At 62.6% G+C, this 57,092-nt stretch carries 48 protein-coding genes and 4 tRNA genes (1 of these 52 running past the window's edge); 23 read left to right on the top strand and 29 right to left on the bottom strand.

All coding sequences use genetic code 11. From position 1 onward, the window contains the following. The 4 genes from CBW50_RS16625 to ahpF form a co-directional block, all read left to right on the top strand. Positions 1–1,959, top strand: the 3' portion of a protein-coding gene (locus tag CBW50_RS16625; RefSeq protein ID WP_253251952.1) for an EAL domain-containing protein. Its footprint begins 876 nt before the window's first position; only the last 1,959 of its 2,835 coding nucleotides appear in the window; its start codon lies beyond the left edge, outside the window; the stop codon is at positions 1,957–1,959. A 178-nt stretch (positions 1,960–2,137) separates the two neighbouring features. Further along, complete coding sequence (locus tag CBW50_RS16620; protein ID WP_086146588.1) at positions 2,138–2,533, top strand: DUF3597 domain-containing protein; 396 nt, start codon at positions 2,138–2,140, stop codon at positions 2,531–2,533. 187 nt (positions 2,534–2,720) lie between these two features. Next, positions 2,721–3,284 carry an alkyl hydroperoxide reductase subunit C gene (ahpC, locus tag CBW50_RS16615; RefSeq protein WP_071326099.1) on the top strand — a complete coding sequence of 188 codons (564 nt, stop codon included), beginning with the start codon at positions 2,721–2,723 and terminating at the stop codon, positions 3,282–3,284. A gap of 98 nt (positions 3,285–3,382) precedes the next feature. Next, complete coding sequence (ahpF, locus tag CBW50_RS16610; protein ID WP_086146587.1) at positions 3,383–4,978, top strand: alkyl hydroperoxide reductase subunit F; 1,596 nt, start codon at positions 3,383–3,385, stop codon at positions 4,976–4,978. Positions 4,979–5,059: 81 nt separating this feature from the next. Here the strand turns inward: ahpF and CBW50_RS16605 are convergent, their stop codons facing one another. From CBW50_RS16605 to CBW50_RS16570, 8 genes are all read right to left on the bottom strand, one after another. Further along, entirely contained in the window at positions 5,060–5,407 is a 348-nt protein-coding gene (locus tag CBW50_RS16605) for a CzcE family metal-binding protein (protein WP_086146586.1), read from the bottom strand. A gap of 135 nt (positions 5,408–5,542) precedes the next feature. Further along, on the bottom strand, positions 5,543–6,169 hold the full coding sequence (locus CBW50_RS16600; protein ID WP_086146585.1) for an ATP-binding cassette domain-containing protein: 627 nt from the start codon (positions 6,167–6,169) through the stop codon (positions 5,543–5,545). Further along, entirely contained in the window at positions 6,160–7,263 is a 1,104-nt protein-coding gene (locus tag CBW50_RS16595; protein WP_226936360.1) for a hypothetical protein, read from the bottom strand. Before CBW50_RS16595 ends, CBW50_RS16600 begins: the two co-directional genes overlap by 10 nt. A gap of 155 nt (positions 7,264–7,418) precedes the next feature. Then, positions 7,419–7,495 (bottom strand) — tRNA-Asp (locus tag CBW50_RS16590). Between the two features lie 53 nt (positions 7,496–7,548). Then, positions 7,549–7,624 (bottom strand) — tRNA-Val (locus CBW50_RS16585). Positions 7,625–7,842: 218 nt separating this feature from the next. Further along, positions 7,843–7,919: transfer RNA gene (locus tag CBW50_RS16580), tRNA-Asp, on the bottom strand. A gap of 54 nt (positions 7,920–7,973) precedes the next feature. Further along, a tRNA-Val gene (locus tag CBW50_RS16575) sits at positions 7,974–8,049 on the bottom strand. Between the two features lie 110 nt (positions 8,050–8,159). Next, positions 8,160–10,325: a S9 family peptidase gene (locus tag CBW50_RS16570; RefSeq protein ID WP_086146584.1), complete on the bottom strand. Its 2,166-nt coding sequence runs from the start codon at positions 10,323–10,325 to the stop codon at positions 8,160–8,162. A 168-nt stretch (positions 10,326–10,493) separates the two neighbouring features. Here CBW50_RS16570 and dinB point away from each other — a divergent pair, with 168 nt between their 5' ends. From dinB to CBW50_RS16555, 3 genes are all read left to right on the top strand, one after another. Continuing rightward, positions 10,494–11,675, top strand: a complete 1,182-nt coding sequence (gene dinB / locus CBW50_RS16565; protein ID WP_086146599.1) for a DNA polymerase IV — start codon at positions 10,494–10,496, stop codon at positions 11,673–11,675. Between the two features lie 116 nt (positions 11,676–11,791). Continuing rightward, positions 11,792–12,688: a recombination-associated protein RdgC gene (locus CBW50_RS16560; protein ID WP_086146583.1), complete on the top strand. Its 897-nt coding sequence runs from the start codon at positions 11,792–11,794 to the stop codon at positions 12,686–12,688. A gap of 160 nt (positions 12,689–12,848) precedes the next feature. Continuing rightward, positions 12,849–14,141, top strand: coding sequence for a hypothetical protein (locus CBW50_RS16555; RefSeq protein WP_086146582.1), 1,293 nt, complete (start codon positions 12,849–12,851; stop codon positions 14,139–14,141). A 76-nt stretch (positions 14,142–14,217) separates the two neighbouring features. Here the strand turns inward: CBW50_RS16555 and CBW50_RS16550 are convergent, their stop codons facing one another. From CBW50_RS16550 to CBW50_RS16540, 3 genes are all read right to left on the bottom strand, one after another. Beyond that, positions 14,218–16,989 (bottom strand): TonB-dependent receptor, encoded by a 2,772-nt coding sequence (locus tag CBW50_RS16550; protein WP_086146581.1) that lies wholly within the window; start codon positions 16,987–16,989, stop codon positions 14,218–14,220. A 466-nt stretch (positions 16,990–17,455) separates the two neighbouring features. Next, positions 17,456–18,133 (bottom strand): PEP-CTERM sorting domain-containing protein, encoded by a 678-nt coding sequence (locus tag CBW50_RS29775; RefSeq protein WP_086146580.1) that lies wholly within the window; start codon positions 18,131–18,133, stop codon positions 17,456–17,458. Positions 18,134–18,333: 200 nt separating this feature from the next. Beyond that, complete coding sequence (locus tag CBW50_RS16540) at positions 18,334–18,819, bottom strand: asparaginase domain-containing protein (RefSeq protein ID WP_086146579.1); 486 nt, start codon at positions 18,817–18,819, stop codon at positions 18,334–18,336. Between the two features lie 155 nt (positions 18,820–18,974). Here CBW50_RS16540 and CBW50_RS16535 point away from each other — a divergent pair, with 155 nt between their 5' ends. Next, a complete protein-coding gene (locus CBW50_RS16535; protein ID WP_086146578.1) occupies positions 18,975–19,748 on the top strand; it encodes an L-asparaginase in 774 nt (257 codons plus the stop codon). Here CBW50_RS16535 and CBW50_RS16530 read toward each other — a convergent pair. Further along, entirely contained in the window at positions 19,736–20,749 is a 1,014-nt protein-coding gene (locus CBW50_RS16530; protein WP_086146577.1) for a D-2-hydroxyacid dehydrogenase family protein, read from the bottom strand. The genes CBW50_RS16535 and CBW50_RS16530 overlap by 13 nt on opposite strands. 328 nt (positions 20,750–21,077) lie before the next feature. Here CBW50_RS16530 and CBW50_RS16525 point away from each other — a divergent pair, with 328 nt between their 5' ends. Then, on the top strand, positions 21,078–22,949 hold the full coding sequence (locus CBW50_RS16525; protein ID WP_086146576.1) for a phosphoenolpyruvate carboxykinase (GTP): 1,872 nt from the start codon (positions 21,078–21,080) through the stop codon (positions 22,947–22,949). A gap of 203 nt (positions 22,950–23,152) precedes the next feature. Here CBW50_RS16525 and CBW50_RS16520 read toward each other — a convergent pair whose 3' ends face one another. Then, positions 23,153–24,367, bottom strand: coding sequence for a hypothetical protein (locus CBW50_RS16520; RefSeq protein WP_139842549.1), 1,215 nt, complete (start codon positions 24,365–24,367; stop codon positions 23,153–23,155). A 67-nt stretch (positions 24,368–24,434) separates the two neighbouring features. Further along, on the bottom strand, positions 24,435–27,284 hold the full coding sequence (gene uvrA / locus CBW50_RS16515) for an excinuclease ABC subunit UvrA (RefSeq protein ID WP_086146574.1): 2,850 nt from the start codon (positions 27,282–27,284) through the stop codon (positions 24,435–24,437). Between the two features lie 381 nt (positions 27,285–27,665). Between uvrA and ssb the strand changes: the two genes are divergently transcribed. Both ssb and CBW50_RS16505 read left to right on the top strand, forming a co-directional pair. Beyond that, positions 27,666–28,175, top strand: a complete 510-nt coding sequence (gene ssb / locus CBW50_RS16510) for a single-stranded DNA-binding protein (protein ID WP_076569341.1) — start codon at positions 27,666–27,668, stop codon at positions 28,173–28,175. A 193-nt stretch (positions 28,176–28,368) separates the two neighbouring features. Next, positions 28,369–28,851 (top strand): DUF1203 domain-containing protein, encoded by a 483-nt coding sequence (locus CBW50_RS16505; protein ID WP_086146598.1) that lies wholly within the window; start codon positions 28,369–28,371, stop codon positions 28,849–28,851. Here the strand turns inward: CBW50_RS16505 and CBW50_RS16500 are convergent. Then, positions 28,848–29,264, bottom strand: coding sequence for a hypothetical protein (locus CBW50_RS16500; protein ID WP_086146573.1), 417 nt, complete (start codon positions 29,262–29,264; stop codon positions 28,848–28,850). The two genes, CBW50_RS16505 and CBW50_RS16500, sit on opposite strands and share 4 nt — an antisense overlap. A gap of 285 nt (positions 29,265–29,549) precedes the next feature. Between CBW50_RS16500 and CBW50_RS16495 the strand changes: the two genes are divergently transcribed. Further along, positions 29,550–30,329, top strand: a complete 780-nt coding sequence (locus tag CBW50_RS16495) for an acetoin reductase (protein ID WP_086146572.1) — start codon at positions 29,550–29,552, stop codon at positions 30,327–30,329. Positions 30,330–30,469: 140 nt separating this feature from the next. Next, positions 30,470–30,979, top strand: a complete 510-nt coding sequence (locus CBW50_RS16490; RefSeq protein WP_086146571.1) for a GNAT family N-acetyltransferase — start codon at positions 30,470–30,472, stop codon at positions 30,977–30,979. A 6-nt stretch (positions 30,980–30,985) separates the two neighbouring features. Here CBW50_RS16490 and CBW50_RS16485 read toward each other — a convergent pair whose 3' ends face one another. Next, positions 30,986–31,834 (bottom strand): hypothetical protein, encoded by an 849-nt coding sequence (locus CBW50_RS16485; protein WP_086146570.1) that lies wholly within the window; start codon positions 31,832–31,834, stop codon positions 30,986–30,988. 186 nt (positions 31,835–32,020) lie between these two features. Here CBW50_RS16485 and CBW50_RS16480 point away from each other — a divergent pair, with 186 nt between their 5' ends. Both CBW50_RS16480 and CBW50_RS16475 read left to right on the top strand, forming a co-directional pair. Further along, positions 32,021–32,593, top strand: a complete 573-nt coding sequence (locus tag CBW50_RS16480; protein ID WP_086146569.1) for a GNAT family N-acetyltransferase — start codon at positions 32,021–32,023, stop codon at positions 32,591–32,593. After that, positions 32,590–33,333, top strand: a complete 744-nt coding sequence (locus tag CBW50_RS16475; RefSeq protein ID WP_086146568.1) for a metallophosphoesterase family protein — start codon at positions 32,590–32,592, stop codon at positions 33,331–33,333. The genes CBW50_RS16480 and CBW50_RS16475 overlap by 4 nt, the downstream gene beginning before the upstream one ends. Before the next feature lie 6 nt (positions 33,334–33,339). On the opposite strand, the gene CBW50_RS16470 is transcribed toward CBW50_RS16475, so the two are convergent. The 6 genes from CBW50_RS16470 to CBW50_RS16445 all read right to left on the bottom strand — a co-directional run bounded on the left by CBW50_RS16470 (position 33,340) and on the right by CBW50_RS16445 (position 42,694). Continuing rightward, complete coding sequence (locus CBW50_RS16470; RefSeq protein WP_139842548.1) at positions 33,340–33,975, bottom strand: hypothetical protein; 636 nt, start codon at positions 33,973–33,975, stop codon at positions 33,340–33,342. Between the two features lie 89 nt (positions 33,976–34,064). Then, the gene (locus tag CBW50_RS16465; RefSeq protein ID WP_086146566.1) at positions 34,065–35,408 is read right to left on the bottom strand and encodes a sigma-54 dependent transcriptional regulator; all 1,344 of its coding nucleotides are present in this window, start codon (positions 35,406–35,408) and stop codon (positions 34,065–34,067) included. Continuing rightward, positions 35,401–37,311, bottom strand: coding sequence for an ATP-binding protein (locus tag CBW50_RS16460; RefSeq protein ID WP_086146565.1), 1,911 nt, complete (start codon positions 37,309–37,311; stop codon positions 35,401–35,403). The genes CBW50_RS16465 and CBW50_RS16460 overlap by 8 nt, the downstream gene beginning before the upstream one ends. A 262-nt stretch (positions 37,312–37,573) precedes the next feature. Next, positions 37,574–38,566: a porin gene (locus tag CBW50_RS16455; protein WP_086146564.1), complete on the bottom strand. Its 993-nt coding sequence runs from the start codon at positions 38,564–38,566 to the stop codon at positions 37,574–37,576. Between the two features lie 108 nt (positions 38,567–38,674). Next, entirely contained in the window at positions 38,675–39,988 is a 1,314-nt protein-coding gene (locus CBW50_RS16450; protein WP_086146563.1) for a dicarboxylate/amino acid:cation symporter, read from the bottom strand. Positions 39,989–40,363: 375 nt separating this feature from the next. Further along, positions 40,364–42,694 carry a catecholate siderophore receptor Fiu gene (locus tag CBW50_RS16445; protein ID WP_086146562.1) on the bottom strand — a complete coding sequence of 777 codons (2,331 nt, stop codon included), beginning with the start codon at positions 42,692–42,694 and terminating at the stop codon, positions 40,364–40,366. Between the two features lie 292 nt (positions 42,695–42,986). On the opposite strand from CBW50_RS16445, the gene nudC reads away from it, so the two are divergent. Both nudC and folE read left to right on the top strand, forming a co-directional pair. Then, positions 42,987–43,820, top strand: a complete 834-nt coding sequence (nudC, locus tag CBW50_RS16440; protein WP_086146561.1) for an NAD(+) diphosphatase — start codon at positions 42,987–42,989, stop codon at positions 43,818–43,820. Positions 43,821–43,899: 79 nt separating this feature from the next. Beyond that, on the top strand, positions 43,900–44,466 hold the full coding sequence (folE, locus tag CBW50_RS16435) for a GTP cyclohydrolase I FolE (protein ID WP_034754386.1): 567 nt from the start codon (positions 43,900–43,902) through the stop codon (positions 44,464–44,466). Between the two features lie 47 nt (positions 44,467–44,513). Here the strand turns inward: folE and CBW50_RS16430 are convergent, their stop codons facing one another. Next, positions 44,514–45,350, bottom strand: a complete 837-nt coding sequence (locus CBW50_RS16430; RefSeq protein WP_226936362.1) for a helix-turn-helix transcriptional regulator — start codon at positions 45,348–45,350, stop codon at positions 44,514–44,516. A 171-nt stretch (positions 45,351–45,521) separates the two neighbouring features. Here CBW50_RS16430 and CBW50_RS16425 point away from each other — a divergent pair, with 171 nt between their 5' ends. Then, positions 45,522–45,929, top strand: a complete 408-nt coding sequence (locus CBW50_RS16425) for a hypothetical protein (RefSeq protein ID WP_086146560.1) — start codon at positions 45,522–45,524, stop codon at positions 45,927–45,929. Between the two features lie 130 nt (positions 45,930–46,059). Here CBW50_RS16425 and CBW50_RS16420 read toward each other — a convergent pair whose 3' ends face one another. Further along, positions 46,060–46,425, bottom strand: a complete 366-nt coding sequence (locus tag CBW50_RS16420; RefSeq protein WP_086146559.1) for a hypothetical protein — start codon at positions 46,423–46,425, stop codon at positions 46,060–46,062. 73 nt (positions 46,426–46,498) lie between these two features. Continuing rightward, positions 46,499–46,927 carry an EamA family transporter gene (locus CBW50_RS16415; protein ID WP_086146558.1) on the bottom strand — a complete coding sequence of 143 codons (429 nt, stop codon included), beginning with the start codon at positions 46,925–46,927 and terminating at the stop codon, positions 46,499–46,501. A 285-nt stretch (positions 46,928–47,212) separates the two neighbouring features. On the opposite strand from CBW50_RS16415, the gene CBW50_RS16410 reads away from it, so the two are divergent. After that, complete coding sequence (locus tag CBW50_RS16410) at positions 47,213–48,862, top strand: methyl-accepting chemotaxis protein (protein ID WP_086146557.1); 1,650 nt, start codon at positions 47,213–47,215, stop codon at positions 48,860–48,862. 4 nt (positions 48,863–48,866) lie between these two features. Here the strand turns inward: CBW50_RS16410 and CBW50_RS16405 are convergent, their stop codons facing one another. Beyond that, the gene (locus CBW50_RS16405) at positions 48,867–49,292 is read right to left on the bottom strand and encodes a hypothetical protein (protein WP_086146556.1); all 426 of its coding nucleotides are present in this window, start codon (positions 49,290–49,292) and stop codon (positions 48,867–48,869) included. A 190-nt stretch (positions 49,293–49,482) separates the two neighbouring features. On the opposite strand from CBW50_RS16405, the gene CBW50_RS16400 reads away from it, so the two are divergent. Then, the gene (locus tag CBW50_RS16400; protein ID WP_086146555.1) at positions 49,483–50,181 is read left to right on the top strand and encodes a glutathione binding-like protein; all 699 of its coding nucleotides are present in this window, start codon (positions 49,483–49,485) and stop codon (positions 50,179–50,181) included. A gap of 12 nt (positions 50,182–50,193) precedes the next feature. Here the strand turns inward: CBW50_RS16400 and uraH are convergent, their stop codons facing one another. Together uraH and CBW50_RS16390 are read right to left on the bottom strand one after the other, a co-directional pair. Beyond that, complete coding sequence (gene uraH, locus CBW50_RS16395) at positions 50,194–50,601, bottom strand: hydroxyisourate hydrolase (protein WP_086146554.1); 408 nt, start codon at positions 50,599–50,601, stop codon at positions 50,194–50,196. An 11-nt stretch (positions 50,602–50,612) separates the two neighbouring features. Beyond that, positions 50,613–51,113, bottom strand: coding sequence for a heme-binding protein (locus CBW50_RS16390; RefSeq protein WP_086146553.1), 501 nt, complete (start codon positions 51,111–51,113; stop codon positions 50,613–50,615). 138 nt (positions 51,114–51,251) lie between these two features. On the opposite strand from CBW50_RS16390, the gene CBW50_RS16385 reads away from it, so the two are divergent. Then, a complete protein-coding gene (locus CBW50_RS16385) occupies positions 51,252–51,962 on the top strand; it encodes a heavy metal response regulator transcription factor (RefSeq protein ID WP_086146552.1) in 711 nt (236 codons plus the stop codon). Continuing rightward, a complete protein-coding gene (locus CBW50_RS16380; protein WP_086146551.1) occupies positions 51,959–53,368 on the top strand; it encodes a heavy metal sensor histidine kinase in 1,410 nt (469 codons plus the stop codon). The genes CBW50_RS16385 and CBW50_RS16380 overlap by 4 nt, the downstream gene beginning before the upstream one ends. A 124-nt stretch (positions 53,369–53,492) precedes the next feature. Here the strand turns inward: CBW50_RS16380 and CBW50_RS16375 are convergent, their stop codons facing one another. Further along, positions 53,493–56,831, bottom strand: coding sequence for an AAA domain-containing protein (locus tag CBW50_RS16375; RefSeq protein ID WP_226936364.1), 3,339 nt, complete (start codon positions 56,829–56,831; stop codon positions 53,493–53,495). On the opposite strand from CBW50_RS16375, the gene CBW50_RS29770 reads away from it, so the two are divergent. After that, positions 56,830–57,092 (top strand): hypothetical protein (locus CBW50_RS29770; RefSeq protein WP_216356366.1); only part of this gene is annotated, 263 nt, incomplete at its 3' end. The two genes, CBW50_RS16375 and CBW50_RS29770, sit on opposite strands and share 2 nt — an antisense overlap.

Below are 57,092 nucleotides of genomic sequence, written 5' to 3'. Positions count from 1 at the left end.
CTGCAGCCCGTGCTGGTGGAGCTTGGCTACATGAATCCCCAGCGCTGGCAGCATATCGCCGATACCTATGCCGCCATGGGCGTGCTGCCGCGCAAGGCCACGGACAGCAGCGCCTACCAGGGTTTCCTGTATCGCCCCGTGCAGGGCAGCGACCTGGGCTGGCTGTACCTGTCGCTGGGCGTGGCCGGCAGCCTGCTGGCCGTGTCGGCCGCCTTCCACTTCAGCAACCTGGCGCGCGAGCGCCGCCGCACGGAAGAAACCATCCGCCAGGGAGAATTGCGCTTTCGCACCATGTTCGAGGAAGCGCCCATGGGCATCGCCCTGATCGATACCCTGAGCGGGCAGTTTATCGACATCAATCCGCGCTATCTGGCCATCGCCGGGCGCAGCCTGGAGCATATGAAACGGTCGAGCTGGATGGAGATCAGCCATCCCGACGACGTGGCGGGCGAACAGGAGCAGGKGGCGCAGCTGCTGGCGCGGCGCCTGCGCGGCTTTCGCCATGCCAAGCGCATCGTGCGTCCCGACGGCGCCATCGTCTGGGTCGACGCCTCGGTGACGGCCATCGACACGATGCGCCATGGCGGCCCGCACCACCTGTGCATGCTGGAAGACGTGACGGACAAGCGCCAGTCGGAAGCGCTGATCTGGCAGCAAGCCAATTTTGATACCCTGACGCAATTGCCGAACCGCCGCATGTTCCACGAGCGCCTGCGCCTGGCGCTGGCCCAGGGCCGGCGCGATGCGAGCCGCGTGGCCATCCTGTTCATCGACCTCGACCATTTCAAGGAAGTCAACGACACCCTGGGCCACCACCAGGGCGACATCCTGCTGATCGAGGCGGCGCGGCGCATCCGCGTGGGCGTGCGCGAGACGGACACGGTGGCGCGCCTGGGCGGCGACGAATTCACGGTGATCCTGTCCGATCTTGATGACCTGCAGCAAGTGGACCGCATCGCGCGGCAAATCCTCGACGGCTTGCTGGCGCCCTTCGTGCTGGGGCAGGAGCAGGCGTTCATCTCGGCCTCGATCGGCATCACCCTGTATCCCGATGACGCGGCCACCATCGAGGATTTGCTCAAGCATGCGGACCAGGCCATGTATGTGTCGAAAGGGGCGGGACGCAACCGCTACAGTTACTTCACGCCCGCGCTGCAGGTGGCTGCCGTCAACCGCATGCGCCTGGGCGCGGACTTGCGCACGGCCCTGCGCGAGCAGCAGCTGCAGCTGCTCTACCAGCCCATCGTCGAATTGCGGGGCGGCCGCATCGTCAAGGCGGAAGCCTTGCTGCGCTGGAACCATCCGCAGCGCGGCCTCGTGGCGCCGCCCGATTTTCTTGCCCTGGCCGAAAGCAGCGGCCTGATCGCGGACATCGGCGACTGGGTGCAGCAGGTGGCGGCCGCGCAGCTGCTGCGCTGGCGCGCGGCCGGCCACGCCATCGGGCCGGACTTGCAGCTGTGCATCAATATGTCGCCGCTGGAGCTGCAGCGCGAGGCGGACGCGCCCGGCACGTGGCTGCGCCAGCTGGCGGCCCTCGGTGTGCCGGCCTCGGCCGTTGTGCTGGACATGCGCGAGGATGTGCTGCTCGGCAGCGGCATGGCGCAGCGCCTGCAGCACCTGCGCGCGGCGGGCATGCAGATCGCCCTCGACGATTTCGGCAGCGGCCATGCCTCGCTGACGCAGTTGCAGCAATGCGCCGTCGATTACCTGAAGATCGACTGCGCCCTGATCCGCAAGCTGGCGCCTGACGCCATCGAGCTGGCCCTGTGCGAGGCCATCATCGGCGTGGCGCACAAGCTGGGCTTGCGGGTCATCGCCGAAGGGGTGGAGACGGAAGCGCAGCGCGTGTTGCTGCTGGGCATAGACTGCGATTACGCCCAAGGCCGGCTGTTCGCGCCGCCGCTGGCCATCGAGGCGTTCGACGCGCTGCTGCGCGCACGCCAGCTCTTGCCCCCTTGAAACGGGCGCGCCGCGCCACCAGATTTTACGCAAGCCTGCGGGACAGGGCTCCCGGCCTGAACGGGCTTATACTCGACGGGCTGGCGCCTGCGCCCGGCTCCAGCTGTCACCGGTTCGCCTCATGTGAACCGGGCGCGCAGGCAAACCTTCTTCCATTCACTCAACTCGAGGTGACCTCATGGGCATTTTCAGCAATATCTACAACAAGATCTTCCACCATTCATCCGACGCCGCCCCCGCTGCCACGCCAGCGGCCGCCACCGACGCCCCAGCGGCGGCCGCGCCGGCGGCAGCGCCTGCACCGGCCGCCATGCCGGTGGTCGACGTGGAGGTGGTGCTGGTCGACCTGGCCAGCAAGAATGCGGAAACACTCAACTGGCGCACGTCCATCGTCGACCTGATGAAACTGCTTCAACTCGACAGCAGCCTGGCCGCGCGCAAGGAGCTGGCGCAGGAGCTGCATTTCACGGGCGACACCAATGATTCGGCCAGCATGAATATCTGGCTGCACCGCCAGGTGATGATCAAGCTGGCGGAAAACGGCGGCAAAGTACCGGAAGCGTTGAAAAATTAAAGACCCGGCGGCAGGAAGGGGAACCCTTTTTGTCGCTGTTCAATCCCGTGGGAACTGCCTATCATGGAGTTCCCATGGCGTCACGATAGTTAAAAGCAATTGAAACTATTGTGACAATCAATTTTGCATATGGGTTAAAACCCCTTACACTAGAGTCTTACTGATTCACCACACGAGAGGAAATGAAATGTCGCTCATCAATACCCAAGTTAAACCATTCAAGGCAACCGCATACCACAACGGCAAATTCGTCGACCTGACGGAAGCATCGCTGAAAGGCAAGTGGTCGGTATTCGTGTTCTACCCAGCCGACTTCACCTTCGTTTGCCCAACCGAACTGGAAGACCTGGCCGACCACCACGCAGAATTCCAGAAGCTGGGCGTCGATGTCTACGGCATCTCGACCGACACCCACTTCGCGCACAAAGCCTGGCACGACACCTCGGACGCGATCAAGAAAGTGCAATACGCACTGATCGGCGACCCGACCGGCGCCCTGTCGCGCAACTTCGAAGTCATGATCGAAGAAGAAGGCCTGGCACTGCGCGGCACCTTCGTCATCAATCCGGACGGCTTCATCAAAGTGCTGGAAGTGCATGACAACGGCATCGGCCGTGACGCCGCAGAACTGTTGCGCAAAGTTAAAGCCGCCCAGTACGTGGCTTCCCACCCAGGCGAAGTGTGCCCGGCAAAATGGACGGAAGGCGCCGCAACGCTGACCCCATCGCTGGACCTGGTCGGCAAGATCTAAGCCTTGAAGCAGCAAGCAGCAAACAAGTAGTTACCGCGATGCCGGACCGGGCGTCCGGCCCGGCATACGCCTAAATATTTGTAAAGGAAGAAAAAATCATGTTAGACGCAACCCTCAAAACCCAACTGAAATCCTACCTGGAAAAAGTGGTGTATCCGCTTGAGCTGGTCGCTTCTCTCGATGACAGCGCAAAAGCCCGCGAGATGAAGGAATTGCTCCAGGAGATAGTCCTGTTGAGCGACAAGATCACGCTGGTCGAGCGCCTTGACGCTGGCGTACGGACCCCGTCGTTCAGCATCAACCGTACCGGCTCCGACATCGGCGTGCGTTTCGCCGGTGTGCCGCTGGGCCACGAATTTACTTCGCTGGTGCTGGCGCTGCTGCAAGTGGGCGGCCACACCATCAAGTTCGACGATGCCGTGATCGAGCAGATCCGCAACCTCGACGGCGATTACGAATTTGAAACGTTTATTTCGCTCTCCTGCCATAACTGCCCGGAAGTGGTGCAGGCCCTGAATGCCATGGCCGTGATCAACCCGCGCATCAAGGTCACCACCATCGATGGCGGCGTGTTCCCGCAAGAGGTGGAAGAACGCCAGATCATGGCCGTGCCCATGATGTTCCTCAATGGCCAGCACTTTGGCCAGGGACGCACGAATGTCGAGGAAATCCTCGCCAAGCTCGACACCAACGCCGGCGCCCGCCAGGCGGCAGCTTTGAACAAGAAAGACGTGTTCGATGTGCTGATCGTCGGCGGCGGCCCAGCCGGCGCGGCAGCGGCCATCTATGCGGCCCGCAAGGGCATCAATACGGGCGTGCTGGCCGAGCGTTTCGGCGGCCAGGTGCTCGATACCCTGGCCATCGAGAATTTTATTTCCGTCAAGGAAACCGATGGTCCGAAATTCGCCGTGGCGCTGGAACAGCACGTCAAGGAATACGACGTCGACATCATGAACACGCAGCGCGCCGCCAAGTTGACGCCAGGTAAGTTGATCGAGATTGAAACGGCGAATGGCGCCGTGCTGAAAGCCAAGACCGTCATCCTGGCCACCGGCGCCCGCTGGCGCGAAATCAACGTGCCGGGCGAGAAGGAATACCGCAACCACGGTGTCGCCTACTGCCCGCACTGCGACGGTCCCTTGTTCAAGGGCAAGCGCGTGGCCGTGATCGGCGGGGGGAATTCCGGCGTGGAAGCGGCGATCGACCTGGCCGGCCTCGTGAAACACGTGACCCTGATCGAGTTCGGCGCGGAACTGCGCGCCGATGCGGTGCTGCAGCGCAAGCTGCACAGCCTGCCCAACGTGACCGTGATCACCTCGGCGCAAACGACCGAGATCCACGGCGACGGCAAGATCGTCAATGGCCTTTCCTACACGGACCGGGTCAGCGGCGCGTCGAAGAAGGTCGAGCTGGAAGGCGTCTTCGTGCAAATCGGCCTGGTGCCGAACACGGAGTGGCTCAAGGGCACGGTCGCCTTGTCGCGCCATGGCGAAATTGAAGTCGATGCCCGCGGCCAGACTTCGATTCCCGGCGTGTTTGCGGCCGGCGACGTCACCACGGTGCCGTACAAGCAGATCATCATCGCCACCGGCGAAGGCGCCAAGGCAGCCCTGTCCGCCTTTGACCACCTGATCCGCTCGGATGACGAGGGAGTGGTCGACGAGTCCGCCGCGAAAGAAGCGCTGACGGCGTAAGTATTTCAGCGTTGCGCTGTATCAAGAAAAAAACCGGAAGGGCCGCAAGGCTGTTCCGGTTTTTTTATGCGCGCAGGAAACTTAGCTGCCTGTGTACAGGGGGTTGGCGGCCACATATACCGCGATGCCGTCGACGGGCATGTCCTTCGGTGCGATCTCGGCCAGGGCAAAGACGGTCCTGTTATTAAAAGTCTGCACGTGCCACGTAAAACGCTGGCCGGCGCGCGCGATGGTGACGGTTTCGCCGTGCGTGACGTTGATGTGGCGCGTATCGGCCTGCAGTTCGATGCTGCGCTGGGCGGCGCCGTGGTGGGCCGGCGTGCCATAGTCGGCGGCCGTGCCCGTGGGGCCGGCGGCGATCGCCGGGGCGGCACAGGTGGTGAAGGCGGCGCACAGGATGGCCAGGGCGCTGCGGTGGGTGTTCAACATAGTAATCTCCAAGAATAAGCCTGGCGCGCCGGGTCAGCGCGCCGTGTTGTCGTCGTGGCTGCACCGGGATCGCCGGTTTTTGCAACACGGCATCGTAAGCGGTTCTTGGCCGATCTGCAAAGCTGTATTTTCTGTCTATATTTCCACCGTGGCCGCCAGCGGCACGTCCGGCGCCAGGTGGCTGGTCAGCACGATGCACTGGCGCGCCAGGCGGGCCGGGTCGGACAGGCGCAGGCGCAAGTAGGCCATGGCGGCCGCGTCGAGACCGTTGAACGGTTCGTCGATCAGCAGCAGGCGCACGGGCAAGGCCAGGGCCAGCGCCAGTTGCAGTTTCTTATGCTGGCCCAGCGAGAGGGCGTTGATGCTTTGCTGCAAGGTCGGCAACAGGGCAAACGCGCTCAGCTCGTCGTTCAGCAGGGCCTCGTCGCTGCCCGGGTACAGGGCCAGATGCAGGTCGAGGAACTCGCGTACCTGCAGCCAGGGCAGGGCGGGGGCATCGCCGCCGCAATAGAACGTGCGCGCGCGGTAGGCCAGCGGCTGGTGAGCGCTGTCGATGTCGTCCAGGCGGATGGCGCCGCGCGCGGGCAGCAGGGCGCCGCCCGCCAGCTTCAGCAAAGTCGTCTTGCCGGCGCCGTTCGCGCCGCGCAGCCAGCTGACGCCGGGGCCGAATTGCTGCTTGAACCCCTGGAAGACGCTGTGCGTGGGGAAATGAAAATCGAGGTGCTCGATGTGCAGGGTGGGAGTGCAGGCATTCAATTCCATAATTCGCTTCCGATGGCGCTCAAGGCAAGGATGGACAGGACGACGAGGGCGACCCTGCCCCGGGCCGTCAGGCGGGGCAGGCCGACGATGGCCAGCAGGGCGACGCTGGCGGTGAGCGCGTACACCGTCGTCACGCGTTGCTGCAGGGCGGCGGGATCGGTGGCGTACAGCAAGACGCCCGCGCCCAGCAGCACGGCAAACGCCGGCAGCAGGCTGGCCGCGCAGGCCAGGCGGAGCAAGGTGGCGCTGGCCAGGGGCCAGGCGGTCAATGCGGGGCGCAGCACGGCGATCTGCTCGCGCACGGCCTTGTCGCCCCGGTCCGTCACGATGACCAGGCTGGCGCTGGCCAGCAGGCCGAGCAGCGGCACGGGCACGAGGGGCGCGCGCAGCAGCCAGGCCAGCATGCTGGCGCCCGCCGTGGCCAGCAGTGCGCTTTGCTGCAGGCCGATCACATTCTCGTTGCGCCAGAACGGCAGCCAGAACAGCTGGCGCCACAGGAACAGGGTAGACCAGCGGGGGTGCTGCGGCACATAGGCGCGCATCGCGGGCGTGCGCGCCCTTTGTGCGGGGCGCGGCGCGCGCAGGCGCCGGGCCACGATGCATGTCGTCAGCAGCCAGGCCAGCAGCCAGGCGGCGATGGTGGCGGCTATGCCGGGCGCGATGATCGGGCGCAGCCAGGGCGGCGATTGCAGCAGCCAGATGCCGGCCGAGACGGCATAGGCGAGGCCCAGCGGCAGCATCAGCAGGCCGGCCACGGCGATATCGGCTTGCCAGCGCAGGCGCGGCGGCAAGGGCATCTGGCGCAGCCAGGCGGCGGTGTGCGCCGGCAACAATCGCTTGCGCAGCAGCCAGGCGGGCAGGCAGGTGAGCACGGCTTGCGTGACGATGATGGCCAGGGCGGCGGGCCAGGCGTGCGTCACGGCGAGAAAGCCGGGCAGGGCGATGACGCTGAGCAAGCCCAGCAGGACGGGACCGGCCAGGAAAAAGAAGATTTCCATGGAACTGGCCAGGCTGGCGGCAAATTGCAGCAAAGCATGATGGGCCAGGCGCAAGCGCAGGGCGGAATAGGGGTGAAGACTGCGGGGCAGGCGCATGCGGGCAGGGGCGGAGTCGGGGTAGCGCTGATTCTAACAGCCGGGGTCTGGCCCCCGGGCAAGTCAGCTTTGGGGTTGACGTTGGTGGTGTTGCGGTCTGACCCCGGAATGGGAAAAGCCCTTCGGTTCTGGGAACCAAAGGGCTTTTCTTTTATTGGCGGAGCGGACGGGACTCGAACCCGCGACCCCCGACGTGACAGGCCGGTATTCTAACCAACTGAACTACCACTCCAAGCTCGTATGATCTGTGTTGCTGATCCATGAAGCACTGGATAATTTTCTGTTTGGTGGGTGCTGAGAGGCTCGAACTCCCGACCTACGCCTTGTAAGGGCGCCGCTCTACCAACTGAGCTAAGCACCCGCATATCCCAGAAAACTATCCCGACGTTTGTCACCACGTCTGGAAGAGGCACTATTATAGGGGGCGCTTTCCCGCTTGTGCAACTGTTCTTGGGGGATAAAAGCAGTTTTTTTGCTGAAAAGCGCAAAAATGCTCGCAGGAGGGAGGACTGGCGTGTTTTCTGCTGCTGAAATGGGAAAAGCCCTTCGGTTCTGGGAACCAAAGGGCTTTTCTTTTATTGGCGGAGCGGACGGGACTCGAACCCGCGACCCCCGACGTGACAGGCCGGTATTCTAACCAACTGAACTACCACTCCAAGCTCGTATGATCTGTATTGCTGATCCATGAAGCACTGGACAGTTTTCTGATTTGGTGGGTGCTGAGAGGCTCGAACTCCCGACCTACGCCTTGTAAGGGCGCCGCTCTACCAACTGAGCTAAGCACCCGTTGCTTGTCTCAGAAAACCATCCCGACGTTTGTCACCACGTCTGGAAGAGGCGCTATTATAGGACGGCTGAAATCCTTGTGCAAGGGCTTTTTCCACCTTTTTACCGTTTTAGCTGTCAATGCCCCATTGCGACAGCATCCACGCCATATTGAAGGCGTTTTCGGCAATGGCGTTATAGCGGCCCGACGCGCCGCCGTGGCCGGCGCCCATATTCGTTTTCAGCAGCAAGGGATTGCTGTCCGTCTTGTAGGCGCGCAGCTTGGCCACGTATTTCGCCGGTTCCCAGTACATGACCTGGCTGTCGTTGAGGCCCGTCGTCACCAGCATGGCCGGGTAATTCTTGCGCGCAATGTTGTCGTAGGGCGAGTAGCTGAGCATGTAGTCGTAGGCCGCCTTCTGGTTCGGGTCGCCCCATTCCAGGTACTCTCCCGTCGTCAGCGGCAGGCTGGCGTCCATCATGGTGTTCATCACGTCGACAAACGGCACGGCCGCGTGCACGGCGTGGAACAGTTCGGGGCGCATGTTGACGACGGCGCCCATCAGCAGGCCGCCCGCGCTGCCGCCCTGGATGATCAGGCGGTTCGGGCTTGTCCATTTTTCGCGCACCAGGTAGTCGGCGCTGTCGATGAAGTCATTGAAGGTGTTTTTTTTCTTCATCAGCATGCCGTCTTCATGCCACGCTTCGCCCATGTCCGTGCCGCCGCGGATGTGCGCCTGCGCGTAGATGACGCCCCGCTCCAGCAGGCTGATGCGGCTGATGGCAAAACTGGCTTCCGTCGAAATGCCGTAGGAACCATACGAGTACAGCAGCAGCGGCGCGGAACCGTCGAGCTTGACGCCCTTCTTGTAGACGATCCACAGCGGCACTTGCACGCCGTCGCGCGCCTTTACCCACAGGCGCTGCGTCGTGTAGCGGCTGCCGTCAAAGCCGCCGACGATTTCCTGCTGTTTCAGCACCGTGCGCTGGCCATCCTTCATGCTGACGTCGATGACGGTGGGCGGCGTGACGGGCGACTGGTAGGACATGCGAAATTGCGTGGCAGAAAACTCCGGCGTGCCGGCCGCCGTGGCCAGGTAGACGGGGTCGTCGAACTGCACGGTTTTCCAGTTCTTTTGCGCAAAATCAAAGATGCGCGCGCGGTTCAGGGCGCGGGCCTTTTCCATCACCACCAGGTAGCCCTGGAAGACGTCGATGGACTGGATCACGGCGTCCTTGTTGTGCGGCACGACGGGCTTCCAGTGCTTCGGCTGCGGGGCGGTGACCGGTGCGCTGACGATGCGGAAATTCTTCGCGTCCTTGTTGGTCAGAATATACAGCTGGCCGTCGCGGTGTTCGATGCCGTAGCGGTGGCCCTTCTCGCGTGGCAGCACGCTCTGGAAACGGCCTTCCGGCTTGTTCGTTGGCAACAGCAGCACTTCGCTCGTGTCCGTGCTGCGCGCCGTGAGCACAAAGTAGCGCTGGTCGCGCGTGCGGCTCACGCCGATGGCGAACTGTTCCACAGGCTCATGGTAGACCTGCTGCGGCGTGCCGCCCAGCGCCAGGCGGAACAAGCGGTCCGCGCGCTTGGTGGTGGCGTCTTCCTGCGTCAGCATCAGAGTGGCGTTGTCGGCCGCCCAGGCCAGCGAGGTCACGCGCGGCATGCTGTCCGTGAGCAATTTGCCCGTCTTCAAATCCTTGACGTGCAGCTCGTACTGGCGGAAACCCGTCGTGTCCGTGGTGTAGGCCAGCAATTGTTCATTCGGGCTGACGCTAAAGGCGCGCACGGCAAAGAATTTGTGGCCTTCGGCCAATTGATTCTGGTCAAGCAAAATCTCTTCGGCCGCCTGGGCGTCATACGCGCCCTTCGCGCCCACGGGGCGGCGGCAGTGTATCGGATATTGCTTGCCCGCTTCCACGCGCGTGTAATAGTAAAAATTGCCCTGGCGCGCGGGCACGGACAGGTCCACTTCCTGCATGCGGCCCTTGATTTCCGCAGTCAGCTTGTCGGCCAGCGGCTGGATCGGGGCCGTGACGGCCGCCGTGTAGGCGTTTTCCGCGTTCAGGTAGTCAATCACGGCAGGATCGCTCTTCTTTTGCAGCCAGCGGTAGTCGTCCGTGACGATGGTGCCGTGGCGCGTTTCCTGCCAGGCTGTTTTGGCGGCGACGGGGGCGGCAGAAGCCGTGGCGGCGGCATCGGCGGCCAGCGCGGATGACGCCAGCGTGGACAGCAGCAGGGCCGGCAGGATGGATGACCAGGCGGACCGGCGGCGCGCAGCGTGATGGGGGGTGGACAAGGCGGCTCCTTTGAATAGTTGTGTCAGGATTGTAATCTTGCCATTGAGAAAAGCAACTGCGGTGCGCGTGCGTTTCAACTTGCATCCGCGCCCATTTCCGGTAATACTGTATGCATGAACAGTATCTTGCCAGCTTCAGGCAAGCCGACCCGCCGCGAGGTGTTTTTGATGCCATCTGTCCCACCACTTGCCGAACCACCCGCAGCGCGCCGCTGGATAGCCCACCTGGACATGGATGCCTTCTTTGCCTCCGTGGAACTGCTGAAATATCCGGAATTGCGCGGCGAAGCCGTCGTCATCGGCGGCGGGCGCCTGCAGCAGCCCGTGCTGCAGATGGACGGCACGCGGCAATTCGCGCGCATGCGCGACTACGTGGGGCGCGGCGTCGTCACCACCTCGACCTATGCGGCGCGCGCGTTCGGCGTGTTTTCCGCCATGGGCATCATGAAGGCGGCGAAACTGGCGCCCGACAGCATCCTGCTGCCCGCCGATTTCGAGGCTTACCGCGACTATTCGGCCCGCTTCAAGCAAGCCGTGGCCCATCTGTGTCCCGTCATCCAGAACGTGGGCATCGATGAAATCTATGTCGACCTGACGGAACATGGCGAGCAGGCGCCGGCCATGGCGGCGCGCCTGAAGGCGGCCGTGTTCGAGGCGACGGGCCTGTCGTGCTCGATCGGCCTGGCGCCGAACAAATTGCTGGCAAAAATCTGTTCTGACCTGGAAAAACCCGACGGCCTGACCATTTTGTCGCCCGAGGATGTGGAAACGCGGGTCTGGCCCTTGCCGGCAAAAAAGATCAATGGCATCGGCCCGAAGGCCACGGCCAAGCTGGAAGCGCTGGGCATTATCACCATCGGCGAGCTGGCGCGGGCCGACATGGCCATGCTGCGCACGCAGTTCGGCGACCTGTACACGGGCTGGCTGCGCCAGGCGGCGCTGGGCATCGACGAGCGGCCCGTGCAGACGAGCCGGGAAACCAAGTCCGTCAGCCGCGAAACGACGTTCGAGCGCGACTTGCAGGTGGTGCGCGACCGCGCCACCCTGTCGGAAAAACTGGAAAGCCTGTGCACGCGCGTGGCCGGCGACCTCGATAAACAATCGCTGGCGGGGCGCACGGTGGGCATCAAGCTGCGCTTCGAGGATTTCAGCACCGTCACGCGCGACGTCACCCTGCCCAGCGCCACGGCGGACGCCGCCGCCATCCTGCGGGCCAGCCGCGATTGCCTGCGGCGCGTGCCATTTGAAAAGAAAATCCGCCTGCTGGGCGTGCGCATCTCGACCCTGTCCGATCCGGCCGTCGCGACGCGGCAGGTTCCCGCCCAGGCGGAGCTGTTTCCCGCCCTGTAGCGGCGTTTCCTACAAGATACATACCGCGCCAGACGGCGCTTTTGACGGCATTTTCACGTCGAAAGTGTAGAATGGCGTTCCCCTGGCACTACTGAAACAAACGGAAGACAAAAACTATGTGGTTCAAGAATCTTCAGATTTACCGCCTGCCCGCACCTTGGGCCTATACGCCAGAACAACTGGAAGAGGCCTTGTCCTCGAACAAATTCACGCCGGCGACCAGCATGGATCTGATGCGCCAGGGCTGGGATACGCCGCGCCCGAACGGCGGCCTGGTCCATGTTGTCAACAAGCAAATGTTGATCTTGCTGGGCACGGAAAAGAAATTGCTGCCGGCCACCGTCATCAACCAGGTGGCCAAGGCCCGCGCCGCCGAGATGGAAGAAGCGCAAGGCTTTGCGCCTGGCAAGAAGGCCATGAAGGAATTGAAGGAACGCGTGGCCGACGAATTGCTGCCGCGCGCTTTCAGCATCCGCAGCAACGTCTGGACGTGGATCGACCCTGTCAATGGCTGGCTGGTGATCGATGCCGCCAGCCCGGCAAAAGCCGATGAAGTCATCAAGCTGCTGTTGAAAGCCGTGGATAAACTGCCGCTGGAAAGCCTGCGCGTGCAGCGCTCGCCCGTGGCGGTGATGACGGAATGGCTGCAGGCTGACGACGCGCCTGCCGGCTTCACGGTCGACATGGACACGGAATTGCGCGCCACGGGCGAAAGCAAGGCCACCGTGCGCTATGTGCGCCACACCCTGGAAGCGGACGACGTGCGCCGCCACATCGCGGCCGGCAAGCAGTGCACGCGCCTGGCCATGACGTGGAACGACAAGATCTCGTTCGTGCTGACGGAGTCCCTGGCCATCAAGAGCGTCAAGCCGCTGGACGTGATCAAGGAAACGGAATCGAGCACGAAGAACGACGAAGAGCGTTTCGACGGCGACCTGATGCTGATGACGGGCGAGCTCGCCAAGCTGATGGCCGACGTGGTCGAAGCCCTGGGCGGCGAAGCGACGGCGTAAGCGCAAGCAGGTATGCGTGACGGACGGCCCGCTGGCATTGCCCGGCGGGCCGTTTTGCATGGGGCGGCCGCTGGCGCCGGCGTGCTGAAATTTTCCATGTGGAAATAATATTGCTGTGATATCGTTACTATCCTGATATTGATTATTTCTACATAAATTCATGCATAAATATGTCCGGCGCTGTGGCGCCGCTTTTATCCTCGGGGCCACGCAGATGGCGGCCGCCCAGGCGCAGATTTCCGATGCCACCCTGCGCGGGCTGAGTGCTTGCGATGCCTCTTTTTTCCGCAGCTTGCAGCAGGACGGCGCGGCCCTGGCCGGCAGCGTGCCGCTGGCCACGCGCGGCGATGCCAGCTGGATCAAGGTGCCCAACCGCAATCAGGCCCAGGCCGGCAGCATCGAGTTTGCCGCGCCCGTGCGCGCTGGCGGCGTGACCTTGCTCGGCTATACCGATGAAGTGTCGGACCTGGGCAGCCTGGGCCGTTATTACAGCTGGGCCTTCCTGGTGGCCGGCAAGGTCGATGCGGTGTACCGGCAACTGCAGCCGCTGATCCACGATGCCCGGCGCATGCGCGCCGATGATGGCGCTTATGTGCGTTCCGACGTGCGCCTGCCCGGTGGCCCATGGCAGGCGTTTGCGTCCGCCTCGGGCGTGGCGGCCGGGCGCGACAAGGTTGAACGCGTGTTCCTGATCGAGCCGCACGGCGAGCTCGACGGCGTCGTGCGCGTCGGCTGTTCGCTGCAGGGCGGTGTCGACGCCGCCCTGTTGCGCGAGGCCCGTCCCGACATCGACGCGAGCGAGTATCCGCCGCCGCCAAATGCCACGGGCGCGTTTGACAGCGCACCGCTGCCGCCCGGAGTGCTGGCGGCGGCGCAAGCGGCCATGGCGGCGGCGCCCGTCTGGCAGCCGCGCTTCAAGACGCTGTCTTCTTCCCGGGAGTCGACAACGCCGGGCAAGCCCGGGGAAGCATCCGTCGTCGATCAAGAGTGGCGCGTGCGCGATGGGCTGGTCGTCACGAGCGAGAACTACAGCGCCTTTACCATGCAGCGCGTGAAGCTTGCTGGCCTGTTTCAGTTGCGGGCCGCAGAGAAGGGCGATGTCCGCAACGGTTATCTGGCCACCTCCGGCCTGTCGCTGTCGCTGCCGGCGAGTTTGTCCCCGGGCACCCGCTTTCAGGCCAATATGACCACGATCAACGTGCCTGCCAAGCCGGGCGAGCGGCCGGAGCAGGTCACCACGCTGTGTGAAGTGCAGGATACCTTGCAGGCCAGTACGATTTCGGCCAGCCTGCAAGGCGCAGCGACGCGCTTTGTCTGTACCTCGCAGGAAAGTGGCTACGTGGTCGAGAGTGCCTTGCTGCATGACCTCGGCGTCGCCATGCAACTGCGTACGGTATCGAAAGCTCACGGCGAGAGCCATTACCGCTATCTGAATCTCCAGATAACAAAATAGCTGTGCGACAAGAAAAAAGCGCCTTGCACGGTGAAGTGCAAGGCGCTTTTCAGACAAGCTAATTCAACGCGTCAAATTAGAACTTGTAGTTGCCGGTGACGTAGAACGAACGCATCATCGGATCGGCGTAGCGTGGGTCGAAACCAACCTGGTGGCCCGACGACGCGCGCAGCGACAGCGGTGGCGCACGGTCGAACAGGTTCTTGATGCCTGCGCGGATCGTGGTCTGCTTGTCAAAGGCGAAACGTGCTTGCCAGTCGAACGTGGTGTACGACGGAACTTGCAGGCGGTAGCCCTTCACTTCTTTTGCGGCTGCCACGTCGTACACGGTCGCGGCTGCATCGGTGTAGCCGTTGCGGTAGTTGACGGTCACGGTGTTGCTCAGGCGGCCAGTATCGAGGGTCGTCGTCAGCTTCATCAGGTTGCGGAACGTGACTTCGTTGGTGTCGCCGAAGAAGTTCATGTTGCTGGTGTACACGTTATTGCTACCGGCTTTGGTGTAGTTGGCGTGCAACATGTGGGTGCCGCTCAACTGGGCGGTCAGCTTGCCGAAGGAAAACTTGTGGTTGGCCGACAGATCCCAGTCGATACCACGGTATTCCTTCTTGCCGATGTTGACCGACAGTTTCTTGAACGCGTAGTAGGTATTGCCGGTCGATGGCTCCTTGTAGGTCGAGAAGCTCGTTGCGTACTTGACCGGATCGGCAAATGCCTGCTCTTCGGTGATTTCCGACACGGCATTGCGCAGTTTCACGTCCCACAGGTCGGCGCCGAACGAGAAGGCCGCGCTAGGCTCGACACGGAAGCCCAGGGTGAACTGTTTCGATTTTTCCGATTGCAGTTCTGGATTGCCTTCCGAGACGGCGTTGTATTGCGTGGTTTCTCCACGGCAGAGCTTGTTGCCTGGATATGGGCAGTCAAATTTCTTGGCGGTAAAGCCGGCGTTAACCAGTGGCTGAGCAATGTCCAGCATGCTTGGCGCCTTGAAGCCCGTGCCGTAGGAACCGCGGATCAGCACGGTTTGTACCGGCTGCCAGCGTGCCGATACCTTGTAGGTATTGGCGCTGTCTTTCTTGCCGACAGTTTTGTTGTTCAGCTTATCGTCGATCGCCTTGACGGCATCGTAACGGCCGCCAACGGTCATTTCGAACGACTTGGCCAGCGGCGCCAGCAACTCGACGAACGCGCCGTAGGTGTCGCGGCTCATGTCGTAGGCAGCCTTGGTGTTGAAGCTGTAGATGTCGCTGCCGGTGGCGCCTGGCGACTGCTCATAGCGGTAGGTGCGGTAGTCGCCGCCGATACCGAGGCTGGCCTTGCCGCCTGGCAAGGAGAACAATTCACGCGAGCCGTGTGTGTCGACGCCGCGCATCGTGGTCGAGGCGGTACGCACCGAACCGACGAACTGGGCGCCAGCGATTTGCGCTTGCACGGATGGCTTTTGCGTCACTGCGAACGGATCGAACTCCGGATTGGCCAGGATGTCCTTGAATGCCTGGTTTTTCTGGTAACCGCCCGTGTAGCGCTCGTCGATCGAGTTTTGCGACCAGGTCAGGCCACTTTCGAAGTTCCACGCACCCAGTTCGCCTTCCACGCCCACCACCATGTGCTTGGTTTGGGTAACGGTCTGGCTGGCACGCAAACCAAAGTCGGTGCTGCGGTAGTTGGCCGTGATCGATTGGATGTCTGCCTGTTGCGCTGGCGACAGGAACGGTTGTACGTACGTCGCGTAGGCGGCCGGATTGTTGAATACCAGCTTCTCAACTTTGGTGACAGGGTCTTTTACCGTTTGCGCGATCGAGATGGGGATCGGGTTGGCGGCGATACGCGCCGTCAGGTCGTAGCGCGAGTAGGCCAGTTCAGCAAACGCGTTCAGGCTGTCATTCAGCTTGTACGTTGCTTTGGAGAACAGGCTGTCGCGTTTCGATTGCGGCACGATTTCCACGGTGGAACCGGTGTCGAAGCCGCAAGCGTTTTTATTGCTGGTCGTGACGTAGGAATTGTCAGGGCAATTTCCCTGGTTTTGCCGCAGATATGGCGTGAAGGCGGTCGAGGAGGGGTTGTTGTTGTAGGCAACAGTAGCGCCTGCCGGCGAGGCCGAGGTGCTGGTGCGGTCCCAGATGTAGTTCTTGCCGCCGCGGTTGAATTTCAGGTACGAGGTATCGGCGAACGTGCGGTCGGTCGCTACCAGTTTCGACTGCTCGTCGTGGCGGTACGATACCAGCACGTTGAAGCGGTCTTCGTCCAGGTCGCCGAAACCATAGGTGACGCTGGTGTTCCAGGCGTTGCCGCCCTTGTCTTCCGGGCCGCCGTACGTCGCTTCCAGGGTGGCGCCCTGCTGGTTTTTCTTCAGGATGAAGTTCAGTACGCCGGCGATGGCGTCCGAGCCGTACAGGGCCGAAGCACCGTCGGTCAGGATCTCGACGCGCTCAACGGCGCTCATGGGAATGGCGTTCAGGTTGACCGTGGTGCCGGAGCCTTGTGGCGCGATGCGGCGGCCGTTCAACAGCACCAGGGTGTAGGTTTCGCCAATGCCGTGCAGCGATGCACTGGTATTGCCGCCCGAATCGGAACCGGCAGCAACGGCGCCGATGGTAAAGCCTTGCATGGCGGGCAGGGCCTGGATCAGGTCGGCAACCGAAGTGGCGCCCGACTTGGCGATCGCTTCTTGCGACAGGCGCTGCACTGGCAGTGCGCCTTCGACGGCGATACGCTTGATGCTCGAACCGGTAATTTCAACTTTTTGAATTGCTTCTTCCGCCATGGATTGGCCGGAGAACAAGACGCTACCTGCCAGGACGGCCAGGGCCAGGCGTACGCTGCGCACGCCGATTTTTTCTTTAAATGCCATTGTAACAATTACTCCGTAGTAGTTTTAATAACGACAAGCGGTACACGAGCACCGATAAGGCCATCGGGTAGATGGCCTGCGGCGGCGTGTACGGTAGGCGGAACCACGTCTGAGGGAGGTGGAAGACTACTAAGCGCAATATTGTTATAAATGCACTTATAACTTGTCGAGGCGAACATTATGTCGTCTCAGCAAGAAAAATTGGACTCTCACCGTGTCGGATTTGGCAGGAATTTAGAGATACTGAAGAATATTTGTGAATGTGAAAAATATGCAGTTTTATATTCTTCTATATCAATGTTTTTAAAAATGATCAATGGTGTTTTTTTACAACACATAATTATTATCTTGGCAATTTGATGTTTTACCAATAATAATTTTCTTTCATCCCCTGCGCTGAAGAATTTCCGACGGACGAAAAAAAGCCCGCGCGGAGCGGGCTTGTCGAGGTGCTGCAGAGTGAAAATCAGGCGGCTTGCTGGCCTGCTTTTCTGCGGCGCGCCATGAAACCAACGAGGCCGAGGCCGGCGAGCATCATGGCATATGTTTCCGGTTCTGGCACGGCGGCCACCGGTGAGGCGAAAGTACCGGTAAAGGTAGAGTAATTGCCATACTGATTGCTGGCAGATTGTGCGGTGGCGGCACCGTAGCCGAAATACGTGCTGACGCCAACGGTATTGGCGCCAACGGCAACGTTGCTCAAGGTAATGCTGAAATTGGCGGTCGAGCCGGGCGTGTAGACCGATTGCGTATATTGGCCCCACCAGGTGTAGGCCGCATAGCCCGATGGCGCGACCAGGTTTTGCGAGCCATTGCCGCCCAGGTCGAGCAGGCCGCTGCTGCCTTGCGACCAGTAGCCAGGCGCACCATTGAAGGGCGCGGGCGCGCTGGAGCTGACCACGGTGGCGGCGACGGGCACGAAGATCGTGAAGCCATCGAGGCCGGTCTGGCCGCCGATGCCCTGGTTATTGTTCAGGACGCTGTAATCGAAGGTCCAGGTATTCACGCCTGCTGCGCTGGCCGATGCCGTCACCGTATATTCATTTGTCAGGCTGGTCGTCGCGTGGGCAGTGCTGCTCAGCGCAAATACGGCCGCAATGGCGCCCAGTGGAAACAGGTGTGCAGTCGATTTGCGCAAGGTCATGATGAATTCCCGAAAGGGGTTGGTCGATGACGCGAATATAGCATCGATGCACAGGAAAAAATTGCAATTATGAACAAATATATTGTTTTTTTGCTTCTTTCATTTCCTCATGGAAATTATGGCCTGTATTCTTTATTTTTCTGCAAATGTTGCAGCCGGTTTTTGTTGTTGCGCTGCGACGTTGCCGCAGCGCAATTACCTTACAGGGGCTGGAACACGCCGGCGGCGCGGTTCTTTTGCACATTGTCCCAGGCAAAGATCTGGCCATTCATGGCCACGTACACGCCGGCCGGCAGGGTTTGCGCCACGCCGCAGGCAAAGCCCAGGTTGAACAGGGCGTCGGAATTGTCGATTTCGTAGGGAATCATCGCGCCCGTCAGGATGACCGTTTGCTGCAGCTTCGCCGCGCCCAGCACTTGCGCCGTTTCGCGCATGGTGTCGGTGCCGTGGATGATGACGATGGCTTTTTCCTGCGCCGCGCGGCACGAGGCGAGCACGCGCTGGCGGTCCCCATCCTGCATGTCGAGCGAGTCGAGCAGGGGCAATTGCTCCAGCGCCACGGGCGCCGTCATGCGCGCGCGGGCTATCGCTGCCGGCAAATGACTGTCGGAAAAGCCCAGGGTGCCGTTCAATTCGTTGTAGTGTTTGTCGAAGGTGCCGCCGGTGGCGAGTATGCGCAAAGTCATGATGTGGTCACGATGTCAGTGGAGAATGACGGGCATGATATCGTGGATTGGCACGATTGCGTGAATGGCCCTGCGGAGGCGTGGCGCTTCTGGAAAATTCGGCCATCTGTGAGTACACTTGTTTCTTTGCTCGCCCCCTGGCCCGACATTCCTGTATGAAAGCGCTCGCTCCCGGCACCGTCATTTTCCACCGCCACCGCGGCTACGGGGTGATCACGTCCGTCAATTTGCTGACGGGCTGGATCGCCGCCCGTTTCGGCAGCGAGGCGCGGACCCTGGACCTGAACCTGTCCACCGACGACGTGCAGTTTGCCGATGGCGAAGCGATCCTGTTTCGCCGCGCGCCGCCCGACCGCATGCCGCATGCGCGCCTGATGGCCATGGTGCGCGAGCTGCACCAGGCCGGCTATCAAAAGCTGTATCTGTATTCCTGGCCCAAGCCGTCCGGCCTGCACTGGCGCTGGCATCTGTTTACGGGGCCGCGCGACTGGATGCAGCGGCCGTGGCGCGAAGGCTGGTACGGCTCGGGCGCCGATTACAACGTCAACCCCGTGATGGGCTGGGGCGACACGCCCGGCGCCTCTACCGGCGAGCTGATCGACGCGCTGGCCCGCTTCGACCCGCAGGGCCTGGCCCAGGCGCTGGGACGCGACGATGACCATAGCGACTGGTTCGGCCGCGTCTGCGACGCCTTGCTGCCCAACTATATGTACAGCCTGGACATGCCGCGCGCCCCGGGCGAACCCTTGCCCGACATGCCGCCCGTGCCGGTCGTGGCCGTGCGCGCCGGCGTGGCGTCGTATGGCGGCCCGGATATCGCCTGGCCGCCAGGCTGGGCCGGCCTGTGGCGCGGCCGCCATGTGCTGCCCGCGCCCGCCATCCGCCTCACGGGCGAGCCGGACTTGTTGAAGGGCTTTCAGCGCTCCTGAGGGGCTTGCCGCGCATGCTGCAAGGCTTCGGGATTGAGCAGGCGCGTGCATTGACCCTGCGCAAAATCGACGATGTTTTGCAGGGCGTAGCGGAAATACAGTTCATAGCTGTCACGCTCGACGTAGCCCAGGTGCGGCGTGGCCAGCACGTTCGGCAGCCGCAGCAATGGCGAGCCGGGCGGCAAGGGTTCATCCGTAAACACGTCCAGCGCGGCCGCACCCGGGCGCCCCTGCTGCAGCGCCGCTTCCAGCGCGCCCTCGGCCACCAGCTCGGCGCGGCTGGTGTTGACGAACAGGGCATCTGGCTTCATGCGCGCCAGGTCTTCGCTTGTTACCAGGCCGCGTGTCTTGTCGGACAGGCGCAGATGCAAGCTCAGCACGTCGGCCTGCTCGAAGAAGGCCGCGCGCGATTCTGCTGCCGTATCACCGGCCGCCACGGCCGCTGCGCGGCTCGCTTCGCTGCCCCACACGAGGATGGTCATGCCGAAGGCGCGGCCATAGCCGGCGATCAATTGCCCGATCTTGCCGTAGCCCCAGATTGCCAGGGTGCGCCCTTTCAAGACCGTGCCGAGCGTGTTGTGCGCCGGCTCGATCGACGAGGTTTGCCATAGCCCTTCCTGTAAATGTTGCGCGTACGGCACGATCTTGCGCTGCGCCGCCATGATCAGCGCCCACGTCAGTTCGGCCGGCGCCGTGGGCGAGCCGATGCCTTCCGCGATGGCGATGCCCAGTTCCGTGGCGGCCGCCACGTCGATGTGTCCGCTGACCTTGCCCGTTTGCGATACCAGTTTCAGGTTCGGCAGCTTCGACAGCAGCGCCCGGTTAAAACTGCTGCGTTCGCGGATCAGCACCAGCGCGTCGAACGGCGCCAGGCGGATCGCCAGCTGGCCCAGCCCCCGCGCCGTATTGCTGAACACTTTCACGTCATGTCCATCGAGCAATTGGAAGCAATCGAGGCCGCGCACGGCATCCTGGTAATCATCGAGTATGGCAATTTTCATGGTGGATGGCCGATTTTATTGAGGATTTGGTAGGGAAATAACAGGATACGGGAAATGCTGAATAGCCTACTACATTACTCAAGCTATTCTCCTACATTTTTGCGAGAATAGCTGTTAGGCGGGTGTACAATCGCCGGCACTTTTAAAGCTTCCTGATTATAGTTATAGCGCAAACTGTTCCTGCAGCCTGGGTGCATGATCCAGGTAAACGACCCCAGAGCCCTGCCAGCGTGAGCACCCCGCCCGCAGTGAGCCGCAGCCACCTCTCAACGATGCTGCCTGTCTTGCCGGAATGACCAGAATTTCTTTTATTGGTATTGGAGGTAATATGAATCAGCCCGTCATGGGTGGCGTCGCCGCACTCAACGTCCCAGCTTATATTAAACAACAGAAACTGATCAACTGGGTGGCCGACATTGCCGCGCTGACCAAGCCGGACCGTATCTACTGGTGTGATGGCTCGCAGGAAGAGTACGAGCGCCTGTGCGCCGAGATGGTTGCCAGCGGCACCATGAAAAAACTCAATGCCGAAAAGCGCCCGAATTCCTACCTGGCCTGCTCCGATCCGAGCGACGTGGCCCGCGTTGAAGACCGCACGTATATCTGCTCGGCAACGAAAGAAGCGGCCGGCCCGACGAATAACTGGACCGATCCCGGCGAGATGCGCCACACCCTGAACGGCCTGTTCGACGGCTGCATGCGCGGCCGCACCATGTACGTCGTGCCATTCTCGATGGGCCCGCTGGGTTCGCCGATCGCGCACATCGGCGTGGAACTGTCCGATTCGCCGTATGTCGCCGTCAACATGAAGATCATGACCCGCATGGGCCGTGCCGTGTATGACGTGCTGGGCACCGACGGCGAATTCGTGCCGTGCGTGCACAGCGTGGGCGCGCCGCTGGCGGCCGGCCAGCAAGACGTGAAATGGCCATGCAACAGCACCAAGTACATCGTGCATTTCCCGGAAACGCGCGAAATCTGGTCCTTCGGTTCCGGCTACGGCGGCAACGCCCTGCTGGGCAAGAAATGCTTCGCCCTGCGCATCGCCTCGAACATGGGCTACCAGGAAGCGCAAGCGTCCGACAGCAATCCGGGCTGGCTGGCCGAACACATGCTGATCCTCGGCGTGGAATCGCCGGAAGGCAAGAAGCATTACGTCGCGGCCGCGTTCCCGTCGGCCTGCGGCAAGACCAACTTCGCCATGCTGATCCCGCCGGCAAGTTTTAATGGCTGGAAAGTAACCACCATCGGCGACGATATCGCCTGGATCAAGCCCGGTGCCGATGGCCGTTTGTACGCCATCAATCCGGAAGCCGGTTATTTCGGCGTGGCGCCGGGCACCAACGAAAAAACCAACTACAACTGCATGGCCTCCATGCGCGACAACACGATTTTCACCAACGTGGCGCTGACGGACGACGGCGACGTGTGGTGGGAAGGCTTGACGAAAGAAGCGCCAAGCCATCTGATCGACTGGCAGGGCAAGGACTGGACGCCGGCGTCCGGCACCAAGGCGGCGCACCCGAATGCCCGCTTTACTGTTGCTGCAACGCAAAACCCCGTCATCGACGCGGCGTGGGACGATCCGGCCGGCGTGCCGATCTCGGCCTTCATCTTCGGCGGCCGCCGCTCGACCACCGTGCCGCTGGTGACCGAAGCGCGCAACTGGGTCGAAGGCGTCTACATGGCCGCCACCATGGGCTCGGAAACGACGGCTGCCGCCGTGGGCCAGATGGGCATCGTGCGCCGCGATCCATTTGCCATGCTGCCGTTTATCGGCTATAACATGAGCGATTACTTCCAGCACTGGCTGGACATGGGCGTCAAGGTGGGCAAGGTCAACCCGGCTGCCCTGCCGAAGATCTACTGCGTCAACTGGTTCCGCACGGACGAGGCGGGCAAGTTTGTCTGGCCTGGCTTCGGCGACAACATGCGCGTGCTGAAATGGATGCTGGAGCGCATCGAAGGCAAGGCGGGCGGCGTGGAAAACCTGTTCGGCACGACGCCGCAGTATGGCGACCTGAACTGGGATGGCTTGCCCTTCACGCAAGAACAGTTCGACACCATCACCTCGATCGACAAGGCGGCGTGGCTGGAAGAATTGAAATTGCATACGGAATTGTTTGAAAAACTCGCGTATCATCTGCCGCAAGAATTGGCAGACAACAAGGCTGCGCTGGAAAAGCGGCTGGCTGCGTAAGTTGATTTTAAGCAACACCTGACTGCCGTAGCGCGCCGCGCAGCAGCTTGTCAGGTGTGGAGAGTTGTAGTGGGGGAGAAACACGCCGGCAAAGACTGGCGTGCGATAAATGACACGCCGGCAATGACTGGGGTGCTAGCAAAAAGAGAAACGGCGCGGATTGCATGAGCAATCCGCGCCGTTTTTTTTGTGGCTTTTTGGGTTCAGCGAAACATGGTCGGCACGAAATAGCGCAGATTTACGTCATCTTTCACTTTCGGGCATTGGCCAGGTTTTGCTGCCGGAAAGGATACCGGCAGTAGCGTCGTTTCGTGCAGGCGGTCCTCTACTTCCAGCACGCCGGCAAACGCTTTCACCTGGCGTGGCGCGGGCGACTGGCAATCACCGATTGCCAGTTCGCGTCCTTCGCCATGAAAGCTGCCACCATAGGCAATACTGGTGCACAGCGCCGGCCAATAATGAAATGGAGTAAATTGTCCTGCCGCCGCCATGTGTTGTTGATCTGCCTGCTGTAATTTTTGCTGCATGAAATATAGCAGCAATGAGGCATGCCGCTCGTAGGACGGCGGCAGTGCCAGGCGCAATGGCTGGGTCGCTACCTTGATCCGCCTGCCGCAGCTGCCGTCGTTGCTCGTCACGGGCAGGATTTCACGTCCCGGTGGCCCCTGCGGATGGATCGCAAACGGGGCGGGCTGGTTCAGACTCAACGGTAGGGATTCCATGCGCAAGGCAAGTTTCAGGCGCCGTGCGCCATCGTGGTACTCAATATCATATTGTTTACCAGGCTTGAAGCCCTCGCGGGCTTCGATCCGATACAAGCCGTAGGCTGCATCGACTTCTTCGCTGATGTCGCGCAAGCCCTGCTGCATGGCGAAGCGCTTGATCTTGTCGCCAGTTTGTTGTTGCTTCGGTGCGCTCCAGTCTGAGTCCACGGCGTTCAAGCTGCGGCATATCGGCAGGGAAGCGTTTTTCTGGCCGGTGCATTGCTGCATTTCCGGGCTCGCCAGATAATAGCCTTGCAGTTGTTGCCCCATTTGCTTTTCCACGCGTAGCCGTACCACGACCGGTGTCAGTTTTCGACCCAAACCATGCTCCTGGATACGAAAATTCTTTGTGGACAGGGCGATGGGTTGCCTGACAATGCTATACCTTCCTTCATCCCTGAGCACGTATTCCGGATAAGTTTCAGGCAGAAACAGGACACCGCGCGCATTGGCCGGCAGGCTGATGGTCGCGGGGCCTGCGCTGGTCGCAGGTGTTGCATGCAGGAATTTTCCTGGCTCATCTCCCGTGCAGGAACAGGCCAGTACACTGCCCGGCAGCAGCAAGCACGCCAGTGCCATGCAGCGGGTCCAGCTGAATGGCGATGGTCTGGTTTGCATGGTCTCTCTTGAAGAAGCGGCTTGATTGCCGAGCAAGATAGTTTCCCATAGAAAAATCCCCCGGGCAAGACCATTGGCCGGGGGATTGAGAGGGAGGCGCCGCTTATTGCTGCAGCAGCGGCCCCAGGTACTTGCCCGTCACGCTGGCCGGGTTGACGGCCACGTCTTCCGGCGTGCCCGTGGCGATGATCTGCCCGCCGCCGGCGCCCCCTTCGGGGCCCAGGTCGACGATCCAGTCGGCCGTCTTGATGACGTCCAGGTTGTGCTCGATGATGACGAGGGTGTTGCCCTGGTCGCGCAGGCGGTGGATGACTTTCAGCAGCAAGTCGATGTCGTGGAAGTGCAAGCCCGTCGTCGGTTCATCGAGGATGTACAGGGTGCGGCCCGTGTCGCGCTTGGACAGTTCCAGCGACAGTTTCACGCGCTGCGCTTCGCCGCCGGACAGGGTGGTGGCGCTCTGGCCCAGCTTGATGTAACCGAGGCCCACGTCGAGCAGGGTTTGCAGCTTGCGCGCGATCAAGGGCACGGGCTTGAAGAATGCGTGCGCCTCTTCCACCGTCATGCCCAGCACTTCCGTGATGTTCTTGCCCTTGTATTGCACTTCCAGCGTTTCGCGGTTGTAGCGCTTGCCGTGGCAGACGTCGCACGGCACGTAGACGTCGGGCAGGAAGTGCATCTCGACCTTGATCACGCCATCGCCCTGGCACGCCTCGCAGCGGCCGCCCTTGACGTTGAACGAGAAGCGGCCCGCGCTGTAGCCGCGTTCCTTGGCCGTCGGCACGGTGGAGAACAAATCGCGGATCGGCGTAAACAAGCCGGTATACGTGGCCGGATTCGAGCGCGGCGTGCGGCCGATCGGAGCCTGGTCGACGGAGATGACCTTGTCGAAATGTTCCAGGCCGCTGATCGACTCGTGCGGCGCCGGTTCCGTCTGCGAACCGTACAAATGGCGCGACAGCGCAGGATACAAGGTATCGTTGACCAGCGAGGACTTGCCCGAGCCGGACACGCCCGTCACGCAGGTCATCAGGCCCACCGGCAAGCTCAGCGAGACCTTTTTGAGGTTGTTGCCCGTCGCGCCGGTAATCACCAGCTGCTTTTCCGGATTGCTCGCATGGCGCTTGGCCGGTACGGCGATCTTCAGCTTGCCGTTCAGGTATTGCGCCGTCAGCGATTTCTTGTTTTTGAGAATATCGGACAAGCTGCCTTCGGCGATGATTTCGCCGCCGTGCACGCCCGCGCCGATGCCCATGTCGACGATGTAGTCGGCCGTGCGGATGGCGTCTTCATCGTGCTCGACCACCAGCACGCTGTTGCCGATGTCGCGCAAGTGTTTCAGCGTTTCGATCAAACGGTCATTATCGCGCTGATGCAAGCCGATCGACGGCTCATCGAGCACATACATGACGCCCGTCAAACCGGAGCCGATCTGCGATGCCAAACGGATGCGTTGTGCTTCGCCGCCGGACAGGGTGTCGGCGCTGCGGTCCAGCGACAGGTAATCGAGGCCCACATTGTTGAGGAATTTCAAACGAGAAATGATTTCCTTGACCACGCGGTCGGCGATTTCCTTTTTTGCGCCCGTCAGTTTCAGCTTTTCAAAAAATTCCAGCGTTTCGCGCAGCGGTTTTTCCGCCACTTCATAGATGGCCCGTTGCTGCTTGCCGGTGCCGACCTTGACGAAGCGCGCTTCCACGCGCAGGCGCGCGCCATCGCATGAGGGGCAGCATTTTTCATTGATGAACTTGGCCAGTTCTTCCTTGACGGCCATCGAATCCGTTTCGCGGTAGCGGCGCTGCAGATTGTTGACCACGCCTTCGAACGTGTGTTCCTTGACGACGGTGCGGCCCCGTTCGTTGACATAGCTGAAGGGAATGACTTGCTTGCCGGAACCGTACAGCACGGCCTGTTGCGAATTCAGGTCCAGCTGCTCGAACGGCGTGTCGAGGTCGAATTCGTAAAAAGCCGCCAGGTTCGTCAGCATCTGGAAATAAAACTGGTTGCGGCGGTCCCAGCCCTTGACGGCGCCCGAGGCCAGCGACAGGTTCGGGAACGCGACGATGCGTTTCGGGTCAAAGAATTCAATGTGTCCCAGGCCGTCGCACTCGGGGCAGGCGCCCATGGGGTTGTTGAACGAGAACAGACGCGGTTCCAGTTCCTGCAGGGAATAGCCACACACATTGCAGGCGAACTTGTTCGAGTAAACGTGTTCCTGGGCGGTATCCATTTCGTAGGCGATGGCGCGGCCGTCGGCCAGGCGCAGGGCCGTCTCGAAACTTTCTGCCAGGCGTTGCTTGATCTCCTGGTTCACCTTGACGCGGTCGATGACGACGTCGATCGTGTGTTTTTCCGTTTTCTTTAACTTCGGGAGGTCATCGACTTCATAGATTTTGGCCGCATGCGTGCCGCTCTGCACGCGAAAGCGCACGAAGCCCTGCGCCTGCATCTGCTCGAACAGGTCCACATGCTCGCCCTTGCGGTTGGCGACGACGGGCGCCAGTATCATCAGCTTGGTGTCTTCCGGCATGGCCAGTACGGCGTCGACCATTTGCGACACGGACTGGGCGGCCAGCGCGTTTTCCGGATGGTCGGGGCAGTAGGGCGTGCCCACGCGCGCGTACAGCAGGCGCAGATAATCGTGGATCTCCGTCACGGTGCCCACCGTCGAGCGCGGGTTGTGCGAGGTTGCCTTCTGTTCGATGGAGATGGCGGGGGATAGCCCCTCGATCAGGTCGACGTCGGGTTTTTCCATCAGTTGCAGGAACTGGCGCGCGTAGGCCGACAGCGACTCGACATAGCGGCGCTGGCCTTCCGCGTACAAGGTGTCGAAGGCCAGCGAAGACTTGCCGGAGCCGGACAAGCCGGTAATCACGATCAGCTTGTTGCGCGGCAAATCGAGATTGATATTCTTGAGGTTATGCGTGCGAGCACCGCGAATGCGGATCTGTTCCATGTGATTGCCTTGCTTTCAGTGAGTGGTGCGGCCGGCGCATTGCGGGAACTGCCAGATGAGGAGCCGCAACGGGTCAACCTGTTACTATAGCCGGGTTTTGCTCTGCATGCCTGAGGCAGTCACGGGCGGATTGCGCCGCCAGCTGAACGTGCCCCGGCAAAGTTTGATACAGATGCGTGCAGACGTTTAAACACTGTATATAATACCAGTATTCAAGTTTCTTGTTTTCACCTGCCGTGAAAAAAACGTGTTGCCGCACGGTAGCCGGCGTTCGTTAGAAAGCGGATGCTTTGCGCCGCGTGGTCGCTTATAATCGTCGTTTGGTAAAAAAATCTCACGCGCGGGACTCCGGCTCCCGCAGCCGTTCATCAGGAGTTATTCATGGCATCAGTCAACAAAGTCATCATCGTCGGCAATCTGGGCCGTGACCCGGAAATCCGCTACATGCCTAGCGGCGACGCGATCGCCAACATCGCCGTGGCCACTTCGTACAAATCGAAGGACCGCAACACGGGCGAACAAAAAGAATTGACAGAGTGGCACCGTATCTCGTTCTTCGGCCGCCTGGCGGAAATCGTCGGCCAGTACCTGAAAAAAGGCTCCTCCGTCTACGTCGAAGGCCGTTTGCAAACGCGTAAATACACGGACAAGGACGGCGTCGAGAAGTACGCAACCGACATCATCGCGGAACAGATGCAAATGCTGGGCGGCCGTTCCGGCATGGGCGGCGGCGATGCCGGCGGCGATGACAGCTACGGCGGTGGCGGCGGCTACGAAGCCCCGGCCCCGCGCCAGGCGCCGGCCCCGCGTCCAGCCCCGGCACCGGCGCCACGCCCGGCACCGAAGCCAGCGCCGAATTTCTCGGACATGGATGACGATATTCCGTTCTAAGCACGCCGTTCCGACGCCTGCCGTCAGAGACTGCCGATAAAAAGCCTGCTTCATCCGTGAAGCAGGCTTTTTTTACGGGCAGGGGCTGCAGAAGGCCATCCGGGTCGGATCGTCACATTCCACAGCAAGAAACGGATGGCGGCGCAGTTCCGATGCTGGTCTGATGGCAGTGTTGACGACGCAGGAGAACCGCATGGATTTTCGCATCACGGGGCTGTCGCCCGAACCTTTTCTGCCTTTTTTTGCTTTATCCGATGCCGAGCTGGCGGCGCGCGGCATGCGGCGCCATGTGGTCGACCAGCATCCCGGATTTCCTGACCGTATAGAAATGGTGGAAGCCGCGCTGGGCGAAACCGTGCTGTTGTTGAATCATGTGTGCCAGCCGGCCATGACGCCCTACCGGGCTTGCCACGCCATTTTTGTCCGCGAGGGGGCCACGCAAGCGTACGATGCCGTCAACCAGGTGCCGGAATCGATGCGGCTGCGTCTGTTGTCGCTGCGCGCCTATTGCGCCGATGGCATGATGCTCGATGCCGAGGTGGTGGAAGGCACCGCCATCGAGGCCGTCATTGCACGATTATTCGGCAATGCGGACGTCAGTTATATCCACGTCCACAATGCCAAGCGGGGCTGTTATGCGGGCCGCATCGACCGCGTTGGCCTGTCCCTGGCTTAATCGCGCAAGCGCATTTCCAGGCTGTAGCTGGCCACGGCATTCCTGCGCGCCGCATTGCGCATCAGATACACCTGCACCGTGTACGCGCCATCGGCTGGCAGCGCCCCCTGGAAGCTGTTGCCGCTGCGCGCACCGACGAACAGCGCTTCCTCCTGGCCGGCCTGGCGGATATTGACGTAATTCGACGCCTGATTGGTTTTCAGCTTGACGCTGAGGGTCTGTCCCGCCTTGCCCGTGACCGTGTATTCGGCCGTGGCGTAGCCCTTGATCTTGCCTTTCACGCTGTACGCGGCTTGGCCTGCCGTCAATTCCACTGTTTCCTTGTGGACAGGATCGGCGCTCCAGGCGGGCGTGGCAAACACGAGGGCCGCCAGCAGCAGGCTGGCGCGGAGGGACAGGTGACGACGCGGCATATGAATTTCCTTTGCACGTGGATTGACAGGCAGGCGATGGTGCTGCCGCCCATCTTACGCCGGCGGCTGCCAGGCGCCTGTACGCCAGCGCGCATGGCCGCATCGAGGACGGTTTTTCCACCTTTCTTGATCCATGTACTTTTTTTGGGCTGCGCACGTTTCAAGCGGCGGCCAAATGCCAGTTTCAGGTAGGCTGACGCGTCTCTATGCTGCGGAACCGGCCGCGGGCGCCGCTGCGCCGGACCGGTTTTGCAAGTCTTTTTCCCTGTATTGAAAGGAACGCAAATGGGTATTTCCGGAAAAGTCGCACTGGTCACGGGTGCCGCGCAAGGCATCGGCAAGGCCATCGCCTTGCGCCTGGCCAAGGATGGCGCCGATATCGCGCTGGTCGACCTGCACCAGGAGAAGCTGGACACGGCCGCCGCCGAAGTGCGCGCGCTGGGACGCCGCGCCGTCACCTTCATTGCCGACGTGTCGCAACTCGATCAGGTCACTGAAGCGGTGGCGTTTGCCGAGAAGCAATTGGGCGGCTTCGACATCATCGTCAACAATGCCGGCATCGCGCAAGTGCAGCCCTTGCTCGATGTTACGCCGGAAGAGGTCGACCGCATCATGCGCATCAATGTGCAAGGAACGCTCTGGGGCATCCAGGCGGCCGCCAGGACTTTCAAGAAGCGCCGGCAGAAGGGCAAGATCATCAATGCCTGTTCCATCGCCGGGCATGACGGCTTTGCCCTGCTGGGCGTGTACTCGGCCACCAAGTTTGCCGTGCGCGCGCTGACGCAGGCGGCGGCCAGGGAGCTGGCCGCCGACGGCATCACCGTCAACGCGTATTGCCCAGGCGTCGTCGGCACCGACATGTGGGTCGAGATCGACAAGCGCATGGCCGAAGTGACGGGCGCCGAGCTGGGGGCGACGTATAAAAAATACGTGGACGGCATTGCGCTGGGACGCGCCGAGACGCCCGACGACGTGGCGGGCCTGGTCTCCTTCCTGGCGGGGCCGGATTCCGACTACATGACGGGCCAGGCGCCGCTGATCGATGGTGGCCTCGTATACCGCTGATGTATTGACCGCGCATAAGAAACAGGCGGCGCACTCATGGAATGCGCCGCCTGTTTGCTTTGCATCAAGGTTTCATTGCACGGATGCCGGGGTGATAAGATCGCAGACTGGATCAACGCCACCGCGCGGGAAAGTTCATCATGCATGCAATAAACAAGCTCATCGCCTTGCGCCCCATTGCCCCTGGCGAAGAGGCGGTATTGGCCCGGCTGTTCCAGCTGTACTGTTACGACAATAGCGCCTGGAGCGGCGAAGACGTGCTGGCCGACGGCCGCTACGATGTGTGCGATGCGGGCCTGGCGTCGTATGTGCATGCAGCGGGCCACACGGCGCACTGGATCGAGGTCGATGGCGAACTGGCGGGTTTTTACATGACGGAGCCGGCCACCGCGGGCGCGTTGCCGGTGCGGGAGTTCAGCGACTTTTTTATTCTGAAAAAATACCGGCGCCGGGGCGTGGCCCTGGAAGTGGTGCGCCGGGTACTGCTGGGCAGCGCGCACACGTGGATGGTGGCAGTGTTCCGCGCCGATGCCGCAGCGCAGGCATTCTGGCGGCAGGCGCTTGCGTGCCTGCCGTTTGCCAGGATCGAGGCGTACGAGGATCCGGACTTGCCGCAGTTCCAGCTGACTTTGCTGAAACCGGCGGCCTGAGCTGCCTTAGAAGCGGACCTTGACATAGGCGGAGGGGCCCGTCAGGCGCACGTTCAGGTCCGCGCTGCGTTCGCTGTCGCGGCGTAGCTTGATTTTCGAGATGCCGTAGTCGGCCACGAAGCCGATGTTCTTGAACGGAAACCATTCCACGCCGATATTGCCGCCGTAGATGTGGCCGTTGATGCGCCCGCCGTTTTTCTTGATGCCCGACGCTTCCGCGTACATGCGCAAGTCCGGCGTGAAGGCGTGGCGCCAGCCCACTTCCAGCAGCGGCGCGAACGCGTGCTCGCCGATGGAATCGCGCGCCGTGGCCGTCTCGCCATTGACGACGCCGGTGGCCGTGCCGTTCAGGCTGGCATGGTAGTAGGCGGCGCCCAGGCCGATGCCGAAGGTGTCGTTGCCGCTGCCGAGCCACCATTTGTAGGCCAGCTTGGCCAGGTCCAGCTTCAGATCGGCGTTCGCCGTGGCCGTGCCCGTGACGGGCTGGCCATTGATGATGGTTTCGCCGGTGAGCGTCGGCGTGTAGGATTTGTCGTAGCGGTAGTAGTCGAATGCCAGGCCGTGGCGGTCGCCGATCAGCAAGTCCGCTTTTACGCGGGGAATCGTGGTGTGGCTCTGCTTGGATTCGGGCGCGTCGATGCGGCCAAACTGCGTGTCGGCGCCGATATTGATGCGCGGCTCGGCCGAAAAAGCGCCTACCGAGATGCTGACGCGGTCCAGGGCGGGCGACGGTTCCGCCCGCGCCGTGGCGGCGGCCGTGGCAATGCCCATGACGCCCAGCATCATGACGCTGCGCAAGGCAAGATGGCGCAAACGTGGTGGCGACAGGCGGGCGGGGACGGGCGTGGCAAACATGGGGCTACTCCTCAAAAATAAAGTGAAAACGGCCGCGACGTCGGGGCGGCTGGTACGGAAATGCAATGAGGAAATGGTAGCAATTGTTGCTTTTGGATCACGTAGCCGCACGGCGCAAGTGGCCGTCGGATTTGTCCTACCGCAGCTAAACCGCATGTCAAGACTGGTGATGAGAGGAAGTCAACGATGCAGGAAATCATGGAACTGGACACGCCGCGTCTGCTGCTGCGGCAATGGCGCGACAGCGACCTGGCGCCGTTCGCGGCCCTGAATGCCGATCCCCGCGTGATGGAGTTTTTCCCGTCCACCCTGTCGCGCGAGGCCAGCGATGCCATGGCGCTGCGCTGCCGTAGCCTGATCGCCGGGCGGGGCTGGGGCTTGTGGGCCGTGGCTTTGCGCGAAAACAATGCCTTCATCGGCATGACGGGGCTGCATATTCCCGCCGTGCAATTACCGTGTTCGCCATGCGTGGAAATCGGCTGGCGCCTGGCCCATGACTACTGGGGACAAGGTTACGCCCAGGAAGCGGCGCAGGCCGCCCTGCAGGCGGGATACGAACGCTTGCAACTGCCGGAAATCGTCTCCTTCACCGCCTTGCCCAACGTGCGCTCAAGCGCCCTGATGGCGCGCCTGGGCATGCGCCGCGAGCAAGCCACCTTCGAGCATCCGGCCCTGCCGCCCGGCCACCGCTTGCGCGCGCATTGCCTGTATCGTCTGACGCGCGCAGAATGGTGTGCCAGAGGAGGAGACACCACATGAGAATCGCCGCCATTTCCGATATCCACGGCAACCTCGACGCGCTCGAGGCCGTGCTGGCCGACATTGCGCAACGGGGCGTGGACGTGACCGTCAACCTCGGCGATATCGTCTCGGGCCATCTGCAGCCGCGCGCCACGGCGGCGCGGCTGATGGCGCTGGACCTGCCCACCATCCGTGGCAACCATGAGCGCCAGCTGTTCGGCGATCCGGCCCGCATGGGCGCGTCGGACGCCTTTGCGCGCGCACAACTGTTGCCCGAGCAACTCGCGTGGATGGACGCGCTGCCCGCCACCTTGCGCTTGCGCAAGGACGTGCTGCTCGTGCATGGCACGCCGACAAGCGACCTCGTGTATTTTCTCGACAGCGTCACGCCGCAAGGCAGCCGCGCCGCCACGCCGGAGGAGGTGGCGGAACGGGCCGGGACGGCCGAGGCGGCCCTGATCCTGTGCGGCCATACCCACATGCCGCGCATGCTGCGCCTGGCCGATGGGCGGCTGGTCCTCAACCCGGGCAGCGTGGGCTTGCAGGCGTATGACGACGACCACGGCTATCCGCACCTGATGGAGAACGGCACGCCGCACGCGCGCTACGCCATCGCCGAGCAGGGCGCGGACGGCGCCTGGACGGCGCAGTTGCATGCGGTCGAGTATGACTGGGACAAGGCGGCCCGGCTGGCGCTGGCCAACGGCCGGCCCGACTGGGTTACGCCCTTGCGCACGGGCTACGTCGGCGCCGCCTGAGGTGTATCAGCAGCCCGGTGCGCGGGTGACGGGCACGGGCACCAGTTCCGTCTTGCCTTCCCTGGCGATCACCTGGTTGATGCTGATGCTGCAGCGCTTGCCTTCCCAAGAGAAAGCCGCTTCGTAATCCTCGCCGGCGCGCGGCGTGAAGGTGATGTCGCCATGGCAGCTGGGCGACACGCTGTCAAAGCGCACGCCGTTGGCCACGTAAAACGGCGAGACATCCTGGAAGCCCAGGCGCAGGCTGCTGGGCTTGCCCGCAGGAATCTCATATTCGCGGAAATAGGCCTTCGAGAAGAAGCCGTCCTTGCGCGCCAGGTTTTGCGACGTTGCCGTTTCCGGAATGCCCAGGCTGGTATTGCTGACCGTGCCGATCAGGGAGCCGAAGGCGGAGCTCATGCCGCCGCTGGCCTTTTCCACGCCATCGCTGAACATGCCGCGGATGCAGCTGCTGTCGCGGTACAGGAAGGCGGTGGCGCCATTCTGGCCGAACAGGCGCAGACGGCTGACGGTGGATGTTGCCGGCGCCGCCGGCGCGCTGGCCGCCTCGGCGGCGGCAGCGGGTGCTTCGGTGGTGGCGATATCCTGGGCAAAGCTGGTGGCGCTGAGCAAGAGGGAAAAGAGGAAAGCAGGTTTTTTCATTGGCTCAAAAAATTATCAAAAAGAAACAATATATACCATAAGGCAATACATTGCTGCTCTTTTTGACAAGCCTGTCACCGTGCCGTTCCCTAGCGGAACTCTTCCGCCACCAGGTTGTACTTCTGCATCTTGTGATACAGGGTCTGTTTCGGCAAGCCCAGCACCGCGCTCACGTCACTGACGTTGCCCGAATATGCGCGCAGTTCCTGTTCGATCAGGGCGCGCTCAAAGCCGTTCACCTGTTCCGCCAGCGACAGGGGGCTGGCCTGGCCGCCCGCCAGCAGGCTCGAGGCGCCGCCGGCAATGCCCAGCACGAAGCGGTCGGCGATATTGCGCAGTTCGCGCACATTGCCGGGCCAGGAATGGGCCATCAGGTTGCGCATCTGCGCGCTGGAAACCACGGGTGCGGCGCGGTTGTAGCGGGCGGCGGCGGCCAGCACGAAGTGCTCGAACAGGATGGGAATATCCTCGCGCCGTTCGCGCAGCGGCGGCAGATGCAGCACGATCAGGTTCAGGCGATAGTACAGGTCGCTGCGGAATTTCTGCTGCTGCGACAAGTCTTCCAGGTCCAGCTTGGCAGCCGCGATGACGCGCACGTCGACGGGCGTGGGCACGTTTGAACCGAGGCGCTCGATATAGCGCTCCTGCAGCACGCGCAGCAATTTGACTTGCAGCGACAGGGGCAGCGATTCAATTTCATCGAGGAAGAAAGTGCCGTGGTCGGCATGCTCGATCTTGCCCACCTGCCGCTTGGCCGCGCCCGTGAACGCGCCCGGTTCGTGGCCGAAGACTTCACTTTCAAAAATGCTTTCGGGAATCGCGCCGCAGTTGACGGCGACAAAGTTGTGCTTGCGGCGGTGGCTGAAGTCGTGCAGGCAGCGGGCCACCATTTCCTTGCCCGTGCCCGTGTCGCCGTAGATCAGCACGTCAGCCGGTTCGTCGGCAACGTCGAGTATCAAGCGCCGTATGTCGCGCATCGCCACGGAATTGCCCAGTAAGCGCGCTTCGATGCCGCCGCCGTCCTCGAGCTGGCGGCGCAGGCTGTGCACTTCCAGCATGAGCCTGCGCGTTTCCAGCGCGCGCAGGATGACGTCGACCAGCTGGTCGGAGGAATACGGTTTTTCGATGAAGTCGTAGGCGCCCGTGCGCATGGCGTGCACGGCCATGGTGATGTCGCCGTGGCCCGTGACGAGGATCACGGGCAGGTGCGGGTCCAGCGTCTTGACCGCTTGCAGCAGCTCCAGGCCGCTCATGCCGGGCAGGCGCACGTCGCTGACGATGATGCCGGGAAAATCCGGCGTCAGCAGTTTATAGGCCAGTTCGGCCGAGTGAAACGCCAGCACGTCCAGGCCGGCCAGCTGCAATGCCTGCTCGCTGCCCTCGCGCACGGTGGGGTCGTCCTCGACCAGCAAGACCTTCAAGCCGTCAAACATGTTTTTCCTCCTGCGTTGCAATCTGTAGTTCGATGGTGAAGACGGCGCCGCCGCCGGGGGCGTTTTCGGCGCGCAGCACGCCGCCGAACTGGCGCGTGATCTGTTCGGAGATGGCCAGTCCCAGGCCCAGCCCCAGCCCCTGCGGTTTGGTCGTGAAGAACGGCTCGAACAGGTGTTCATACACTTCCGTCGACAGGCCGGGGCCCGTGTCGGCCACGTGGATCAGCACATGCTCCTGCGTGCATTCGACGGACACGCGCAGGCTGCGCACGTCGCTGCCGTTCATGGCGTCGAGCGCATTGGCATACAGGTTCACCAGCACCTGCTCCAGGCGGTTGCTTTCGCACATGGCGAAGATGTCGTCGGGCGGCAGTTGCAAAGTAAAACGCACATTTTCCACCTGCAGGCGGCGCTCGACGAGGAACAGGGCGTTGCTGATCGCCGTGGGAATCGAGACGGAAGTCAGGCTGGTCGTCGATTTGCGCGCAAAAACTTTCAATTGGCCTGTAATTGTCCCCATCCTGGCCGCAATTTGCGAGATCTTCGCCAGATTGCGCCGCGCGTCGTCGAGCCGGCCCCGTTCGAGCAGGATGACGGCATTGTCGGACATGGTGCGCAGCGCCGTCAGCGGCTGGTTCAGTTCGTGCGTGATGCTGGCCGACATCTGCCCCAGCACGGCCATCTTGCCGGCCTGAAATAGTTCATTCTGCGTGATGTGCAGCTTTTGCTCGGCCTTGCTGCGCACCTCGATTTCCTGGCTCAGGCTTTGCGTCATGGCGTTCAGTTCCGACGTGCGTTCCTCGACCATGGCTTCCAGGTTGTCATAGGCGTGCTGCAAGTCTTCGCGGGCGCGCAGTTTTTGCGCCACGGCGGCGCGGCGCTGGCGCAGGTAAAAGAACAGCAGCATGAAAAAGCCCAGCAGCACGCACGAGAAGGCGGCCGCGGCGCGGGCGCTGGCCTTCGCTTGCGCCAGGTCGGACAGGTAAATGAAGGTCCAGCCTTGCGGCGACTTGAGCTTGATCTGCGTCATGACGCTGGAGCTGATCTTCGGCGGCGCGTCGGCATGCTCGTGTTCGCGCACGCTGATCACGCGCGCGCCATTGCCCAACTGGCGGTCCGACACGAAGGGGATGGCTTCCAGCTGTTTCGAGTAATACTGGCGCGTGCGGTTCAGTTCGGCCAGCACGGCGGGCGACAGGGGCGCCAGGGTCTTGTATTTCCAGTCCGCCATGGAGCTGAGGAAGATGACGCCGTGTTCGTCGGCCAGCATGACCTTGTCGGCGCCCTGCACCCAGCGCTTTTCCAGCGTTTCCAGGTTGACCTTCACCGTTGCCAGGCCCAGCATGTGGCCATTCTGGTAGATGCCGTGGGCAAAGAAGTAGCCGGGCTCCAGCCGCGTCGTGCCGACGCCATAAAAACGCCCCGGCGTGCCGCGCAGCGCATCCTGGGCATACGGGCGGAATGAGATATTGTCGCCAATAAAGCTGTCGGGCCCCTGCCAGTTGCTGGCGGCCCGCGTGTTGCCGTCGAGGTTGCTGATGAAAATCGTTGACGATTTCGCCTGGGCGTTCATCTGCTCGAGGTAATGGTTGACCGTGTCGACCAGCACCGGGTCTTCCGGGTGCTGCAGCAAACGGATGACGTCGCGGTTCAGCTCCAGGGTCTTGGGCAGGAAGTCGTATTTCTCCAGCGCATTTTCCAGGCTGCTCACATACACCTCGAGGCGCTGCGCGCCGCTGGCCTGCAGCTTGCCGATGGCGATGCGTTCGGTCCAGAAGTACACGAGCCAGACGGTGGCCAGGCAGGCGGCCAGCACCACGCCCCAGGCCAGCGTTTCGCGGCCCGACCGTTGCGACAGGCGCTGGCGCCAGGAAAGGGAGGGTTTGGTAGTACTGCTATTCATAAAATCAGCTGCCAACTTGCAAGAACCCACAGTATCGCATTTAAATATTGCGTCAAAAGAAAAAGCCGCCGGATATGCATCCGGCGGCTCACGCTTATATTTCACGGACATTCCGACGTCCGACAAAACCGTAGCGAGCGGCAGTGGGGCTCGGCGCCCCCTTGTGGCCGAGAAGCGCCACCGTACGCTAGTACGGTGGCGCCGAGCCGGTGAGCATCGCCGGCCGCAAGGCGCGCCGCGCAGTAGATTTTGGCCGACGTCCTTAGAACGTGTGACGCATACCTAAGTTGAAACCGCTGTTGCCGGTGCCATTGTCGGTGGCGTTGCCGACGACGAAGGTGGCGCCGTTCTTGTTGCTGATGTGGCCGTAGCCGGTGTACAGGTCGGTGCGCTTGGACAGGGCGTAGAAGGCGCCGATGGCCCATTGCTGGGCGTCACGGTTCAGGCTGCTCTTGTCGTTGTGGCGGATGTACGACGCGACCAGCTTGGTGGCGCCGAACGGGGCGCTGAAGCCGACCAGGATGTCATTGCTCTTGCTGTCGTCGAGGGCGCGGTTGTCGGCGTAGCCGAAGTTACCTTGCAGTACGCCAAAATCGTAGCGCGTGGCCAGCAGGGTGTTGCGGGTCTGCTGGGTCGCCAGCGAATTTTCCTTGCGGTGATGCGTCAGGGTCACGTTCAGCGGACCGTCGATGTAGTGCACGGCGCCGCCCATGCTGCGGTTTTTCGCGTTGTCGCCGGCCACTTCGCCGAAGCCGTACGCCAGGTCGGCCGACAGCTTGCTCCAGGTCGGCGTGCTGTATTGCACCATGTTATCGACGCGGATATTCGTCACCATCAGGTTCGACGCCGTGCCGGCCAGGCCGATGACGAACGGATCGGCCACGTCGCGCAGGGCCAGGTAGTACGGAGAATATTGGCGGCCCAGGGTGACGGCGCCGGCGCTGCCGGTCAGGCCGACATAGGCCTGGCGGCCGAACAGCAGGCCGCCCTGGCCCGAGGTGCCGGTATCGATATTGAAACCGCTTTCCAGCACGAAGGTAGCGGCCAGGCCGCCGCCCAGGTCTTCCTTGCCTTTGAAGCCGATGCGCGAGCCGGAGGCGACGCCGGAAGCGACGCGGTTCAGGCGGTCGCCGGCCGCATCCTTGTCGAACACGAGGCCGGCGTCTGCCACGCCGTAGATGGTCACGCTCGATTGTGCCAATGCGCCGCCGGAAGCTGCGCCGAGGGCCAACAGGGTAAACAGGACTTTTTTCATGAAAATCTCTCTAATAGGTTGGAATGACTACTGATCGCACTACCTGACTGCTTGTTACTCAACATGGACAACAAATAAATAGCCCGCTTGTGGCGGGCCATGGCGCTATCAGGCTTTGCTAGCGTGGTCAGCTTCGCCCCAATGGCTTTCCGTGTTCTGGTTGGCGGCGTTGGCCGCGGCTGCTTCTTCTTCCGTGGCCAGGCCACCTTCCCACTTGGCGACGACTGCCGTGGCGACGGCGTTGCCGACCGCATTGGTAGCCGAACGGCCCATGTCGAGGAACTGGTCGACACCCATCAGCAGCAGCAGGCCCGCTTCCGGGATGTTGAATTGGTTCAATGTTGCCGCAATGACTACCAGCGAGGCGCGCGGTACGCCGGCCATGCCTTTCGAGGTCAGCATCAGCAGCAGCAGCATGGTGATCTGCGTGCCGATCGACAGGTCGATACCATAGGCTTGCGCAATGAACAGCACGGCGAAGGTGCAGTACATCATCGAGCCGTCCAGATTGAAGGAGTAGCCCATCGGCAACACGAAGCTGGAAATCTTGCGGTCCACGCCGAACTGGTCGAGCGCCGTCAGCAGTTTTGGATAGGCCGCTTCCGAACTGGCCGTCGAGAATGCCAGCAGGAACGGTTCGCGGATCAGGCCCACGAGCTTGAAGACGCGGGGGCCGATGACGATGAAGCCGGCGCCGATCAGCAGGGCCCACAGGCACATCAGGCCCAGGTAGAAGCCGCCCATGAACTTGGCAAACGTGACCAGCACGCCCAGGCCGTGCGTGGTGATGACGGACGCCATGGCGGCGAACACGGCCAGCGGGGCCAGGTTCATGATGGTGCCGGTGATGCGCAGCATGACTTGCGCCAGCTGATCGACGACGGCCGTCAGGGTCTTGCCCGATTCGCCCAGGCCGGCCAGTGCGCCGCCGAAGAAGATCGAGAACACCAGCACTTGCAGGATTTCATTGTTGGCCATGGCCTCGATCGGCGACTTCGGCACCAGATGCGTGAAGAAATCTTTCAAGGTGAAGGCGGCCGTTTTCAAATTCGTTGAAGCGTGTACGTCCGGCAATGGCAAGCCCAGGTTGGTACCGAGCTGCATCAGGTTCGACAGCACCATGCCCAGCGCCAGCGAGACCAGCGAGGCGACGACGAACCAGCACATGGCTTTCAGGCCGATGCGGCCGGCCGTCTTGCCGTCGCCCATGTGGGCGATGCCGACCGTCAGGGTGGAGAACACCAGCAGCGCAATGATCATCTTGATCAGGCGCAAGAAGACGTCGGTGACGATGGAAATATTGCCAGCGATTTGAGCGCTGAGCTTGGCATCAGGGAAGGCGGTGTTGCATCCATAGCCCACGGCAATGCCGAGGATCATGGCAATCAGGATGTACAGGGTTAATGGCCGTTTCTTTTTCATTATGACTCCTCCGGTGAAACGCCGCTGTGAGCGGATTATTGATTGCGAGCAACTCAAGCTTGGAGTCAATATTTCTCAAAAACAAGCCCTTGCGTGCCAGCGATTATTTGCAGCAAAACCTGTACATAGCAAAGGATATGCCTGAAATGGGAATTTGGGACCGAACTTCTTAAGTTGTTGATTTGAGGAAGCTTTTTTTGTTGCTTAGATGTCGCAACTTTGCACGTTTGCGCGAAATATTGGACGCGGCAGGCCATCGCTGTATGACTTTTCATACGCTAGTCACGGCAGGGTGGCGCCGCGCCAAAAAGACAAGATTATCAGGACAATAAAAAAGCCCCTCCGAAGAGGGGCTTGATATGGCGCAATGCGTGTTTAGAACTTGATATTGGCCGTCAGGCTGAACGAACGGGGCTGGCCGGGCGTGTAGCGGAAGCCGGACTTGTTGATGGCCGCCACATAGGTCTTGTCGGCCAGGTTGTAGGCGTTCAACTGCAAGTCGAGGTTCTTGTTGACGGTATAGCTTGCCATGGCGTCGAAGACCCAGTAGGCATCGACGCGGGCCGGCGTGCCGACGGCGCCGTCGGTGCCGCGCAGCATTTCACCGACGTAACGGGCGCCGCCGCCGATCTTCAGGCCGAAGGGCAGGGTGTACGACGTCCAGCCCGTGAACGCCTGTTTCGGCGTGTAGCTGAGGTTATTGATGCCGCTGGCCGTGACGACCTTGCCCGACTCGACCTTGGTATTCATGCGCGTGTAGCCGGCGCTGACCAGCCAGTTCGGCATGATTTCGCCCACCATGCCGATTTCGACGCCCTGCACGCGTTTCTTGCCATTCTGATAGTAGACCAGGTCGACGGGATCTTGTTCCACTTCATTTTTCACGTCCGTCTGGTAGATGGCGGCCGACAGCGACAGTTTTTGTTTCAGGAAATCCCACTTGGTGCCGATTTCCTTGGTCGTGGTTTCCTGCGGATCATAGATCGGATTTTGCGCGCTGCTGGCGCCCGTGCTCAGCGTAAAGTTGGTGCCCGGCGGCGCCTTCGACGTGGCCCACAGCGCATACACGCTGCTGTCCGGCGTCGGCTTGTACAGGGCCGAGATCTTGCCGTTGGCGAAGGTGTCGTTCAGGGTGATGTGAACAGGAATAGGCGTGCCCACCGGCAATTTTTGCACCTGGCCCGGGGCGACGGCCGTTTGCAGGGTGACGGAGTCATAGCTGGTGTTGAAATGGTCGAAGCGCACGCCGCCGTTGAAGATCCATTTGTCGCCGAACTTGATGGTGTCGAAGACATACGCGCTTTGCGTGTTGACTTCGCCCTGGCTGTAGGCGCCGCTGCGCACGGGCTGGTAGCCAGTGACGGGGTCGCGCGGGTTCGGATGGTAGAGATTGGCGTCCGGCATGGTGCCCAGGCTGGCGGGCACATAGCCGTAGTTGGTCTGCTTTTCGCTGGTGAACTCGGCGCCGGCCACCACGGAGTGCTTGAGCACGCCCGTGTCGAATTGCGCGCTGATGACGGTCTGGTTGGTCAGGATCGTGTTTTCCTGGTCCTTCACCGTGCGCAGCGAGCGCGCCAGGGTCCAGGTCGACGGGTCGGTGGCGACCGGCGTCTTCAGGTTGGCGGTGCTGCCCATGAAGGCCGTCAGCAGGTAATCCTGCTGGGTCTTGCCGTAGCGCGTGGTGTTTTGCAGCTGCAGCGTGGGCGAGAAATCATGGTCGATGCGCAAGGTGCCCATGTCGGCCTTGACCTTGTCGTGGTCCGCGGTGGAGCCGTAGAAGTTCTTCGGATCGACCCTGGCCGCGCCGTTCAGGAAGGTGCGGATGACCTTGTTCGTCGGCGTGATGCTGTCCGGCGTGCTGTAGCCGGGCAGGCCGATGGTGGGCACGAAGCCGTCGGGCACGTTGTTTTGATCCACGTGCAGGTAGCTGGCCGTGACGCGCGTCGGCTTGCCGATGCCGAAGGTGACGGTGGGCGCGAAGGCCCAGCGCTTGTTCTTGACTTCATCGCGCGCCGGATTGCCGCTGTCCTGCGTCATCAGGTTCAGGCGCAATGCCGTGCCGGTATCGCTGTCGAGGATGCGGTTCCAGTCGGCCGTGGCGCGTTTCTGCTTGCCGCTGCCGGCCGTCAGCAGGGAATTGAACTTGTTTTCCATGGTCGCCGTCTTGCTGACCAGGTTGATCGAGCCCGTCGGCGAACCGCGGCCGCTGTCCGTGCCCGCCGGGCCCTTCAGCACGTCGATCTGTTCGATGTTGAAGACGTCGCGCGAGATGGAGCCGACGTCGCGCACGCCATCGACATAGATGCTGCCCGAGGCGTCGAAGCCGCGCATGTAGACGGCGTCGCCCGTGTTCGTGTTGCCATTCTCGCCGAGGAAGAAGGTGCCCACGCCCGGCGTGTTGCGCAGCGCATCCGTCAGGGTCAGCGCGCCTTGCTGTTCGATCAATTCTTTCTTGATCACGACGATGGTTTGCGCCGTGTTGACGAGCTCTTCCGTGTACTTCGGCGACGAGGCTTTCTCGGCCTTGAAATCATTTTCCTTGGAACTGACGACCTTGATTTCATTGAGGGTTTGCTGCGATGCGGGCGCGCTCTGGCCTGCCGGGTCGGCCGCCTGGGCGGCGACGGGCAGCAGCATCACGGCCAGGGCGGCGCCGACGTGCTGGTTGAAACGGGATGGGGCGTGTTTGCGGCTCTTGATTGCCATCTTGCTCTCTCGATAAGGTCAGGGTAGTGGTTCCTGGCTGGCGCTGCGCGGCGGTGCGTTGGCACACGGGCAAGTGGCTGGCGGTGGACGAATAGAGCGACATTGTAATTATTGGGCGCTTATTCGTAAATGAGAATCGTTATCAGTCTCGTTTACGCAACGAATTGGGCGTGCCGCAAAAAAAACACGGTCATGCCGCATGCGTGCTTGCTTTGCTGGCCGGCCGCTGCTACGCGCGCAAGCGTCGGGCGGCGGGAGTATGATGAGCAACCTTTACAATTGACCGCCAAGCATGCTGCAGACTCCCGATGCCTTTGTCCCCCTGATCGATGCGCCCGAACCGGCCCCGGCCGCCGAGCAGACGCTGACCTTTGTCTTCCACCGCGGACGCCTGCTGCTGCGTGCGCCCGGGCTGACCCTGCCCACTGCCGCCGAGGCGGCGGCGCTCGATATCGACCTGAGCCGTGCCCAGCCCGTCGGCCTGTGGCAAGGCCGCTATTGCCAGACGGTCTGGACGGATGTGGAGCAGCTGCCGGCCGACAGCGGCCTGGCGTATCACCCCATGCGCTCGCTGTTCCATGCCGTCGACGACGCCTTCCTGGGCCTGGCCAGCCGCGCCGCGCAGCTGGCCGAATGGGCGCGCACGCACCGCCATTGCGGCGTGTGCGCCACGCCCATGCAGCGCACGCGCGGCGAACGCTGCTTTACCTGCGCCGCCTGCGGCATGCTCGCCTATCCGCGCATTTCGCCGGCCATGATGGTGCTCATCCGCAAGGGCCAGCACGTGCTGCTGGCCATGCACAGGCATTCACCGTCGCAGCGTTTCAGTCCGCTGGCCGGTTTCCTGGAAGCGGGCGAATCGATCGAGGAAGCCGTGCACCGCGAAGTGATGGAAGAGGTGGGCTTGCGCGTGCATAATCTGCAGTACTTCATGAGCCAATCCTGGCCGTTTCCCCATTCGCTGATGATCGCGTTTACGGCTGACTACCTCGACGGCGAGATCCGCCTCGACGAGAACGAGATTGCCGAGGCGCGCTGGTTCGGCCCCGGTGATGTCTGGCCGGAAGCGAGTTCGAGCGTGTCGATCTCCGCGTTGCTGGTCGGCGCGCACCGGCCGCCGGCGTAGCGGGAAAGTAGGGCGGCTCAGGCAGCCTGCCACATTTTCTATATACTGGCGGCAATTGAAAATTTTAGGGTGTTTTAGCATGTCTCAAGAAGAATTCTCCGAAAACGACTGGCGCCGGCTGATCAGCAGCTTTGGCGAAGACCCGCAGCGTCCTGGCTTGCTGGAAACGCCGGCGCGCGTGGCGAAAGCCTGGAAGCACTGGACTTCCGGCTATGGCCAGGACCCGGTGGACTTGCTGAAAGCCTTTGAAGACGGCGCGGAACAGTACAACGAGCTCATCGTCGTGCGCGGCATCCCCGTCTACAGCCATTGCGAGCACCATCTGGCGCCGTTCTTCGGCAAGGCCACCATCGGTTATGTGCCAAATGGCAAGATCGTCGGCCTGTCGAAACTGACGCGCCTCGTCGATTGCTTCTCCAAGCGCCTGCAGGTGCAGGAACGCATGACGATGCAGATCGCCAACGCGCTGATGGAAGTGCTGGAACCGAAGTCGGTGGGCGTGGTCGTGCGCTGCCGCCACCTGTGCATGGAAAGCCGCGGCATCCGCACGCCGGGCGAGGAAACCATCACCTCGGCCATGCTGGGCGAGATGCAGCCGAACCTGGCGCTGCGCACGGAATTTCTGGCGCTGGCACGCGAAAGCTGATCGTTTTAAGCGACGATGCGTGACGAAGGCGGCATATGCCGCCTTTTTTAATGGGTTTCCCGTTCCGCCAGGTAGCGCGCCGGCGGCTTGCCGACGGCCTTGCGGAACATGGTGACGAAACCGCTGGTGTTTTCGTAGCCCAGTTCCAGCGCGATCTTCTTGACGCTGTGGCCCTGCGCCAGCCGTTGCAGGGCGATGATCACATGCAGCTGCCGGCGCCAGCGGCCCACGCTCATGCCCATTTCCGCCAATGACTGCCTGGTCATGCTGCGCTCGCTCATGCCGATGCGGCTGGCCCACTCGGCCAGCGTGCCCTTGTCGGCCGGCTGCGCCAGCAGCAGGGCGGCCAGGCGGCGCAGGCGCGCGTCGCGCGGCATCGGCAGATGCAGGTCTTCCACGGGCGCCGCCGCCAGTTCATCGAGCAGGGTCGCCACCAGCCGCTCTTGCGCGCCATGCAAGGTGGTCAGGGTGGGAAAGCCGGCCGCCTTGACGATCAGTTCGCGCAGCAGCGGTGAGACGGCCAGGGTGCAGCAGACGGCCGGCAAGGCCGGCGCCATGGCCGGCTCGACGAACAGGCAATAGCACTCGGCTTCGCCCACGCCCTGGGCCGCGTGCATCAGGCCGCCCGGTATCCATACGGCGCACTGGGGCGGCACGATCCACACGCCACTTTCCACCTCGCAATGAATCACGCCGCGTATGGCGTACAGCAGCTGTCCCTTGCGGTGCTGGTGCGGCGCCTGTTCCCATTCCTCGCGCACGCTGGCCAGGCCCAGCGCCAGTACGGGGCGCAGCACGCCATCGACGTCGAAATCGATGATGGAGGCGGCGGCGTCGAGGCCCAGCTGGGTGGAGAGCATGCTCGGCAGCAAGGGATAGGGCATGGCGGGGACTTTGGCTGGATTGAATAATATTGTGGCTATTGTATGCAATGACGCCGGGCGCCGTCATCGGTATCGTATGGCTATCCGCAGCCCCGCTTCAACGGCAACCGCCGCCGCCCGTGTTCTGATGAAGGCCAGGAGGAACGGCAACCCCCTTTGAAGGAGTCCCCCATGCAACTCGATATCACCGATTTCCCCCTCGTCTGGATGCGCCGCGACCCTGCCGCCGGCAGCCCGGACGAGGCCCTGTTCGCCCAGTTCGAAGACTTGCTGGCGCGCCGCCAGGCGTTCGTCATCCTCAGCGAGCAAGGCCTCGACGAGGACGGACATGACCATCCGCAGGAAGCGCGCAAGCGCGCCGTGCTGTGGATGAAGCGGCACAAGGCCGCCCTGCGCGCCTACATCCAGGGCATGGTGCTCGTCGAGCCGAGCGCGGCCAAGCGCCTGGCCGGCAAGGCCTTTGCCGCCACGTTCGGCCAGTTCTGGGGCTACCCTTTACACTTTGGCACCAGCCGCGACGACGCGCTCGACATCGCCCGGCATTTGCTCAGGGTGTGGCTGCCGCCAAGGGAAGACTAACGACATGAAGAGCACCTGACAAAACCGTAGCGAGCGGTAGTGATTTGTGGCTAAGAAGCGCAACCGTACTCTAGTACGGTGAGCCTCGCAGGCCGCAAAGCGCGCCGCGCAGTAGGTTTGGTCAGGTGTTTTAGTAGCGGTAGTCGTTGACGAAATGTTTGGTGAAGTTGTACTTGCTGCCGCCGTCGAGCAGGTCGACCAGGCGCTTCGGCGGCGAGGCCGACATGAAGGCGTCGGCCGCGCCGCCCGTGCTGCGGAACTTCATGCCGGGGCTGAGGATCTGGTTGGCGCCGATTTTCAGGTGCTGGAAGCTTTTCGTCTTTTCATTGTTGAGGATGAAATGCAATTCCTGCTTGAAGGTGAGAAAAGGGATCTTCAGCCACCAGCCTTCGTCCGTGCCGTAGCTGGCGACGCTGGCAAAGTGCGTGTTCTTGTCCGTCAGCGTGGGTTTGCCCAGGCGGTCGTTGATGCGTTTCATGGCTTCGTTCTTGGTCATGCTGTTCTTTCGTGATTCATTCTATGCGGCGTGCATTCTGACACAGGCGCGCCGCCGCGTGCCGTGTATCGCCTCACCGCAGCAAAATCAGCGAGCCGAGCACGATCAGGCCGCCGCCGAGTGCCGCTTTCACGGTGAACGGCTCGCCCAGCACCAGCCAGCCGGCCAGCATCACCAGCGCCACGCTGAGCTTGTCGACGGGCGCCACCAGCGAGACGGGCCCCAGTTGCAGCGCGCGGAAATAGCACAGCCACGACAGCCCCGTGGCCACGCCCGAGGCGATCAGGCAAGTCCAGCCCACCCAGTTGCCGCCGCCGGGGCGCTGCCATTCCGCGCGCAGCGAAATGATGGCGGCCGTCACCAGCAGGATGACGCCCGTGCGTATCAGGGTGGCCATATTGCTGTTCAGGTGGGCCACGCCCAGCTTGCCCAGGATGGCCGTCAGGGCCGCGAAGACGGCCGACAGGATGGCAAAGCCTTGCCAGGTAAGGGGTGTCGACATGGGGCTCCTTGCGCGGTGGGGAACTGCAGTGACTGTAGCGCAAAAGAACGGCGGGTGCTGGCAATAACTTATTGCAACGCAACATCAATTCTCATCAATTGTCGCAACGCATTAACAACACCGGGCAAAATCATTGCCTTCCGGCATTGTAAATATCGGTAGATCAAGCGTATGCTGGATATGTCTGAACGGTGCCGCCAGAGCGCCGTCGCCGCCGCATTCCCGGCCGCAGCGCCGGGTACGGACCATGCCCCTTCGCCGCACATATACAGTTGGAGACAGCACATGAAGAAATTGACGTTCCGGCAGAAGTTATGGATACCCCTGATTTGCAGCTTGTTGTGCATCACTGTCATCTTTGTCTATAACGCCCTGGAAATCCGCAAGATCCGCATCGAGGAACGTAGCGCCGACCTGAGCAATGCTGCCGACCTGGGCCTGGGCGCCGTGAAGATGTTTGGCGACCTGGCCGCCAGCGGCGCCCTGACGCAGGAAGAGGCGCAGAAGCAGGCGACCGCCGTCATCAAGAGCATGCGCTTTGGCGAGACCGGTTATTTGTCCATCATCAACCTCGACGCCGTCGTCGTGATGAATCCCGCCGCGCCGCAAACGAACGGCAAGAACATGTCGGACTTCAAGGACGCCAACGGCACCTATCTGTACCGCGACATTGTCGCCGTCGGCAAGAGCGATGCGGGCAAGGGCTTTGTCCACTATCATTTCCCCCGTCCCGGCCAGAAGAACGCCGAACCGAAGATGAGCCGCGTGGTCGCCTACAAGCCGTGGAGCTGGACCCTCGTGGTGGGCGTGTACATGGACGATATCGACGCCGCCTTCCGCCAGTCGCTGCTCACTTCGCTGGGCGTGCTGGTGCTCGTGTGCGGCTTGCTGTCGGCCGTTGTCGTCGTGATCAACCGCAGCCTGCGCCATGCGCTGGGCGGCGACCCCGAGTATGCGGCCGAGGTGGCGGAAAAAATCGCGAACAACGACCTGAGCGGCAGCGTGCGCACGCACGCCAGCGACAAGCACAGCGTGCTGTATGCGATGAAAACCATGCAGGCCAACCTGGTCGATGCGATCAGCGAAATCCGCCATAGCGCCGAGACGATCGCCACGGCGTCGAGCGAGATTGCCAGCGGCAATATGGACTTGTCGGCGCGCACGGAAATGCAGGCCAGCTCGCTGGAAGAAACGGCCGCCTCGATGGAGGAGCTGACCTCGACCGTATCGCAAAACACGGGCAACGCCGTGCAGGCGAATGAACTGGCGCAGTCGGCGTCCAGCGTGGCGCGCCAGGGCGGCGCCGTGGTGGCGCAAGTGATCGGCACCATGGACACCATCAACGCCTCGTCGCGCAAGATCGTCGATATCATCGGCGTCATCGACGGCATCGCCTTCCAGACGAACATCCTGGCCCTGAACGCGGCCGTGGAAGCGGCGCGCGCCGGGGAACAGGGACGCGGCTTCGCCGTCGTCGCCTCCGAAGTGCGCAACCTGGCCCAACGGTCCGCGGGCGCGGCGAAGGAAATCAAGGAACTGATCGGCGCTTCCGTCGACAGCATCGCGGCCGGCAGCACCCTCGTCGCACAGGCGGGCACGACCATGGATCAGGTGGTCGCTTCCGTCTCGCGCGTGACCGACATCATGGCCGACATCACGGCCGCCTCGCACGAGCAAAGCACGGGCATCGGCCACGTCAACCAGGCGATCACGGAGATGGACAGCGTGACGCAGCAAAACGCGGCCCTGGTGGAAGAGGCGGCAGCGGCGGCGTCGAGCATGCAGGACCAGGCGGCCGTGCTGGCGCAGCTGGTGGCGCGCTTCAAGCTGTCGGCGCATGAGGGTGGCGCCGCGGCGCCGCGCCTGGCGGCCAGTTCGGCTGGCGCGCCGCGCGCCGTGGCCCGCAAGCCGGCGCGCAGCCTGGCCGCGCACTAAGGTCTTACTGGGCTGGCGCCGCCGCTTGCGGTGCCGGCTCGAATTCCAGCTTGTCATCGACGACGACGAATTGCCCGACCGGCTGGCCCAGGTCGGCTCTCGGGTCGTTTTCCATTTCCGTCAGCTCATTGCAGGTATTCGTTTCCGCCTGCCACAGCTGCTTGCCCATGCGGATGTTCCACAGGCCATCGCCGGCCGAGAACAGCTCGACCTTGATGTCGGGCCGGGCCGCCGTCGACAGGGTATGCAGGCGCTGGCAGTGCGGCAGATTGGTCGCCATCAGCTGCACTTCCACCGTATCTTGCCAAAAATAACTTTGCTGGCGGCGCACGGTCAGGGAATGCTCCTGGCCGTCGAACATATAGATGGCGAAGTCCTGGACACAGCCTGACAGCAGGACGGACAGCATGACGATCAGGAGTTTGCGCATGGTCGGCTTTCTTTGGTGGTTCTCGGGAATGGCGGAATGGAGTGCCTGTGGCGAGAGTGGGCGCTTGCTTGCATGGCCCGTGCGTCGCCCGGCGTCTTGTTTTCCGCTGACGTGGCATTATATCCATGCACACCAGTTGCGGCGCGACAATAGTTACGCCCACCCCATGCCAACGAGCTGAAAGACGACGATGATCGACCTGTATTACTGGACCACGCCCAACGGGCACAAGGTGACGATGTTCCTGGAAGAAGCGGGCATTCCCTACAACATCATTCCCGTACACATCGGCAAGGGCGAGCAGTTCAAGCCCGAGTTTCTCGCCATCGCGCCGAACAACCGCATCCCCGCCATCGTCGACCAGGCGCCGGCAGACGGCGGCGCGCCGCTGTCGCTGTTCGAGTCGGGCGCCATCCTGCAATACCTGGCTGAAAAAAGCGGGCAATTCCTGCCGATGGATGTGCGCGGCCGCGCCGAAGTGATGCAATGGCTGTTCTGGCAAATGGGCGGCCTTGGCCCCATGGCCGGACAGAACCACCATTTCGTGCAGTACGCGCCCGAACCCATCGATTACGCCATCACGCGCTATGTCAATGAAACCAACCGTCTATACGGCGTGCTGAACAAGCGTTTGGCGGACCGCGCATTCGTTGCCGGCGACAACTATTCCATCGCCGACATGGCGATCTACCCGTGGATCGTGCCGCACGCGCGCCAGCGCCAGAAGCTGGAGGATTTCCCGCACCTGGCGCGCTGGTTCGCGGCCATCGCCGCCCGTCCCGCCACGGTGCGCGCGTATGCCCGCGCGGCCGAAATCAATGTGCAGCCCACCGTCAGCGGCGACGCGAAAAGCGTGCTGTTCGGGCAGACGGCGAAGACGCTCGGCTAGGCTTAGTTCCCCTCAGTTGCCGCGATACGTGGAAAAGCCGAAAGGACTGAGCAGCAGCGGAATGTGATAGTGCTGCTCGGTCTTTTCTACGTGGAATTGCACGGGAATTTCCGGGAAGAATGTTTCCTGTTTCAGCCGCGCATAGTGTTCGCCCGTCTTGAACACGATGCGGTAGTCGCCTGCCTGCATGGGCGTCTCGGCTGGATACATGGCCGCGATGCGCCCCTGCGCGTTCGTCACGGCGCTGCCCAATGGTTGCCAAGCATCTCCTTTCTTTTGCTCCAGCGTGACCGTCACGCCCGCCGTCGGCTGGCCGCTTTGCAGGTCGAGGATGTGCACGCTCAGGGGATTGGCGGCCAGGGCCATGCCAGACAGGCTGGCGAAGGCCAGGGCGGCAGCGGTTTTTTTCAAATAAGTCATCGTCGTGGCTTTCACAGGGTGGGCGAATCGAGTTCAGGGATGGCGGCCAGGGCGGCCAGGGCGCAGGCGCGGTCTGGCAGGGCGCCACCGCCACCGCCACCGGCCACGCCGATGGCGCCGACGACTTCGCCCTTGGCGCGCAAGGGCAGGCCGCCGCCCAGCAGCAACAGTTCCGGCACGGTGGCCAGGTTGCGCATGTCCGGGTTGGCGTTCGCTGCCACGGCCAGCGTGTAGGTGTCGCTTTTGGTGGACAGGGCCGTGTACGCCTTGCGCCGGCTGGCGTCCGTGTTGTGCGGGCCGACGCCGTCGGCCCGCTGCACGGCCACGACATTGCCGCCACGGTCGAGCACAGTGACGGCGATGTGCCGGCCCTGCGCCTGGCACGCGGCCATGGCCGCATTCGCCAGCTTGTTGGCCGCCGCCAGCGAGATGTCATTGATATTGCGCAACTGGGCCTGTGCCGGGCTGGCCAGCAGGCACAGCAGGGTACTGCAGAACATCAGGGTTTTCATCTGGCCTCCATGTCAAAGAATGGCGCCAGTATGGCCAGTCTTGCCCTACGAGAAGATGATCGCCGCATGACATTTTTATCATCCGCGGCGCCCGGCGCGCGGCGTAAAATGGTTGTATATTTCCCTTAGAAAGCCGCCATGCGCATCCTGGTCATTGAAGACGAACCGAAGACGGGCGACTATTTGCTGCGCGGCCTGGCCGAGTCCGGCTTTACGGTCAGCCTGGCGCGCAATGGCCGCGACGGCCTGCACATGGCGAGTACGGACGCGCCCGATTTGATCGTGCTCGACGTGATGCTGCCCATCATGGATGGCTGGCAAGTGCTGCGCGCGCTGCGCCTGCAGGAGGGCGGCGCCGACGTGCCCGTGATTTTCCTGACGGCGCGCGACGAGGTGCAGGACCGCGTCAAGGGCCTGGAACTGGGCGCCGACGATTATCTGGTGAAACCGTTCGCCTTTGCGGAACTGGTGGCGCGCATCCGCACCCTGCTGCGGCGCGGGCCGCCCCGTGAAGACGACGTGATCCGCATCGGCGACATGGAAATCGACGTGATGAAACGCAAGGTCAGCCGGCAAGGCCAGCGCATCACCCTGACGGCCAAGGAATTCGGCTTGCTGCATCTGCTGGCGCGACGCCAGGGCGAAGTGCTGTCGCGCTCCATCATCGCCTCGCAAGTGTGGGACATCAATTTCGAGAGCGACACCAACGTCATCGACGCGGCCATCCGCCGCCTGCGCAGCAAGCTCGACGACCCCTTCGAGCCCAAGCTGATCCACACCTTGCGGGGCATGGGCTATGTCTGCGAATTGCGCGCGCCCGCCGCGCCCGAGCACGGCGCCGCCGCATGAAGCTGGCGCAACTGCGGCGCTCGCTGACCCTGCGCGTCACGCTCGTGTTCGTATTGATCGTGGCCCTCGTGTCGGCCGGCCTGGGCATGCATCTGTACCGTTCTTTCGTGGCGGAAATCGAGCGCCGCGACGATATTTTATTGCTGGGCAAATTGCGGCAGATCCAGCAACTCTTAGGCAATGCCGGCACCCTCGACATCATCCGCGAGCGGCCCCAGTATTTCCGCGACACCATGAGCGGGCAAGAAAATTCCCTGGTGCGCATCGTGCGCGCCGATGGCACGCGTTTGATCGATGTCAATCCGAACGGCGAGATGGTGGCGCATGCTGTTCCCGTGGCTGTCGACGCGCCCGTGACGGCCAGCGATATCGTCAGCTGGACCAGCCGCGACGGCTATCCGGCCAGGGTGGTGGCGGCCAGCGCGCGCATCGGCGAGCCGGCGCAGATGGCCGATATTTTCGTGGCCCGGGTCTACGGCGACCGCACGGCCATGTTTGCCGCCTACCGCTGGCAGATCGTCGTGTCCGTGGCCGTCAGCGCGCTGGTGGCGGCGCTGCTGGCCAGCGTGATGCTGCTGCGGGGATTGCGGCCGCTGCGCAATATCGCCGCCCATGCGGCCCTCGTGCGGCCCGGCAAGCTCGGGCAGCAGCTGGAGGCGCGCGGCGCGCCGACGGAATTGCTGCCCTTGATCCAGGCCTTGAACGCCATGCTGGCGCGCCTGCAGGAGGGGTATGCGCGGCTGTCGCAGTTTTCCGCCGACCTGGCGCATGAATTTCGCACGCCCGTCACCAATTTGCTGGGGCAAAGCCAGGTGATGCTGGCCCGCCCGCGCAGCGCGCACGAGTATGAACAGCTGGTGTCGTCGAATGTGGAAGAGCTGGAACGGCTGTCGCGCATGATCGACAGCATGCTGTTCCTGGCGCGGGCGCAGCAGGACGAGATGATCCTGATCAAGCAAGCCCTGCCCGTGCAGGACGAATTCTTGCGCCTGGCCGATTTCTTTGAAGGCCTGGCCGAGGAGCGCGAGCTGGCGCTGGCTTGCCACGGCAGCGGCACGGTGACGGCCGAGCCGCAACTGCTGCGCCGCGCACTGGGCAATCTGCTGTCGAACGCCATCCGCCACGCGGCGCCGGGCAGCACGATCCTGCTGCGCTCGCACGCGGCGAACGGGGGTGTGGAACTGAGCGTGAGCAACCTGGGCCCCGCCATCCCCGCCCGCCACTTGCCGCACCTGTTCGAACGCTTTTACCGCGCCGACCCGGCCCGCAGCGACTCGGCCGCCTCCACAGGGCTGGGGCTGGCCATCGTCACGGCCATCATGCAGCTGCATGGCGGCAGCGCGACGGTGGCGTCGGACGCGGCCGCCACGACGTTTACCCTAGTTTTCCCCGTTGAGAACGCCTGATAAAACCGTAGCGAACGCAAGGGAGAGGTGGTTGAGAAGCGCAACGGTGCTTTGCACGGGGCCGCCGAGGCAGTGAGCATCGCAGGCCACCTGTACCGACGCGCAGCAGGTTTGATCCGGTGTTCTACCCCATTTCCACCAAAAATTCATGCATGCCCGTGTGCGGCAGCTGTGCACAGGCGGGAGCAAAATGCGGCATTTGCCCCCACAGCAGCGGGTTGCCGACGATGTACACATAATGCTGCGCGCGCGTCAGGGCCACGTTGAGCAAATTCGGCGTGGCGGCCGCCCACTGCGCGGCGCCCACCGTGCTGTCGTCGGCGCCCAGGACCAGCATCACCACGCTTTGTTCCTTGCCCTGGAAGGTGTGCACGGTGCCCACCATCTGGCTGCTCCACTGGCGCAGTTCGCGCGCCGTCGGCGCCTTGCCGTAGCCGAGGCGGCGGTCCCAGTCCATGTCGACGATGCGCGAGCGCAATTCGTTGCGCACGGCCTTGAATGGCGTGATCACATACATGTCCGGCAGCTTGCCGTCGCGGCGGTACAGCTTTAATAACACTTCCAGCACGAAATCGAGCTGCACGGGCACCACCTGCTTGTAGCTGACGGGGCCGACGGCGTCGATCCAGCGGCTGGGGCCACGCGTCAGGCCGCGCGCGCCGGCCGGCGGCGTGCGGTCAGGTAAACCGTAGACCATCTTGTCCTCATACGCGATGCTGTTGGCCAGCGAGAACATCGGTTCCACGCAGCGGCGGTGCACGCGCAGGGGGCTGCCTATCCACAAGGGCTGGGCGCTGCTGGCCGCCACCGTCGCGCCATGGCGGTTGGCCTTGTCGGCCAGGATCTGCACGGAAACGGCAGTCGGCGCGTAGCTGCCGTCCTGCGTATGCGGCGACAGGGCGGACAGGGTCTGCACGAGGCGGCCCGGCACCGTGAACACGGGTTCGATCTGCAGCGGGTCGCCCACGATGACGGCGCGCCTGGCGCGCCACAGGCTGCCCAGCGCCGCCTGCGGCACGGCCTGGCCCGCCTCATCAATGAACAGCCAGCCCAGCGATTCGGGGCCCATGCCCTGGAACTGGCGCGCGAACGAGGCAAACGTGGTCGACACGACAGGCACCACTATGAACAGGCTGTGCCAGACCATGGCGATGTGCGACTGGTCGTAGGCACGCTTGTTTTTCAGCAATTTCGACACGGCCAGCAAGTTGCCGCCAAAGCCGGGGCCGCCCTTCTTTGCCACTTCGGCCAGCCATGCTTCGTGCAGGGCCAGGGCCTTGGCAAACAGGCGCGAGCGCAGGCGCGCCAGCGCCGGTTCATGCCACAGGCCGCCGATTTGCAGGGCGTCGCCGTCCAGCTCGTCCAGGGCGGCCGGCGCGAGGATGGTGGGGAAGCGCATGCGCGCGCGGCGCAGCAGTTCCGTGCTGTCATCCCATTCGCGCTGGCGCGACTGCGCCGTGCGCAGCGCGATGTGCAGGCCGTGGCGGGCCCGTTCGCAGCGCGGCTCCAGTTCGCCCTTCAGCAGCAGCTTGATGGCGGAGACGTCGCGCGCGGCCTGGCGCTGTGCCTCGGCATTGGCGATGACGGCATCCTTGTAGGCGCGCGCCGGTGCCGTGCGGAACAGGCGGGCAAAGAAACCGGGCTGCGTCAGCGCCACCAGGCGTTCTTCTTCCAGCAATTCTTTCTTGCTGGCGAGCAAGGTGTCCTGCTGCGCCAGCGCGCCGGCCAGGGCGCCGTTGGCCGCATCCATTTCTTGCTCGGCTGCAATTAGCGCCTGCTGGCTGGCCTGGATAAAATCGGTTTCCGTGCAGGTGCCCACGGCTTGCCACAGGGCCGCATATTGCGCGTGCTCGGCCAGGGCCTTTTCCACCACGTGTTCCGTCTCGCGGAACTCGCGCGCGGCCTGGGCGAAGCTGACGCCCTGGTAGCTGGCCAGCCACTGGCGGATGTTCTGCGCATTCGGCGTCTTGCGCGCCGTCGTTTTATCCCAGTCGTCGTCATAGAAATTGCTGACGAAGCGGCGGCGGTTGGCGCTGTTGCCCAGCGCGCAGGACATCAGGCCCCATGGCGCGTCCTGCTCGGCCAAGGCGCGGTTGGCGCCATTGCCGTCGGCCACCACGCGGCGCGCCACGCTTTCAAAGTAACGCGTGCGCGCCCATTCCTTGCCCAGCTGTTTCGGTTTCGGCAGGTCGCCGGAAATGTTTTCCACCGCTGCATTGTTCGACGAGGCGACGACCATTTCAAAGCCCGTCAGTTCCGGGCGCAAGCGGGCAATCGTGATGGGGTCGCGCACGCCCTCGAAGGCCACGGCCACCTTGCCGATGAAGGCGTCGCCGGCGCGGTCCAGGCAGGACAGCACGGCGGCGCGGCGCACGATGTTGTCGGCAAACAATTCGCGCAGCAAGGTCGTCTTGCCCGTGCCGGGCGGACCGTTGACGGAAAAGATGCCGCGCTCATGCAAACTGGTGCGCGCGCCGTGGATGGCGAATTGCTGCATCAGGCTCATGGCGTAGCTGGCGTCCTCCAGCCAGTGGCCCCGGTTCATGTTCGCCGGATTGAGCATGGCGGCCAGCGCCTGGCGTCCGGCCGGGCTGTACAGGTCGATGCGCTCGTCCTGGGCCAGCGGCGTCAGATAGGCGGCGACGGTGGCGGGCAACTTGCCTCCACGCAAGGCGCGGATGATCTGTTCCAGGTCATCGAGGTAAAAACTGTTGAGGATATCGATCGACGGTTCCACCGCGTCGCCGAAGTCCAGGCTGCGGTTCTGGCTGGCCTCGGCCAGGTCTGCGTCCGCCACGGCCGCGCGCTTCTTGCGCGTGCGCAATTCCAGCACGGCCAGCGGCTGGCCTGCCGACGGGCGGAAACCGGCCCAGTCCATGAGCAGGTCGGCCAGGGCCGCGATTTCCATGCCGGACAGGGGCGACGAGACATTGCCTGTCTCGTCCGTCACGGGCTGCGGGGCGCGGCTTGCCGCAAAGTTGCGCAGGCTGTCCTGCAGCGCCAGCTGGCTGTCGCTGAAGGCGTCCAGGCTCAGGCCCGACCAGTCCGGCGTGCGGGCGCGGCCCAGGGCCCATGGCAAGGTCGACACGGAGACGGGGTCGAATTGCGGCTCGCCCAGCGCATTGAGGGACAGGCGGGCAAAGCACGAGCGTCCCAGCAGCTCTGTTTTTTCTGTTTCGGCAATGTTTTCCGGGCCGCTGGCCGGCGGGCAAGCCTTGTTGATTTCCGCCTTGTCGAAGACGCCGAGGAACAGGCTAAAGCCGTCGATCTCGCGGTCGGACGGCACTTGCCATTGCGTGGCGAACTGCGGCGGCAATTGCGCCAGCTGTTCGCGCTGCAGGAGGCGCACGGTGGACGGGTCTTCAACGTCCGTGATTTGATTCAGGTCAAACGGGATAAAGAATTCGATCTTGTGCCAATACTCCAGGATAGCCAGGAGGCGCTGCTGTTCTGCCTGATTCATGATGACCAATTATTTTGTAAAGCGAGCGAGGATTGTAAAGCGTATGCACGCTGCACGTTTTGCACTTTTGTCTATTGCGCGGGGTTTGCGGCAAAAAAAGTGGCGATGGCGGACGAAAAAAAGCCAGGCAGCAACTTCCTGCCTGGCTTTCGTGTGGCGAGGATGTTGCTATGGGTTAAAACTCTTCCCATTCGCTCTCGGCGGCCGCGTTGCTGCGGCGCGCCGGCGCGGCGGCCACGGCCTTGCGCGCGGGGGCGGGCC

It is taken from the genome of Janthinobacterium sp. GW458P (assembly GCF_002127585.1).
GTDB lineage: Bacteria > Pseudomonadota > Gammaproteobacteria > Burkholderiales > Burkholderiaceae_D > Janthinobacterium.
The sequence above is the reverse complement of the archived record's forward strand: the minus strand, read 5'-3'. Positions and strand labels throughout refer to the sequence as shown.

Excerpts from the sequence above, each read along its gene's own strand:
- CBW50_RS16415 (WP_086146558.1), bottom strand. The coding sequence starts at position 46,927 with ATGTCGACACCCCTTACCTGGCAAGGCTTTGCCATCCTGTCGGCCGTC.
- nudC (WP_086146561.1), top strand. The coding sequence starts at position 42,987 with ATGCTGCAGACTCCCGATGCCTTTGTCCCCCTGATCGATGCGCCCGAA.
- CBW50_RS29775 (WP_086146580.1), bottom strand. The coding sequence starts at position 18,133 with ATGACCTTGCGCAAATCGACTGCACACCTGTTTCCACTGGGCGCCATT.
- CBW50_RS16485 (WP_086146570.1), bottom strand. The coding sequence starts at position 31,834 with ATGTTTGCCACGCCCGTCCCCGCCCGCCTGTCGCCACCACGTTTGCGC.
- ahpC (WP_071326099.1), top strand. The coding sequence starts at position 2,721 with ATGTCGCTCATCAATACCCAAGTTAAACCATTCAAGGCAACCGCATAC.
- CBW50_RS16425 (WP_086146560.1), top strand. The coding sequence starts at position 45,522 with ATGCAACTCGATATCACCGATTTCCCCCTCGTCTGGATGCGCCGCGAC.
- CBW50_RS16410 (WP_086146557.1), top strand. The coding sequence starts at position 47,213 with ATGAAGAAATTGACGTTCCGGCAGAAGTTATGGATACCCCTGATTTGC.
- CBW50_RS16460 (WP_086146565.1), bottom strand. The coding sequence starts at position 37,311 with ATGAATAGCAGTACTACCAAACCCTCCCTTTCCTGGCGCCAGCGCCTG.
- CBW50_RS16390 (WP_086146553.1), bottom strand. The coding sequence starts at position 51,113 with ATGAAAACCCTGATGTTCTGCAGTACCCTGCTGTGCCTGCTGGCCAGC.
- CBW50_RS16475 (WP_086146568.1), top strand. The coding sequence starts at position 32,590 with ATGAGAATCGCCGCCATTTCCGATATCCACGGCAACCTCGACGCGCTC.
- CBW50_RS16620 (WP_086146588.1), top strand. The coding sequence starts at position 2,138 with ATGGGCATTTTCAGCAATATCTACAACAAGATCTTCCACCATTCATCC.
- CBW50_RS16450 (WP_086146563.1), bottom strand. The coding sequence starts at position 39,988 with ATGAAAAAGAAACGGCCATTAACCCTGTACATCCTGATTGCCATGATC.
- CBW50_RS16560 (WP_086146583.1), top strand. The coding sequence starts at position 11,792 with ATGTGGTTCAAGAATCTTCAGATTTACCGCCTGCCCGCACCTTGGGCC.
- CBW50_RS16600 (WP_086146585.1), bottom strand. The coding sequence starts at position 6,169 with ATGGAATTGAATGCCTGCACTCCCACCCTGCACATCGAGCACCTCGAT.
- CBW50_RS16500 (WP_086146573.1), bottom strand. The coding sequence starts at position 29,264 with ATGCCGCGTCGTCACCTGTCCCTCCGCGCCAGCCTGCTGCTGGCGGCC.
- CBW50_RS16595 (WP_226936360.1), bottom strand. The coding sequence starts at position 7,263 with ATGCGCCTGCCCCGCAGTCTTCACCCCTATTCCGCCCTGCGCTTGCGC.
- ssb (WP_076569341.1), top strand. The coding sequence starts at position 27,666 with ATGGCATCAGTCAACAAAGTCATCATCGTCGGCAATCTGGGCCGTGAC.
- CBW50_RS16455 (WP_086146564.1), bottom strand. The coding sequence starts at position 38,566 with ATGAAAAAAGTCCTGTTTACCCTGTTGGCCCTCGGCGCAGCTTCCGGC.
- CBW50_RS16540 (WP_086146579.1), bottom strand. The coding sequence starts at position 18,819 with ATGACTTTGCGCATACTCGCCACCGGCGGCACCTTCGACAAACACTAC.
- ahpF (WP_086146587.1), top strand. The coding sequence starts at position 3,383 with ATGTTAGACGCAACCCTCAAAACCCAACTGAAATCCTACCTGGAAAAA.
- CBW50_RS16420 (WP_086146559.1), bottom strand. The coding sequence starts at position 46,425 with ATGACCAAGAACGAAGCCATGAAACGCATCAACGACCGCCTGGGCAAA.
- CBW50_RS16530 (WP_086146577.1), bottom strand. The coding sequence starts at position 20,749 with ATGAAAATTGCCATACTCGATGATTACCAGGATGCCGTGCGCGGCCTC.
- uraH (WP_086146554.1), bottom strand. The coding sequence starts at position 50,601 with ATGACTTATTTGAAAAAAACCGCTGCCGCCCTGGCCTTCGCCAGCCTG.
- CBW50_RS16535 (WP_086146578.1), top strand. The coding sequence starts at position 18,975 with ATGAAAGCGCTCGCTCCCGGCACCGTCATTTTCCACCGCCACCGCGGC.
- CBW50_RS16375 (WP_226936364.1), bottom strand. The coding sequence starts at position 56,831 with ATGAATCAGGCAGAACAGCAGCGCCTCCTGGCTATCCTGGAGTATTGG.
- CBW50_RS16465 (WP_086146566.1), bottom strand. The coding sequence starts at position 35,408 with ATGTTTGACGGCTTGAAGGTCTTGCTGGTCGAGGACGACCCCACCGTG.
- CBW50_RS16470 (WP_139842548.1), bottom strand. The coding sequence starts at position 33,975 with ATGAAAAAACCTGCTTTCCTCTTTTCCCTCTTGCTCAGCGCCACCAGC.
- CBW50_RS16525 (WP_086146576.1), top strand. The coding sequence starts at position 21,078 with ATGAATCAGCCCGTCATGGGTGGCGTCGCCGCACTCAACGTCCCAGCT.
- CBW50_RS16550 (WP_086146581.1), bottom strand. The coding sequence starts at position 16,989 with ATGGCATTTAAAGAAAAAATCGGCGTGCGCAGCGTACGCCTGGCCCTG.
- CBW50_RS16480 (WP_086146569.1), top strand. The coding sequence starts at position 32,021 with ATGCAGGAAATCATGGAACTGGACACGCCGCGTCTGCTGCTGCGGCAA.
- CBW50_RS16490 (WP_086146571.1), top strand. The coding sequence starts at position 30,470 with ATGCATGCAATAAACAAGCTCATCGCCTTGCGCCCCATTGCCCCTGGC.
- CBW50_RS16405 (WP_086146556.1), bottom strand. The coding sequence starts at position 49,292 with ATGCGCAAACTCCTGATCGTCATGCTGTCCGTCCTGCTGTCAGGCTGT.
- CBW50_RS16380 (WP_086146551.1), top strand. The coding sequence starts at position 51,959 with ATGAAGCTGGCGCAACTGCGGCGCTCGCTGACCCTGCGCGTCACGCTC.
- dinB (WP_086146599.1), top strand. The coding sequence starts at position 10,494 with ATGCCATCTGTCCCACCACTTGCCGAACCACCCGCAGCGCGCCGCTGG.
- uvrA (WP_086146574.1), bottom strand. The coding sequence starts at position 27,284 with ATGGAACAGATCCGCATTCGCGGTGCTCGCACGCATAACCTCAAGAAT.
- CBW50_RS16385 (WP_086146552.1), top strand. The coding sequence starts at position 51,252 with ATGCGCATCCTGGTCATTGAAGACGAACCGAAGACGGGCGACTATTTG.
- CBW50_RS16505 (WP_086146598.1), top strand. The coding sequence starts at position 28,369 with ATGGATTTTCGCATCACGGGGCTGTCGCCCGAACCTTTTCTGCCTTTT.
- CBW50_RS16605 (WP_086146586.1), bottom strand. The coding sequence starts at position 5,407 with ATGTTGAACACCCACCGCAGCGCCCTGGCCATCCTGTGCGCCGCCTTC.
- CBW50_RS16400 (WP_086146555.1), top strand. The coding sequence starts at position 49,483 with ATGATCGACCTGTATTACTGGACCACGCCCAACGGGCACAAGGTGACG.
- folE (WP_034754386.1), top strand. The coding sequence starts at position 43,900 with ATGTCTCAAGAAGAATTCTCCGAAAACGACTGGCGCCGGCTGATCAGC.
- CBW50_RS16430 (WP_226936362.1), bottom strand. The coding sequence starts at position 45,350 with ATGCCCTATCCCTTGCTGCCGAGCATGCTCTCCACCCAGCTGGGCCTC.
- CBW50_RS16555 (WP_086146582.1), top strand. The coding sequence starts at position 12,849 with ATGCATAAATATGTCCGGCGCTGTGGCGCCGCTTTTATCCTCGGGGCC.
- CBW50_RS16445 (WP_086146562.1), bottom strand. The coding sequence starts at position 42,694 with ATGGCAATCAAGAGCCGCAAACACGCCCCATCCCGTTTCAACCAGCAC.
- CBW50_RS16495 (WP_086146572.1), top strand. The coding sequence starts at position 29,550 with ATGGGTATTTCCGGAAAAGTCGCACTGGTCACGGGTGCCGCGCAAGGC.